This is a genomic window from Streptomyces sp. NPDC002888, assembly GCF_042888465.1.
Classification (GTDB): domain Bacteria; phylum Actinomycetota; class Actinomycetes; order Streptomycetales; family Streptomycetaceae; genus Streptomyces.
On sequence record NZ_JBIAPU010000007.1, the window covers coordinates 1 to 55,649 of the forward strand.

At 72.2% G+C, this 55,649-nt stretch carries 51 protein-coding genes (1 of these 51 running past the window's edge); 28 read left to right on the forward strand and 23 right to left on the reverse strand.

Annotation, left to right across the window (positions count from 1 at the left end):
• Window positions 1–165: 165 nt before the first annotated feature.
• The 7 genes from ACFYWX_RS13265 to ACFYWX_RS13295 all read left to right on the forward strand — a co-directional run bounded on the left by ACFYWX_RS13265 (window position 166) and on the right by ACFYWX_RS13295 (window position 5,424).
• A complete protein-coding gene (locus tag ACFYWX_RS13265) occupies window positions 166–843 on the forward strand; it encodes a class F sortase (protein WP_389424093.1) in 678 nt (225 codons plus the stop codon).
• Window positions 844–1,023: 180 nt separating this feature from the next.
• Window positions 1,024–2,178 (forward strand): sensor histidine kinase, encoded by a 1,155-nt coding sequence (locus ACFYWX_RS13270; RefSeq protein WP_389424094.1) that lies wholly within the window; start codon window positions 1,024–1,026, stop codon window positions 2,176–2,178.
• On the forward strand, window positions 2,166–3,320 hold the full coding sequence (locus tag ACFYWX_RS13275) for a hypothetical protein (protein ID WP_389424095.1): 1,155 nt from the start codon (window positions 2,166–2,168) through the stop codon (window positions 3,318–3,320). Before ACFYWX_RS13270 ends, ACFYWX_RS13275 begins: the two co-directional genes overlap by 13 nt.
• Window positions 3,317–3,952 carry a response regulator gene (locus tag ACFYWX_RS13280; RefSeq protein WP_389424096.1) on the forward strand — a complete coding sequence of 212 codons (636 nt, stop codon included), beginning with the start codon at window positions 3,317–3,319 and terminating at the stop codon, window positions 3,950–3,952. Before ACFYWX_RS13275 ends, ACFYWX_RS13280 begins: the two co-directional genes overlap by 4 nt.
• A gap of 168 nt (window positions 3,953–4,120) precedes the next feature.
• Window positions 4,121–4,351 (forward strand): hypothetical protein, encoded by a 231-nt coding sequence (locus ACFYWX_RS13285; RefSeq protein WP_389424097.1) that lies wholly within the window; start codon window positions 4,121–4,123, stop codon window positions 4,349–4,351.
• A 28-nt stretch (window positions 4,352–4,379) separates the two neighbouring features.
• Window positions 4,380–4,634: a hypothetical protein gene (locus ACFYWX_RS13290; RefSeq protein ID WP_389424098.1), complete on the forward strand. Its 255-nt coding sequence runs from the start codon at window positions 4,380–4,382 to the stop codon at window positions 4,632–4,634.
• A gap of 13 nt (window positions 4,635–4,647) precedes the next feature.
• Entirely contained in the window at window positions 4,648–5,424 is a 777-nt protein-coding gene (locus tag ACFYWX_RS13295) for a hypothetical protein (RefSeq protein WP_389424099.1), read from the forward strand.
• Window positions 5,425–5,486: 62 nt separating this feature from the next.
• Here the strand turns inward: ACFYWX_RS13295 and ACFYWX_RS13300 are convergent, their stop codons facing one another.
• A complete protein-coding gene (locus ACFYWX_RS13300) occupies window positions 5,487–7,151 on the reverse strand; it encodes an FAD-dependent oxidoreductase (RefSeq protein WP_389424100.1) in 1,665 nt (554 codons plus the stop codon).
• A 182-nt stretch (window positions 7,152–7,333) separates the two neighbouring features.
• Between ACFYWX_RS13300 and ACFYWX_RS13305 the strand changes: the two genes are divergently transcribed.
• From ACFYWX_RS13305 to ACFYWX_RS13315, 3 genes are all read left to right on the forward strand, one after another.
• Window positions 7,334–8,488 (forward strand): SchA/CurD-like domain-containing protein, encoded by a 1,155-nt coding sequence (locus tag ACFYWX_RS13305; protein ID WP_389424101.1) that lies wholly within the window; start codon window positions 7,334–7,336, stop codon window positions 8,486–8,488.
• 52 nt (window positions 8,489–8,540) lie between these two features.
• Window positions 8,541–8,957 (forward strand): cupin domain-containing protein, encoded by a 417-nt coding sequence (locus tag ACFYWX_RS13310; protein WP_389424102.1) that lies wholly within the window; start codon window positions 8,541–8,543, stop codon window positions 8,955–8,957.
• Between the two features lie 250 nt (window positions 8,958–9,207).
• Window positions 9,208–9,753 (forward strand): AAA family ATPase, encoded by a 546-nt coding sequence (locus ACFYWX_RS13315; protein ID WP_389424103.1) that lies wholly within the window; start codon window positions 9,208–9,210, stop codon window positions 9,751–9,753.
• Between the two features lie 10 nt (window positions 9,754–9,763).
• Here the strand turns inward: ACFYWX_RS13315 and ACFYWX_RS13320 are convergent, their stop codons facing one another.
• On the reverse strand, window positions 9,764–10,321 hold the full coding sequence (locus ACFYWX_RS13320) for a TetR/AcrR family transcriptional regulator (RefSeq protein WP_389424104.1): 558 nt from the start codon (window positions 10,319–10,321) through the stop codon (window positions 9,764–9,766).
• Between the two features lie 119 nt (window positions 10,322–10,440).
• Here ACFYWX_RS13320 and ACFYWX_RS13325 point away from each other — a divergent pair, with 119 nt between their 5' ends.
• The 6 genes from ACFYWX_RS13325 (at window position 10,441) to ACFYWX_RS13350 (ending at window position 16,000) form a co-directional block, all read left to right on the forward strand.
• On the forward strand, window positions 10,441–11,592 hold the full coding sequence (locus tag ACFYWX_RS13325; protein ID WP_389424105.1) for an FAD-dependent monooxygenase: 1,152 nt from the start codon (window positions 10,441–10,443) through the stop codon (window positions 11,590–11,592).
• A gap of 75 nt (window positions 11,593–11,667) precedes the next feature.
• Window positions 11,668–12,708: a permease gene (locus tag ACFYWX_RS13330; RefSeq protein WP_389424106.1), complete on the forward strand. Its 1,041-nt coding sequence runs from the start codon at window positions 11,668–11,670 to the stop codon at window positions 12,706–12,708.
• Window positions 12,705–13,502 carry a TIGR03943 family putative permease subunit gene (locus ACFYWX_RS13335; protein ID WP_389424107.1) on the forward strand — a complete coding sequence of 266 codons (798 nt, stop codon included), beginning with the start codon at window positions 12,705–12,707 and terminating at the stop codon, window positions 13,500–13,502. The genes ACFYWX_RS13330 and ACFYWX_RS13335 overlap by 4 nt, the downstream gene beginning before the upstream one ends.
• A gap of 50 nt (window positions 13,503–13,552) precedes the next feature.
• Window positions 13,553–14,632 (forward strand): YihY/virulence factor BrkB family protein, encoded by a 1,080-nt coding sequence (locus ACFYWX_RS13340; RefSeq protein WP_389424108.1) that lies wholly within the window; start codon window positions 13,553–13,555, stop codon window positions 14,630–14,632.
• A 185-nt stretch (window positions 14,633–14,817) separates the two neighbouring features.
• Window positions 14,818–15,531, forward strand: a complete 714-nt coding sequence (locus ACFYWX_RS13345; protein WP_389424109.1) for an alpha/beta fold hydrolase — start codon at window positions 14,818–14,820, stop codon at window positions 15,529–15,531.
• A 106-nt stretch (window positions 15,532–15,637) separates the two neighbouring features.
• Window positions 15,638–16,000, forward strand: a complete 363-nt coding sequence (locus ACFYWX_RS13350) for a DUF952 domain-containing protein (protein ID WP_389424110.1) — start codon at window positions 15,638–15,640, stop codon at window positions 15,998–16,000.
• A 44-nt stretch (window positions 16,001–16,044) separates the two neighbouring features.
• Here the strand turns inward: ACFYWX_RS13350 and ACFYWX_RS13355 are convergent, their stop codons facing one another.
• Both ACFYWX_RS13355 and ACFYWX_RS13360 read right to left on the reverse strand, forming a co-directional pair.
• Window positions 16,045–17,235, reverse strand: coding sequence for an RNA polymerase sigma factor (locus tag ACFYWX_RS13355; RefSeq protein ID WP_389424111.1), 1,191 nt, complete (start codon window positions 17,233–17,235; stop codon window positions 16,045–16,047).
• Window positions 17,235–17,585, reverse strand: a complete 351-nt coding sequence (locus ACFYWX_RS13360; protein ID WP_389424112.1) for a YciI family protein — start codon at window positions 17,583–17,585, stop codon at window positions 17,235–17,237. The genes ACFYWX_RS13355 and ACFYWX_RS13360 overlap by 1 nt, the downstream gene beginning before the upstream one ends.
• A 106-nt stretch (window positions 17,586–17,691) precedes the next feature.
• Here ACFYWX_RS13360 and ACFYWX_RS13365 point away from each other — a divergent pair, with 106 nt between their 5' ends.
• On the forward strand, window positions 17,692–18,723 hold the full coding sequence (locus tag ACFYWX_RS13365) for an acyl-CoA dehydrogenase family protein (protein WP_389424113.1): 1,032 nt from the start codon (window positions 17,692–17,694) through the stop codon (window positions 18,721–18,723).
• 91 nt (window positions 18,724–18,814) lie between these two features.
• On the opposite strand, the gene ACFYWX_RS13370 is transcribed toward ACFYWX_RS13365, so the two are convergent.
• The 6 genes from ACFYWX_RS13370 to ACFYWX_RS13395 form a co-directional block, all read right to left on the reverse strand.
• The gene (locus tag ACFYWX_RS13370; protein ID WP_389424114.1) at window positions 18,815–19,954 is read right to left on the reverse strand and encodes an LLM class flavin-dependent oxidoreductase; all 1,140 of its coding nucleotides are present in this window, start codon (window positions 19,952–19,954) and stop codon (window positions 18,815–18,817) included.
• A 31-nt stretch (window positions 19,955–19,985) separates the two neighbouring features.
• Window positions 19,986–21,170: an SfnB family sulfur acquisition oxidoreductase gene (locus ACFYWX_RS13375; protein ID WP_389424115.1), complete on the reverse strand. Its 1,185-nt coding sequence runs from the start codon at window positions 21,168–21,170 to the stop codon at window positions 19,986–19,988.
• 5 nt (window positions 21,171–21,175) lie between these two features.
• Window positions 21,176–21,730 (reverse strand): NADPH-dependent FMN reductase, encoded by a 555-nt coding sequence (gene ssuE / locus ACFYWX_RS13380; RefSeq protein ID WP_389424116.1) that lies wholly within the window; start codon window positions 21,728–21,730, stop codon window positions 21,176–21,178.
• A gap of 59 nt (window positions 21,731–21,789) precedes the next feature.
• Window positions 21,790–23,007 (reverse strand): acyl-CoA dehydrogenase family protein, encoded by a 1,218-nt coding sequence (locus ACFYWX_RS13385; RefSeq protein WP_389424117.1) that lies wholly within the window; start codon window positions 23,005–23,007, stop codon window positions 21,790–21,792.
• 30 nt (window positions 23,008–23,037) lie between these two features.
• A complete protein-coding gene (sfnG, locus tag ACFYWX_RS13390; protein WP_389424118.1) occupies window positions 23,038–24,165 on the reverse strand; it encodes a dimethylsulfone monooxygenase SfnG in 1,128 nt (375 codons plus the stop codon).
• A gap of 141 nt (window positions 24,166–24,306) precedes the next feature.
• Window positions 24,307–24,390, reverse strand: a complete 84-nt coding sequence (locus ACFYWX_RS13395) for a putative leader peptide (protein WP_350760414.1) — start codon at window positions 24,388–24,390, stop codon at window positions 24,307–24,309.
• A 137-nt stretch (window positions 24,391–24,527) separates the two neighbouring features.
• On the opposite strand from ACFYWX_RS13395, the gene ACFYWX_RS13400 reads away from it, so the two are divergent.
• Window positions 24,528–25,433 carry a LysR family transcriptional regulator gene (locus tag ACFYWX_RS13400; protein ID WP_389424119.1) on the forward strand — a complete coding sequence of 302 codons (906 nt, stop codon included), beginning with the start codon at window positions 24,528–24,530 and terminating at the stop codon, window positions 25,431–25,433.
• A 39-nt stretch (window positions 25,434–25,472) separates the two neighbouring features.
• On the opposite strand, the gene ACFYWX_RS13405 is transcribed toward ACFYWX_RS13400, so the two are convergent.
• Complete coding sequence (locus ACFYWX_RS13405; protein ID WP_389424120.1) at window positions 25,473–25,640, reverse strand: hypothetical protein; 168 nt, start codon at window positions 25,638–25,640, stop codon at window positions 25,473–25,475.
• Window positions 25,641–25,843: 203 nt separating this feature from the next.
• On the opposite strand from ACFYWX_RS13405, the gene ACFYWX_RS13410 reads away from it, so the two are divergent.
• From ACFYWX_RS13410 to ACFYWX_RS13420, 3 genes are all read left to right on the forward strand, one after another.
• Entirely contained in the window at window positions 25,844–27,373 is a 1,530-nt protein-coding gene (locus tag ACFYWX_RS13410) for an SDR family oxidoreductase (RefSeq protein WP_389424121.1), read from the forward strand.
• A 75-nt stretch (window positions 27,374–27,448) separates the two neighbouring features.
• Window positions 27,449–28,840 carry a cryptochrome/photolyase family protein gene (locus ACFYWX_RS13415; protein WP_389424122.1) on the forward strand — a complete coding sequence of 464 codons (1,392 nt, stop codon included), beginning with the start codon at window positions 27,449–27,451 and terminating at the stop codon, window positions 28,838–28,840.
• A 9-nt stretch (window positions 28,841–28,849) separates the two neighbouring features.
• Window positions 28,850–30,355 (forward strand): cryptochrome/photolyase family protein, encoded by a 1,506-nt coding sequence (locus ACFYWX_RS13420; protein WP_389424123.1) that lies wholly within the window; start codon window positions 28,850–28,852, stop codon window positions 30,353–30,355.
• A 7-nt stretch (window positions 30,356–30,362) separates the two neighbouring features.
• Here ACFYWX_RS13420 and ACFYWX_RS13425 read toward each other — a convergent pair whose 3' ends face one another.
• Window positions 30,363–31,349 carry a MerR family transcriptional regulator gene (locus ACFYWX_RS13425; protein WP_389424124.1) on the reverse strand — a complete coding sequence of 329 codons (987 nt, stop codon included), beginning with the start codon at window positions 31,347–31,349 and terminating at the stop codon, window positions 30,363–30,365.
• A gap of 89 nt (window positions 31,350–31,438) precedes the next feature.
• Here ACFYWX_RS13425 and ACFYWX_RS13430 point away from each other — a divergent pair, with 89 nt between their 5' ends.
• Window positions 31,439–32,077, forward strand: coding sequence for a sigma-70 family RNA polymerase sigma factor (locus tag ACFYWX_RS13430; protein ID WP_389424125.1), 639 nt, complete (start codon window positions 31,439–31,441; stop codon window positions 32,075–32,077).
• Window positions 32,078–32,198: 121 nt separating this feature from the next.
• Window positions 32,199–32,639 (forward strand): SPW repeat protein, encoded by a 441-nt coding sequence (locus ACFYWX_RS13435; protein WP_389424126.1) that lies wholly within the window; start codon window positions 32,199–32,201, stop codon window positions 32,637–32,639.
• 87 nt (window positions 32,640–32,726) lie between these two features.
• Here the strand turns inward: ACFYWX_RS13435 and ACFYWX_RS13440 are convergent, their stop codons facing one another.
• From ACFYWX_RS13440 to ACFYWX_RS13465, 6 genes are all read right to left on the reverse strand, one after another.
• Entirely contained in the window at window positions 32,727–33,500 is a 774-nt protein-coding gene (locus tag ACFYWX_RS13440) for an ArsR/SmtB family transcription factor (protein WP_389424127.1), read from the reverse strand.
• Between the two features lie 93 nt (window positions 33,501–33,593).
• Complete coding sequence (locus ACFYWX_RS13445) at window positions 33,594–38,636, reverse strand: SAV_2336 N-terminal domain-related protein (RefSeq protein ID WP_389424128.1); 5,043 nt, start codon at window positions 38,634–38,636, stop codon at window positions 33,594–33,596.
• A complete protein-coding gene (locus ACFYWX_RS13450) occupies window positions 38,629–39,585 on the reverse strand; it encodes an AAA family ATPase (RefSeq protein ID WP_389424129.1) in 957 nt (318 codons plus the stop codon). The genes ACFYWX_RS13445 and ACFYWX_RS13450 overlap by 8 nt, the downstream gene beginning before the upstream one ends.
• Window positions 39,582–41,594 (reverse strand): hypothetical protein, encoded by a 2,013-nt coding sequence (locus ACFYWX_RS13455; RefSeq protein WP_389424130.1) that lies wholly within the window; start codon window positions 41,592–41,594, stop codon window positions 39,582–39,584. Before ACFYWX_RS13455 ends, ACFYWX_RS13450 begins: the two co-directional genes overlap by 4 nt.
• 50 nt (window positions 41,595–41,644) lie before the next feature.
• Window positions 41,645–42,592: a hypothetical protein gene (locus tag ACFYWX_RS13460; protein WP_389424131.1), complete on the reverse strand. Its 948-nt coding sequence runs from the start codon at window positions 42,590–42,592 to the stop codon at window positions 41,645–41,647.
• Window positions 42,593–42,802: 210 nt separating this feature from the next.
• On the reverse strand, window positions 42,803–44,254 hold the full coding sequence (locus tag ACFYWX_RS13465) for a hydrolase (RefSeq protein ID WP_389424132.1): 1,452 nt from the start codon (window positions 44,252–44,254) through the stop codon (window positions 42,803–42,805).
• A 224-nt stretch (window positions 44,255–44,478) separates the two neighbouring features.
• On the opposite strand from ACFYWX_RS13465, the gene ACFYWX_RS13470 reads away from it, so the two are divergent.
• Together ACFYWX_RS13470 and ACFYWX_RS13475 are read left to right on the forward strand one after the other, a co-directional pair.
• On the forward strand, window positions 44,479–44,754 hold the full coding sequence (locus ACFYWX_RS13470) for a GlsB/YeaQ/YmgE family stress response membrane protein (protein ID WP_389424133.1): 276 nt from the start codon (window positions 44,479–44,481) through the stop codon (window positions 44,752–44,754).
• 159 nt (window positions 44,755–44,913) lie between these two features.
• Window positions 44,914–45,795 (forward strand): GNAT family N-acetyltransferase, encoded by an 882-nt coding sequence (locus tag ACFYWX_RS13475; RefSeq protein WP_389424134.1) that lies wholly within the window; start codon window positions 44,914–44,916, stop codon window positions 45,793–45,795.
• Between the two features lie 40 nt (window positions 45,796–45,835).
• Here ACFYWX_RS13475 and ACFYWX_RS13480 read toward each other — a convergent pair whose 3' ends face one another.
• Entirely contained in the window at window positions 45,836–46,636 is an 801-nt protein-coding gene (locus tag ACFYWX_RS13480; protein WP_389424135.1) for a GNAT family N-acetyltransferase, read from the reverse strand.
• A 106-nt stretch (window positions 46,637–46,742) separates the two neighbouring features.
• Here ACFYWX_RS13480 and ACFYWX_RS13485 point away from each other — a divergent pair, with 106 nt between their 5' ends.
• Entirely contained in the window at window positions 46,743–47,894 is a 1,152-nt protein-coding gene (locus ACFYWX_RS13485; protein ID WP_389424136.1) for a DUF6183 family protein, read from the forward strand.
• 36 nt (window positions 47,895–47,930) lie between these two features.
• Window positions 47,931–48,413: a nucleoside deaminase gene (locus tag ACFYWX_RS13490; RefSeq protein ID WP_389424137.1), complete on the forward strand. Its 483-nt coding sequence runs from the start codon at window positions 47,931–47,933 to the stop codon at window positions 48,411–48,413.
• Window positions 48,414–48,641: 228 nt separating this feature from the next.
• Here ACFYWX_RS13490 and ACFYWX_RS13495 read toward each other — a convergent pair whose 3' ends face one another.
• Entirely contained in the window at window positions 48,642–49,346 is a 705-nt protein-coding gene (locus ACFYWX_RS13495) for a chaplin (protein ID WP_389424138.1), read from the reverse strand.
• 202 nt (window positions 49,347–49,548) lie between these two features.
• Here ACFYWX_RS13495 and ACFYWX_RS13500 point away from each other — a divergent pair, with 202 nt between their 5' ends.
• Window positions 49,549–51,186, forward strand: a complete 1,638-nt coding sequence (locus tag ACFYWX_RS13500; protein WP_389424139.1) for an alpha/beta hydrolase — start codon at window positions 49,549–49,551, stop codon at window positions 51,184–51,186.
• A 3-nt stretch (window positions 51,187–51,189) separates the two neighbouring features.
• Here the strand turns inward: ACFYWX_RS13500 and ACFYWX_RS13505 are convergent, their stop codons facing one another.
• The 3 genes from ACFYWX_RS13505 to ACFYWX_RS13515 form a co-directional block, all read right to left on the reverse strand.
• Window positions 51,190–51,969 carry an alpha/beta fold hydrolase gene (locus ACFYWX_RS13505; RefSeq protein WP_389424140.1) on the reverse strand — a complete coding sequence of 260 codons (780 nt, stop codon included), beginning with the start codon at window positions 51,967–51,969 and terminating at the stop codon, window positions 51,190–51,192.
• A gap of 62 nt (window positions 51,970–52,031) precedes the next feature.
• Window positions 52,032–53,171: an alpha/beta hydrolase gene (locus ACFYWX_RS13510; protein ID WP_389424141.1), complete on the reverse strand. Its 1,140-nt coding sequence runs from the start codon at window positions 53,169–53,171 to the stop codon at window positions 52,032–52,034.
• Window positions 53,168–55,649, reverse strand: the 3' portion of a protein-coding gene (locus ACFYWX_RS13515; protein WP_389424142.1) for a thioester reductase domain-containing protein. Its footprint extends 17 nt past the window's final position; the window shows 2,482 of its 2,499 coding nt (coding positions 18–2,499); its start codon lies beyond the right edge, outside the window — the gene reads right to left on this strand; its stop codon occupies window positions 53,168–53,170. Before ACFYWX_RS13515 ends, ACFYWX_RS13510 begins: the two co-directional genes overlap by 4 nt.

Here is a 55,649-nt window from a genome sequence, read left to right on the forward strand (position 1 = left end):
CGGCGGCGCCTACACCCTGCGCCGCAAGAAGAACGCCACCACCCTGGCCTGATCCATGCCCCCCGCAATACCCCGCTGCGGCCGCCACCCGTGACTCACCGGCACGGCGTGGCGGCCCAGCCGCGCTCCCCCGCCCACGCCGCGCACCCGCGAGGTCGCCCCCCGATGACAACTCCCACGGAACCCACCCCCGCCCCGGCCGCCGAACAGGCTTCCTCCTCCCGTCTGACCGTCATGTGCGCCGTAGCCGCGCTCGCCCTGGCCCTGACCCTCCTCGGCAGCAACGACGACACGCCGACCCCCACCTCCCAGCCGCCGCGCGCCGCGCCAGCCGCGCCCACGGCGCGGGAGACGGAGGAGCCCGCCGCGCCGGAGCAGACCGGCAAGCACCTCCCGCGCGCCAAACCCCTGCGTCTGCGCATCCCCAAGATCGGCGTGGACGCCCCGTTCACCGGGCTCTCCATCGGTTCCGACGGACAGCTCGAAGCCCCGCCCGCCGACGACACCAACCTGGTCGGCTGGCACGCCGAAGGCGCCTCCCCCGGAGAGACCGGCACCTCGATCATCGCCGGGCACGTCGACACCAAGACCTCCGCCGCCGTCTTCGTCAACCTCGGCGAACTCAAGAAGGGCGACACGTTCTACGTCACCCGCGCCGACCGCCGAAGGGCGACCTTCCTCATCGACAGCGTCGAGACCTTCGAAAAGGACCGCTTCCCCAGCAAGCGCGTCTACGGCGACACCTCCCGGGCCCAGGCCCGCCTGATCACCTGCGCGGGCAACTACGACCGCTCCGTCCGGGATTACACCGACAACCTCGTCGTCTTCGCCCACCTCATCTGACCCACCGCAGCACCCTCGCCACGGCATACATCGCGGTATGCGGCACTTGGCGTGGAACTGCCGCTTTCGGGGTAACTTCCGTGCGCGCCGGGCGGGTTGAGGAACCACCCGGTCCAGGGGCGGACGGGGGAGGCTGTCATCGGAAGCGTCTTACCCGGGAGGGAGCCGATACGGCGACTGGTGGCCTCGGTCTCCGGCCCGGGGTCCGTGGGAGCGGCACCCTCGCGGATCGTCGACTCGGGACTGCGGCGGGCCGCGGCGGGGCTCATCGGCGCCGCGTGCGTGCAGGTGGCGGTCTGTGTCGTGGTCACCCGGTCCGGCTATCCCGTCGTGTTCTGGGCCCTGGTGTGTCCGGTGTTCCTGGTGCCGACGCTCGTCGGCCTGCTGGGTCTGCTGCTCGGGGCCGACTCCACCCGGTGGGTGATCGGGCTCTGCTGTCTGTTCGCCGTCTTCAGTGTGACGGCGAGCTGGGCGGTGGCCCACCGGTACACCGGCGCGGTCAACGTGGCGGAGCCGCTGATCGGGCTCGGTGTGTTCGGCGCGGGCATGTCCGGCGGGCGTCATTCCGGGGCCGCCGCGCTGGCTCTGATCGGATCTCACCGAGGTGCCCTGGCCGTCGCCGGGACGGGCTCGCTGGTCGAGCACGCAAGCCTGGCCCTGCTGGAGACGGGCTCCCTCGTCGCCGCGCTCCTCGGCTGCGCGAAGGTACGGGTGCTGGCGCAGCCGTTGGACGACGCGGCCAGGGAGCTGGCGCGCCAGTCGGAGCTCGACGCCGCGGAGACCGCCCGGACCAACGCCCGGCACGAGCGCGCCCGTCTGCTCCACGACGAACCCCAGACACGGCTGGCCATGGTGGGGCAGGCAGTGGTCGCCGACTCGGCCGAGTTCCGGGCGGACTGCGCCCGGGACGCCGATCTGCTGCGCGGACGTGCGCTGGGCCGGCATTCCGGCCCGGGGCTCACGGAGTCGCTGCGTGCGCTCGTCGAGCACTTCGAGGCCCGGGGGCTGCGGGTGCGGCTCGACACGGAGGGCCGGACGGACGGCGCCGAGGAGCCGTACGTGGTGACGGCCCTGGTGCGGGCGGCCCACGAGGCGCTGACGAACGTACTGCGGCACAGCGGCACCCGCGAGGCCGACCTCGTCGTCGGCGGCACCGCCGAGCGGCTCGTCGTCGAGATCCGTGACGGGGGCCGCGGGTTCGACGCCGAGCCGGCACCGGACCGGATGGGCGTGCGCGGCTCTCTGCGGGCGCGGATGGAGGATGTCGGCGGAAAGGCCGACATCCGGAGCGCCCCGGGTCGCGGCACGTCGGTGGTGTTGCGGTGGCCGGTGTGAACGCCCTGGTCCGCCGGTGGGGACGGCGGAGCGCGAAGGCACGGTATGCGGAGCTGGGCGCGCTGATGTGGCGTTCGCTGCCCATCGGGCTCGCCGTGATGACCCTCGTCAACCTCGCGCAGCTGGCGGCGCACTGGACGGCGTACGACGAGGGGTGGGCCGTCGTGCTCATCCTGGCGGGGCTTGTCACGGTGCTCGCCCTGGTGTGGCTGCGCACGCCCCGGGGGATCGGGCCGGTGCTCTCGGCGGTCGCCGTGCTGGCCGGGCCTGCCGCGTGTGTCCTGATCTCCTTTCAGCTGGACTGCGGCGAACTCACCGGGCTCGCGAACTGGGTCGCCGGGTACAGCGTGGTGCCGATCCTGTTGTTGCCCTTCGGCCGTCCTCCCGAGGAGCCGGTGCTGGGGGTGGCGGCGCTGGTCGCGACGCAGGCGGTGGTGATGGGCGGGGCCGGTCTGAACCTGCGTGACCTGCACAACGTCGTGCTGTCCGGAGGGGCCGCCGCGACCATCGCGACCGGTACGGCCCTGCTGGTCTCGGTCTGGCGGCAGATGGTCGTCACCGGCCGGACGATGGCCCGGGAGGCCCGGTCCACCGCCTGGGCCCGCCGGGTACGCCAGGGTGCCGAGGTCAGCATGGGCTGGGCTGTCGAGGACAGCGAGCGCGAGGCGGCGCGGCTGCTCGACGGGCTCGCCACGGGTGCCCTGCGGGCGGGCGATCCGGCGGTGCAGGTGCGGTGCCGGGAGGTCGCCGACGAACTGCGGCGGCGGACCCGGGAGCTCCAGGGCCGGTCGATGCTCCAGGCGCTGCTCCTGCCCGAGGGGAGAAGCGGTCGCGGCGGCGCCGAGGTGGAGGACGAGGAGGACCTGTGCCGCCGCCTGCCGGTGGAGGAACGTCTCCTGCTGGTGGGCGCCCTGCGCGAGGTGGCCGAGCGGTCCACCGGCGGCCTCTGGGTGACCGTGCACGGGGAGAGTCCGGGCCGGGTGAAGCTGACGGTCGGCACCGACGGCGGGCCCCTGCCCCGTACCCCCTCCTGGGACGAACTGTCCGAACGCTTCCCCGTGCACGTCACGCATGTCACGGGCGACCGCTGGTTCCACATCTGGGAAATGCCGCTGCGCGAGAACCGCCGGGAGAAGGAATGATCAGTGTCGCGGTCGTGGACAACCTCATCACCTTCTGCCAGGGGATGCGGGCGTGGACCGGGCAGCACACACCGGACACCATCCGGGTGGTGGCGGACAGTCCCCGGGTCGGTTCCCTGATCGTGGCCATGCCGGAGCCGCCCGACGTCGTGGTGCTGGATGTCAGGCTGCACGACGGAACGAAACTCGCCCAGAACATCACCACCCTGATGAGGTGGGGCACCCAGGTGGTCGTCGTGTCCGCCGACGACAGCACACCGGAGATGCGTCGGGTCGCCATGGACAACGGCGCCCAGTCCTTCCTCCACAAGGGCGACGACTTCGGGGAGATCTGCCACGCCGTCACCGAGGCGGCCGCCGGCCGGCCGTACGTCAACGCCCGGCTGGCCCACTTCATCTACCGGGAGAGGGAGCGGATCGCGCTGACGTCCCGCCAGGTCGAGGTGGTGGGACTGCTCAACGCGCGGATGCGCACGGCGGAGGTCGCCCACGCGATGGGCATCACCGAGAACACCGTCAAGGGCTACCTCAAGGCCATCCGCGAGAAGTACTACGGGGCGGGGTGCGAGGTCTCCACCCGGGAGGAACTGCTGGAGGAACTCCGCCGCGACGGCTACCTCGGCGACTGGTGACACCCCCGCCCGGGGGTGGTGCCGCACCCCCGGACGGGGGGTCCGCGCACACCCCTCGTCGGTCTGCCGCACAGTGGGCCCGGAAGCGGACGATTGCCTGGTCGGAGGGTGTGTCCTCCGACGGCACATCAGGACCCGGGCGCCCAAGGGCGCATGGAGGCATGTCACATGTCCGGAGTTTCCATCGTCATCAACCGCGCGTTGCGGCCGGTGAAGAACGCGATCGGTGAGGGCATCGGCGAGGCCATCGCCGACGTGGCCGGCGCCGAGGGCAAGAGCCGCGAGCGCATCGTCAACAACAGCCGCCGGGCCTTCAACGTCGGCAGCAGCCTCGCGATCAGCGTGATGACGGCCGACGCCATCGGCGTGGTCGACGCCGTCGACGCGGCCGCCTCCTAACAGACTCACGGCAGGAGAAGAGACCATCATGTTCGACTTCCTCGACGACCTCGTCGATCTGGTGACGGACGTCTTCGGCGGCGGTGACGCGGACACGTCGTCCACCGGCACCTCGTCCGGCGACACCTCGTCCGCCGACCGGGACACGGGGTCGCACAACTCCACGTCCGGCGGCTCGAAGCCGCACTTCAGCGGCTACGGCGGTTGCGCGTGCGGCTGCTCCGGGTTCGACGGGCTCGGGCAGATGTGCAACAACTGCGGCCACTCGTTCGCTCTCCACTGAGCCCCGTCGCCGGATGGGTGCTCACTTCCCAGGCAGCCGCGGGCCCGTTCGGGGAACGGGTTCGCGGCTGCCGCTGCTCGCGGCCCTGGCGTGTCTGGTGGCCGGGGTGGGCGCGATGAGCGCGATGGCGCTGGCGACCGAGCCGCCACCGGGAGTGCGTCCGCTGTGGTCGTACTGGAGCGGCACCGTCGGGGACCTGCTCCTGCCGGTCGTGGTGTACGGGCTGACCAGGGCCTGCCAGGTGCTCGCGGTCACGCCGGAGCCGGCGGACACCGTGGACGCGGGGCCGCGCGACCGGCGGCGGGGGCGAAGCTGCCTCGTGGCCGCCGGTGTCGGCGCGGCGATCGGCGCGGTGTCCCAGGCCGCCTGGCTCGCCGATCCGGATCCGCAGCTCAACTGGCTGCTGATCGCCCCGCATCTTTTCTCGCCCGCCGGTTACTACCACGCGGGGTTCCTGGTCCTCACGTCCGCCGGTGTCGCCGGCACCGGCTGGGAGGCGCTGCGGCGCGCCGGGCGGGCGAGGGGCACCGCCCGGTTGCGCCGGGTGCTGTCGGGCCACGGCTGCTCCGTGGTCCTGGCCTCGGCCGGGTTGTTCGTCCTGACGGTGGTGAAGGACTCCGCCCCGCTGACGGACACGGTCTCGGCCCGGGCGACCGTGGCGGCCGTGTCCCTCGCGCCCGTCGCCCTGCTCGGGGTGGCGGTGTGGCGCCTGGGGCGCGACGCCACGGTGCTTCTCCGTCCGCTCGTCATCGCCTGCTGTGGGGTGGCCGTCGCCTCGGTCGTCCTCTGAGGGGTCCTTGCACTATGCCCGCCCGGGTGGCGCGCTCGTAGTGCAAGGACCCTTGAGTCGGGTCAGGGCCGCGCCAGCAGCGTGGTGAGGACCTGACGCAGCGTCGGCTCCGGGTCCGGGTCGGTGTCCGAGGAGCGCCACGCGACGAACCCGTCGGGGCGGACGAGTACCGCGCCTTTGGGCGTCGTGCCGTGGAGTTCCGACCAGTCCATGTCGCCCTCGGGCACCAGGTCGGCGTCGGGGCCGTCGCCCACCCGGTACGAGGTGAGCGGGACGGACAGCTCCGCGGTGAGGCGGGCGGCGGCCTCGTGCCATCCGCTCCCGGCGGCGGCGTCGCTGAGCAGGATCAGGGACCGTTCGTAGAGGTCGAGGGTGGAGACCCGCTCGCCCCGGTGGCTCATCCACAGGTGCGGTGCTCTGCTGCCGGGCTCCCCCGTCAGGTTCAGGGCCTCCGGGACGACCGGGGTCGCGGGGTCGGCGCCGACGACCGCGCCCTGCGGGTACCGGTAGCCGAGGGCCACGTTGAGGATGCCGCGCTGGGGACCACCGCCACCACCGCCGACACCGGGCGCCGGGGCGAAGCCGGGGTGGCTGTGCTCGACCGACCGGGCGGCGGCTCGGGCGCTGGTCGTCTCCGCGACCGGTCGGCGCTCGGCGTCGTACGTGTCCAGCAGCCCCTCCCCCGCCCAGCCGCCGAGGACCGCGGCCAGCTTCCAGGCGAGGTTGTGCGCGTCCTGGATGCCGGTGTTGGAGCCGAACGCGCCGGTCGGGGACATCTCGTGGGCGGAGTCGCCGGCCAGGAAGACACGTCCCGACCGGTAGCTGCGGGCGACGCGCTGGGCGGCGTGCCAGGGCGCCCGGCCGGTGATCTCGATGTCGAGGTCCGCGACTCCGACCGCGCGGCGGATGTGCGCCGCGCACCGCTCGTCGGTGAACTCCTCCAGCGTTTCGCCGTGCTCGGGGTGCCAGGGGGCGTGGAAGACCCAGTTCTCCCGGTTGTCCACCGGCAGCAGGGCGCCGTCGGCGTCCGGGTTGGTCAGGTAGCAGACGATGAAGCGGCGGTCGCCGACCACGTCGGCGAGGCCTCGGGAGCGGAAGGTGACGCTGACGTTGTGGAAGAGGTCGCCCGGGCCGCTCTGCCCGATGCCGAGCTGTTCGCGGACGGGGCTGCGGGGGCCGTCCGCGGCGACGAGGTAGTCCGCGCGGACGGTGGTGTGCTCGCCCGTACCGCGGCTCTTGACCACGGCGGTGACGCCGGTGGAGTCGGCGTCGAACGACATCATTTCGGTGTGGTAGCGCAGGTCGCCGCCGAGCTGCCGGGCGTGGTCGAGGAGGACGGGCTCCAGGTCGTTCTGGCTGCACAGGCACCAGGAGCTGGGGCTGAAGCGGGCCAGGCCGCCGCCCGCGTCGATCTTCCGGAACAGCCATTCGCCGGCGTCGCCGACCAGGGTGGGCGTCTGCAGGATGCCGTGGTTGTCGGCCAGCGTGGCCGCCGCCTCGTGGATCGCCGGCTCGGCGCCGGCCACCCGCAAGAGCTCCATCGTGCGGACGTTGTTGCCCCGGCCGCGTGGATGGATGGAGGTGCCGGAGTGCCGCTCCACCAGTGTGTGCGGCACCCCGAGCCGGCCCAGGAACAGCGAGGTCGACAGGCCGACCAGGGAACCGCCGACGATGAGGACCGGAACCCGGTGGGTCTTGGTGTCGGCCTGCTCGGCTCTTGCGTTCATCTCTCGCCTCCAGCACGTCGTGTCCGCGGAATCGGCCGCGTACGGCACGGCCGGGCCCTTCATGCATGCCACCCGCGGCGGGCGGTGGCTCAGGCTTCACCCGCTTGACCCGCCTGGTTCGCGGTGCCTGCGGGCACGACCCACGATCGTCCTTACGTGTCCCCGAGGAAGAGGTGTGCCGGATGACGGTCTCCCCTGCCGTGCCGACGGATTCGGACGGTGTCTCCACCACCGTTGTCTCCACCACCGCGTTCGACGGATCCCGAGTGCGGGTCGTCCTGATGCTGGACATCCACGACGGAACCCAGCGGGAGTTCCTGGCCGCGTACGAGTACATGCGCGACCGGGTGGCCGCCGTGCCGGGGCACATCAGCGACCAGCTGTGCCAGTCCCTCGAGAACCCCACGCAGTGGCTCATCGCCAGCGAGTGGGAGAGCGCGCCGCCCTTCCTCTCCTGGGTCAACAGCGAGGAGCACCTGGAGACGGTGCAGCCGTTGCAGCACTGCGTCCGTGACACCCGCTCGATGCGCTACACCGTCCTGCGGGAGACCGGGGGCGCCCGGGCACGCGCGGTGGCCGACGAGGCGCTCCAGCCTGCTCCCCGCGTGGGCGGCAACGTCGTACGTCACGCCCTGACCTTCACCGTCAGGCCCGGCAGCGAGTCCAAGGTCGGGGAGATCCTGTCGGGCTACGCGTCGCCCGAGGCACGCGTGGACGACACCACTCGCCTCCTGCGCACGTCGCTGTACTTGTACGGCAACCGGGTCGTGCGCGCGGTCGAGGTGCGGGGCGACCTCCAGGCCGCGCTGCGCCACGTCGCCCGGCAGCCCGAGGTGCGGGCCGTCGAGGAGGCCATCAACCCGTATCTGGAGCGGGACAGGGACCTGGACGACCCGCAGTCCGCCCGGCTGTTCTTCACCCGCGCCGCCCTGCCCGCCGTCCACCACGTGACGTCCGGGCGCCCGGACGGGCCGCGTGTGCAGCGGTGCGCCCTGCACTACCCGGTCCGGCCCGGCGCCGCCCAGACGTTGGCCCGGCTGCTGGCGCGGCAGGACGAGGCCGCCGCGGGCGACCCGGCCAGTCCAGTGCGGGCAGCCACCGTGTTCCACCGCGACGACCTCGTCGTACGGCTCGTCGACGTGGAGGGCGAGCCGGACGGTGCGCCCGCGTACGTCCTCGCGCTGCACGAACCCGTCGGAGTCGCTGAGGCCGAGCGGCTGCTGGACGCGGCCGCCCTCGGCATCGACGGGCCGCTGACGGACGAGCGCACGCTGCTGCGGCTCCTCGCACACACACGCATGCAGCCCCTGACCGACCGCCGGTCCCCCGTCTCCTGACCGACCGCCTTCCCTGAACGTCCCACCGCTTCCCGCCTTCGGAGTGACTGACATGACAGAGCGACAGGCCCGCATCGTCTCCCTCGCCGACGCCGCGCCCAACCGCCGACGCGGCGGTGACGTCCGCGCCCTTCTCACGCCCACCACGGTGGGGTCGACCAGCGGCTTCATGGGCGTGGCCCTCGTGCAGCCCGGGGAGCGCATCGCGGAGCACTACCACCCGTACTCCGAGGAGTTCGTGTACGTCACCCACGGCACGTTCGAGGTGGACCTGGACGGGGAGCCGCACCCCCTCAGAATCGGCCAGGGGCTGCTGATCCCGCCGTACCTGCGCCACCGCTTCCGCAACGTGGGCGACGACGAGGCGCGTCTCGTGTTCCACCTGGGGCCGCTGGCTCCGCGCCCCGACCTCGGGCATGTCGACACCGAGGAAGCGGCGACGCAGGAGGCGGCGGAGCGGGTGTCGTAGCCGGATCGACCAGGTCACGCGCTCGCCGCCGAGGCGACCCCGGGGCGGAGCGGCCCCATGCAACGAACCCCACCCCCGAGATTCGGGGGTGGGGTTCGTATCCGGAGCGCCGGGCAGGCCTTGCACCTGCATTTCCCCGCAGGAAGCGGGGCGTCTTTCCTTGGACCACCAACGCGTGGCACTGCCACCGGAGTTCCGGCGACCTGCTCAAGATCAAGCTTACCGCATGTTCGTCGGTAGGCTGACCACGATGACGACGCCCCCCTCCCCCACCCGACTGGTGGTCCTGCGCGGCAACAGCGCGTCCGGCAAGAGCTCGGTGGCCGCGGGGCTGCGCGAGCGATACGGCCGCGGCATCGCCCTGGTGAGCCAGGACGTCCTGCGCCGCGAGGTGTTGCGCGAGCGGGACATGCCCGGCGGCGTCAACATCGGCCTGATCGACCTGACCGTCCGGCACGCCCTCGACCACGGCTTCCACACGGTGCTCGAAGGCATCCTGTACGTCGCGCACTACGGCGACATGCTCACCCGGCTGGTGGCCGACTACTCGGGGCGCAGCCACTGCTTCTACCTGGACGTCCCCTTCGAGGAGACCCTCGCCCGCCACGCCACCAAGCCGATCGCGGACGAGGTCGGCGCGGCCGAACTCCGCTCGTGGTACCGGCCGTTGGACCTGCTGCCGGGCGGCGTCGAGACCGTGGTCCCCGCCGACAGCTCACTGGCCGCGACGATCGACCAGGTGATGCGGGTGTCGGGACTCGGCGCGCCCGCCGAGGCGCCGAGCGGCTCCTCCTGACGGGCGGCGCTCACCGCAGGGCCGCCGCCACCAGCCCGTGGATCTCGGTGCCGGACACACTTCCGCCGGTCACCAGGCGGTCGAAGACCAGCCCGTCCACGCAGGCCAGCAGCGTGACGGTGCGCTCCTCGGCGTCCGCGTGCCCCTGCGCCGCCAGGAAGTCCTGCAAGGTCTGCCTGGCCGCGTTCTCGCGTGGTACGAGGATTTCCCGCAGCTCTGGATGGCGGACGCTCTCGAGGGCGCAGGCGTAGCGGGCGAGTGAGCGTCGCCGCCCCTCGCCCGTGAGTCGTCGGTCGACGAAGGCGACGAGTCCGGCGACGAGTTCCTCGGCGCTTCGCAGCGTGGGCGTCCGCTCGCCGATCGCCTGGAGTTCGACCTGGTCGAGCGCCACCAGGCGGCGGACCAGCGCGGTGAGCAACGCCTGGCGCGTGCGGTAGTACGCGGAGGTCGTGCCGTGTGGCAGGTCCACTGCCCGGTCGACCGCCCGATGGGTCAGGCCCCGCATTCCGGCCTCGGCGAGCACGCCGATGGCCGCGTCGGCGAGGACGGTGCGTCGGTCCGTGGACATGCCCCTTTTCTACACCCGTAGAGGGGTGGAGTAGTCTCAGGGCCACCCGTCTTCTACATCTGTAGAAGGCGAGCGGCACGGGGGAAGACGGCGGCACGAAGTGGACAAGGAGGCCGGGTATGGGCGGCAGTGCGGTGGTGGTCGGGGGCGGCATCGGCGGGCTGGCTGCCGCGATCGGGCTGCGCCTGGTCGGCTGGGAGGTGACCGTCGTCGAACGCGCCGCCGTCCTGGCCGACGTGGGTGCGGGGATCTCCCTCCACGCCAACGGCATCCGTGCGCTGAACGCCCTCGGTGTCGACATCGGTGCGGCGGCGCGTCCCCAGTACACGGGAGGCACGCGTGCCCCCGACGGCCGTCGGCTGGCCCGGATGGACGGAGCCGCGCTCGAGCGTGAGCTGGGCACGCCGATCGTCGGCATCCCCCGGGCCGACCTGCACCGACTGCTGCGCGCCGCGCTGCCCGCCGAGTGCCTGGTCATGGGGGCGGAGGTGACGTCCGTCGACCGAGGAGGTGCCGGGCGGGTGCGGGTCCCCGTGGGGGACGGCGTACGGGAGGCGGATGTGGTCGTGGCCGCGGACGGCGTCAACAGTGGGCTGCGTGCCCAGGTGTTCCCTCACCACCCCGGCCCGGCCTACAGCGGTTCGACGGTCGTGCGCGCCATCACCGAGCGTCCCGTCGAGCTGGACACCGACTTCGACCTGACCTGGGGCGGGGGTGCCGAGTTCGGTCACATCGCGTTCGTCGACGGCCGGGCCGAGTGGCACGCGGTGTACAACGCGCCCGCCGGGGTGCGGCACGAGGACGCCCTCGCCGAGATGCGCCGCCGCTTCGGCGGCTGGCACGATCCGATCCCGACGCTGCTGGAGGCCACCCGGCCGGACGCCGTCCTGCACCACGACATCCATGAGCTGGTGACGCCCCTGCCCGCCTTCGCCGCGGGCCGGATCGCCCTCCTCGGCGACGCCGCCCACGCCATGACGCCCCACCTCGGCCAGGGCGCCTGCCAGGCGCTGGAGGACGCGGCCGTACTGGCCGCCGCGCTCGCCGCCGAGCCGACGGTCGAGGCGGCGCTGTCCCGTTACGACGCCGAACGCCGCCCGCGCAGCCAGTCCGTCGCCCGCGCCGCGCGCCGGGCCGGGCGGATGGGTCAGCATCTCGCACACCCGCTCGCCGTCGCCGTACGCGACACCGCGCTGCGGCTGGCTCCGTCCCGGGCGACCGTCCGCACCGTCCTGCGGCACGCCGACTGGAGGCCGCCGCGCCTGGGCTGACCGTGCGCGGGGCGGGCTGGTCGGAGGCGGGTCGCGGCTACCGCTATGTTCGACGCGAACAATCAAGGGGTGGGGATGCAGAAGACGGATGAACTGGACGAGGAGGCGGAGGCAGCGGTCGCGGACCCTGTGGCGTCCGCCGACGACGCCTCCGCACGTGGCCGGCCCCGGTCCTGGGGGCTCCTGCTGGTGGGGGCGGCCGTCGTCCCCGGTACGGCGCTGTTCGTCGTCGGCCGCTTCATGGACGCGCCGGCCATGCAGGCCTGGCGGACCGTCTGTCTCGCCATCACCGTGCAGGCGATGCCCTTCCTGCTGCTGGGTACGGCCCTGTCCGGGGCGATCAACGCGTTCGTGCCGGCGCGGGTGTTCAGCCGGGTGCTGCCCAAGCGGCCCGCGCTCGCCGTCCCGGTCGCCGGGGTCGCCGGGGTCGTCCTGCCCGGGTGTGAGTGCGCGTCGGTGCCGGTGGCGAGCAGCCTGATCGGCCGCGGTGTCCCCCCGGCCGCCGCCTTCGCGTTCCTGCTGTCGGCCCCCGCCATCAATCCGGTCGTGCTGACCGCCACGGCCATCGCCTTTCCCGGCAGCCCCGCCATGGTGCTGGCCCGGCTGCTGGCCTCGCTCGCCACCGCCGCCGTGATGGGCTGGCTGTGGCTCTGGCTGGGCCGTGCGGAGTGGCTGCGGCCGTCCGTACGGCACACCGGGCACCGGCCGGGGCACAGCCGCTGGACGGAGTTCCGGCTCGGCTTCCAGCACGACTTCCTGCACGCGGGCGGCTTCCTGGTCGTGGGGGCCATGGCGGCGGCCACCTTCAACGTGGCGGTACCGCGCTCCGTGCTCGACGCGTTCACCGGCTCGCCCTGGCTGTCTGTGTTGTTCCTGGCCGCGCTGGCCATCCTCCTCGCGGTGTGCTCGGAGGCCGACGCGTTCGTCGCCGCGTCGCTCACCGGCTTCTCGCCCGTCGCGCGGCTGACGTTCATGGTGGTCGGGCCGATGGTGGACCTGAAGCTCATCGCCCTTCAGGCGGGGACGTTCGGTCGGGCCTTCGCGGTCCGTTTCTCCGCCGCGACGACGGTCGTCGCCATCCTGTGCAGCGTGCTGATCGGAGGGGTGCTGCTGTGAGACGGCCCGTGCAGATGGTCCTGCTCGTGCTCAGCGGCCTCGCCCTGCTGCACGCCTCGCTCTTCACCGACCTCTACCTCAGGTACGTCAAGCCGGGGATGCGTCCGATGCTGGTCGTGTCGGGGGCGCTGCTGCTCGTGCTGGGGGTGGTGGAGGCGTGGTCGTACTGGCGGTCGGGGGGCAGGGGCCAGCCTGGCGTCGGGCATGACGGCCCAGAGCCGATTGGCCATGATGCCGACCACCAAGACCCCGCTGGCCATGATCATGACCACTCCCATACGCCCCGGGTCGCCTGGCTGCTGCTCCTCCCCGCACTGAGTCTGCTCTTCTACGCCCCGCCCACGCTCGGCGCCTACACCGCCTCCCGCGCGGAGCCCAAGGCCGTCGCGAAGGTCGCGGAACAGGACGACTTCGACCCGCTGCCCGCGACCTCGCCGCTGCCGATGACTCTCACCGACTTCACGGAGCGGGTGCAGCAGGACCGCGAGCAGGCCATCAAGGGACGCAGTGTGCAGCTCACCGGGTTCGTGACGCCGGGCAAGGGGGGTGATGGCTGGGATCTGACCCGGATCATCTTCTCGTGCTGTGCGGCGGACGCCCAGTCCGTGAAGGTGCGGGTCCATGGGAGCCCGGCCCTGGCGGCGAACACCTGGGTGACCGTCGTCGGCACCTGGCATCCCGGCGGGACGCTGGGCACGAGTTCCGCTCCGGCCGCGCTCGACGCCGGCGCCGTCAAGAAGGTCGACCGGCCGGTGAACGGCTACGCAGACGCTCTTCCCCTCAAGCCGTCCTGAAGGTCGTCCCGCCCACGCATGAGCCGGGAGAGCGGGGATACCCCGGCCATATGGGACGAAATGCGAAATCCGATCACCGAGTCGGCCGACCATCTGCGCAGGTCGAGCCGGAGCAGCAGAGGGAACGGGAGCCGGAGGCCCAGGGCGAGCCGCAGACCGAGAGGCTCGCGCAGGCGGAACAGCGGGCGCCGGACCAGCCGACGCAGTTGCCCCGGCAGTCCTGGATGGCGGTGCTCAAGGGGACGGTCAAGGAGTTCAAGGACGACGAGCTCACCGACCGCGCCGCGGCTCTGACGTACTACGGCGTGCTGGCGATGTTCCCGGCCCTCCTCGTGCTGGTCTCGTTGCTCGGCATCGCGGGCAAGTCGGCCACCGACCAGGTCCTGGACAACATCAGAACGCTGGCCCCGGGGTCGGCCCGGGACATCATCAGCGACGCGGTGCAACAGCTGCAGGGCCGGGGCGGCATCGGTTCGATCATGGCCGTGGTCGGCCTGGTGCTGGCGGTGTGGTCGGCCTCCGGCTACGTCGCGGCGTTCATCCGCTCGGCCAACGCCGTGTACGACATTCCGGAGGGGCGCCCGGTCTGGAAGGTGCTGCCGGTCCGTCTGGGCGTGACGGTGTCGCTGCTGGTGCTGGCGGTCGTCAGCGCGCTGATCGTGGTGTTCACGGGCAGCCTCGCCCGGGAGGCCGGTGCGACGCTGGGCATCGGGGACACGGCGCTGACGGTGTGGGCGTTCGTGAAATGGCCGGTGCTGGTCGTTCTTGTCACTGTCATGATCGCGCTCCTGTACTGGGCGGCGCCCAACGTGAAGGGCCGCGGCTTCAAGTGGATCACCCCGGGCAGTGTGCTGGCCCTGGTGATCTGGTTGATCGCCTCGGCCGGGTTCGCGTTCTACGTGGCGAACTTCGCCTCCTACAACAAGACGTACGGCACCCTCGCGGGAGTGATCGTCTTCCTGGTGTGGCTGTGGATCAGCAATATCGCGATCCTGCTCGGCCTGGAGTTCGACGCGGAACTGTCCCGTCAGCGCGCCGTCGCCGGTGGCCTGCCGGCCGATGAGGAGCCTTACGTCCCGCCGCGCGACACGCGCGCGTGGAGCGAGGAGGACCAGCGCCGCATGGAGTGACCTCAGGGTCGGTCCTCGGCACGGCATGCGCGGGCAGTGCGATGTCCGTGCACGGAGAGGCAACCCGGGTGCAAAGGCCGTTGGTGTGATGGGGGCCGGAGCACGGCAGGTGCCGCCGGGCCGGCGGTTTCCGTGACCCGTCGAGCAGGTCTCGTCGTGCACGTGATGATCAGGAGAAGTGACCCATGACCGGTAAGAAGCCCACCGTCGTTCTCGTGCACGGGGCGTTCGCCGAATCCTCCGCCTGGAACTCCGTCACCGAGCGCCTCCGGGCGGCCGGGCACCGGGTGATCGCGTTCGCCAACCCGCTGCGCAGCCTGTCCGGCGACGCCGAGGCGCTGCGGAGCCTGCTGACCTCGATCGAGGAGCCGGTCGTGCTCGTCGGCCACTCCTACGGCGGAGCGGTCGCCTCGAACGCGGCACGTGACGTGCCCGGGGTCCGCGCGTTGGTGTTCGTCGCCGCCTTCGCGCCCGAGTCCGGTGAGAGCATCGGCGAGCTGACCGGCAAGTTCCCCGGCAGCACCCTGCCCGACGTCCTGGACGTCGTGCCCCTGGCGGACGGCACCAGCGACTTCTACATCCGCCAGGACGCCTTCCACCGGCAGTTCGCCGCCGACCTGCCCGCCGAGGAGGCCGCCCTCAACGCCGCAGCCCAGCGCCCCCTGCGCGACACCGCGCTCAACGAGGCCTCCGGTGAGCCCGCCTGGAAGACCGTCCCCTCCTGGTTCGTCTTCCCTGAGCTGGACCGCAACATCCCGCTCGAGGCCCACCGCTTCATGGCCGACCGTGCGGCCGCCAAGGAGGCCACGCTCGTCCCGAACGCCTCCCACGCCCTGCCGGCCTCCAGCCCCGAGGCCGTCACCACCACGATCCTCAACGCCGCGGACGGCGTCGCCTGATCCACGGCGAGTGGGAGGGCGCGCCGAACCGGCCGTGCCCTCCCACTCGTTCTGCGGCCGCTCCACCGGTGCGAACACGCGTTCCGGCAACAGGTATAACCGGACCATGATCTATCACCTCGTCCCGTTCGCTGACTGGAACGCCCTTCCCGACCAGCCCTACACCCCGGCCTCCCTCGGGGACGACGGCTTCGTGCACTGCTCCCCGGACGAGCGGACCACCCTGGCCGTCGCCAACGCCTTCTACACGAACGCGCCGAGGCCGCTGCTGGCCCTGGTGCTGGACGAGGACCGGCTCACCGCCCGGCTGGAGTGGGAGGAGGCGGTTCCCGCCCCGCCGCCCGGGGCCGCCGACGACGTCTCGTTCCCCCACGTGTTCGGGCCCCTCGACCGCGAGGCTGTCGTACGGGTCCTGGAGGTCCAGTGGGACGAGGAGGGCCGGGCCACGGGGTTGCGGGACATGAGCTGACGGCGCCACCCGCGAGCTGCCCGGTCCTGCCCTTCGACTGGCCCTCACCGACGGACGAGTTCCTGCCGTCGGCGCTCCAGGAAGCCCCGCTCCGCCACGCTCTCGACGAGGGTGAGAGCGGTGTCGTACGCCCGTACCGCCTCGGTGTCGCGGCCCAGGCGGCGCAGCAGGTCGGCGCGCACGGCGTGGAAGACGTGGTAGCCGTCGAGGTGGAGGCCGTCCAGTGCGGCGAGGGCCGGGCCCGGGCCCTCGGTCTCGGCGAGGGCGACGGCGCGGTTGAGGGCCACGACGGGGCTCGGCGCGAGGGCCATGAGCTGGTCGTAGAGCCGCAGGATCTGCCCCCAGTCCGTGGCATCCGCGGTCGGCGCGTCGCTGTGGACGGCGTTGATCGCGGCCTGGATCTGGTACGGGCCGGGCCGGCCGCGGCGCAGACAGCGGCGCACGAGCGACTGGCCCTCGGCGACAAGGGCGCGGTCCCACCGGGTGCGGTCCTGTTCGCCCAGCGCGACCAGCTCTCCCTCGGCAGTGAAGCGGGCGGGCCGGCGCGACTCGACGAGCAGCATCAACGCCAGCAGCCCGGTCACCTCCGGCTCGTCCGGCATCAGCTCGGCGAGGAGCCGGCCCAGCCGTACGGCTTCGGCGCACAGCTCGGCGTCGCCCGTGTACCCCTCGTTGAAGATCAGGTAGACGACCGCGAGGGCGCCTCGCAGCCGGTCGGGCAGGTCGGCGTCGCGGGGCACGCGGTAGGGAATCCCGGCGTCACGGATCTTCGCCTTGGCCCGGACCAGGCGCTGGGCCATCGTCGGTTCGGGCACGAGGAAGGCACGCGCGATCTGGGCGGTGGTGAGCCCGCCGAGGAGACGCAGGGTCAGGGCGACCTGGGCCTGGGCGGCGAGGGCGGGATGGCAGCAGGTGAAGATCAGACGGAGTCGGTCGTCGCGCACGGGGCCCTCCTGCTCCGGTGCGTCGGGCGCGTACAGCAGGGCGGCCTCGGCGTGGCGGGCGTCCCGGGTGGACTCGCGGCGCAGGCGGTCGACCGCGCGGTTGCGTGCGGTGGTGATGATCCAGCCCGCGGGGCTGGGGGGCGGCCCGGTGTCCGGCCACGTCCGTACGGCCGTTGTGAAGGCGTCCTGGACCGCTTCCTCGGCGAGATCGATGTCGCCGAGGAAACGGACGAGGACGGCGACCGCTCGGCCGTACTCCGCGCGGAAGACGGCCTCGACGTCGAGCGGCATCAGGCCTCGCCCATGAAGGGGCGCACCTCAATGGGAAGTGTGGTGGCCCAGGTCGCCCGGCGGCCCCACTCCAGGGCCGCGTCCAGGTCGGGAGCCTTGATCAGGCAGATGCCGCCCAGGTACTCCTTGCCCTCGGCGTACGGGCCGTCGGTGATCAGCACGTCGCCGCCGCCGGGCCGCAGCACGGTGGCCGTCTCGGGGCCGTGCAGTCCGGCGGCGAAGACCCAGGCGCCTGCCTCGCGCAGCTCCTGGTGGAAGGTCTCGAGATTGCGCTTGATCTCCGCGAGCGCCTCGGCCGAGGGCGGCTCACCCTCGCTGGGCTGGACCACGCTGAGCAGGTAGTACTTCATGACGGTCTCCTTGGCGTCGGGTGGTTCGCTCGGCTTGTCTCACCTCCTACACGAACGGCAGGCGGCCCGATCGACACCCCGCCCCGCGACACCGAAGAATCGTCCCATGACCACAACACCGCACCCCCTCGTCGGCCGTGCGCGGCAGCTGGCGAACGACCTGCTCGCGCCGCACGCGGAGCGCGTCGACCAGGAGGGCGTACCCGATGAGCACATCGCGGAGATCAGGCGGTCCGGGCTGCTCGGCGTGAGCGCGCCGAAGGAGTACGGCGGTGCGGACGCGCCCGCCGCGGTGGCCCGGGAAACGGCGGAGATCCTGGCCGGGGCGTGCTGTTCGACGTGGTTCGTACAGACCCAGCACCACACGCCGGTGGCGACGCTGACGAAGAGCGAGTCCGCCGTACGCGAGCGCCTGCTCGGCCCGCTGGCCCGCGGCGAGCTGCTGTCCGGCGTGGCCTACGCCCACCTGCGCGCTCACCCGCGCACCCCGGTACGGGTGACCCGCGAGCGCTCCGGCTGGCGCTTCGACGGCACGGTGCCCTGGTACACCGGCTGGGGCCTGAACGACGTGATGCTGCTCGCCGGAATCACCGACGCCGACGAGGCGTTCTTCGCCTTCACGGAGGCACGGGAGCAGCCGGGCCTGCGGGCGTCGGCACCGATGCGGCTCGCGGCTCTCACCGCCTCGCGGACGGTCGCACTGCAGCTGGACGGCCTCTGGCTGCCCGAGGAGTCCGTGGTCCTGCGCCGACCGTACGCCGAGTGGGCCGCGTCCGACCGCGCGAGGACCCTCAACGCCTCACCCGCGGCCTTCGGTATCACGGAGACGGCCCTCGGCCTCCTGGACGACGACACGGCGGCCCCGTTGCGTGCCCGCCTCCACGAGATCCGCGGGAGGGCCTACGCCCTCGCCGACCACTCCGTCGCGCAGGAGCACGAGGAGGAACGGCTGGCCCTGCGCACCCAGTCGTTCGAACTGCTGCGCACGGCCACCACGGCGGCGGTGGTGACCGGCGGCGGCCGCACCATGATCCTCACCAACAAGGCCCAGCGCCTGGCCCGCGAGGCCCTGTTCCTCCTGGTCCAGGGCCAGACCAGGGAATCACGAAGGGCACATCTCAACGCCCTGGCTGGTTAGGGGCGCGGGGCTGTATCGATATGCGGCTCCGCCGCGGGGCGCGAAAGGCCACCCACAACCCGCCCCCGCCGAACAACAGAAACCACCCCACTCATCCGGCGAACGGCACCTGCACCGACGGCGCCTGGCGGGCGACCGGATGCTTCCACACACCCTCGCGGGCCAGCCGAGGCAGCACACCCTCCCCGAACCAATAGGCCTCCTCCAAGTGCGGATACCCGGACAGCACGAACTCCTCGATGCCCAGCGCGGCATATTCCTTGATCCGCTCGGCCACCTCCTCATGGCTGCCGACCAGCGCGGTCCCCGCGCCCCCGCGCACCAGCCCGATCCCCGCCCAGAGGTTGGGATGGATCTCCAGCCGGTCCCGGCTGCCGCCGTGCAGCGCGAGCATCCGCTGCTGCCCCTCGGACTCGCTGCGGGAGAGCCCGGCCTGTACGGACCTCACGGTCTCCGCGTCGAAGCCCTCCAGCAGCCGGTCCGCCTCCGCCCACGCCTGCTCGGAGGTGTCGCGGGTGATGACGTGCAGCCGGATGCCGAAGCGCACGGTGCGCCCCTCCTTCGCGGCCAGTGTCCGGATCCACGCGATCTTCTCGGCGACCTGGGCGGGCGGCTCGCCCCAGGTGAGGTAGACGTCGACGTGCCGGGCGGCGATCTCTCCTGCGATGGGCGAGGATCCACCGAAGTACACCTCGGGCACCGGGTCGGGGACCCGGGCCAGCTTCGCGTCCTCGACCTGGAGGTGCTCGCCCTTCAGGTCGACGGTCTTGCCCTCCCACAACTCCCGTACGATCTGGAGGAATTCGCCGGTACGCCGATACCGGTCGTCCTTGTCGAGGAAGTCGCCGTAGGCGCGCTGCTCGTGGCTCTCGCCGCCGGTGACGACGTTGAGGAGCAGCCGTCCGCCGGTCTGCCGCTGGAAGGTGGACGCCATCTGCGCGGCGAGGGTCGGCGAGACGAAGCCGGGCCGGAAGGCGACGAGGAACTTCAGGCGCTCGCTCTGCTGGGCGACCATCGCCGTTGTCAGCCACGCGTCCTCGCACCAGGCTCCAGTGGGGGTGAGCGCGCCCACGAAGCCCAGGTCCTCCGCGGCGCGGGCGATCTGGCTCAGGTAGGCGACCGTCGGCGGCCGGTCCCGGCCGGAGGCGGTGGCCGGGGTGCCGTGGCCGCCGCCGACGACATGGCGGCTGTCGCCGTTGGTGGGGAGGAACCAGTGGAAGGTGAGGGACACGTGGGGTCTCCGATCAGGAATGTCCGTCTGTCTACAGCAGGCCGTGACGGGGTGGCCGTGTGCCGCTGAGCACGTACCGGCCGATGTGCTGGATCTTCCAGCGGGCCGGGTCGTGCAGGGTGTGGGTGCGGGCGTCGCGCCAATGGCGGTGCAGGTTCAGTGAGTTGAGGGCGGAGCGGGTGCCGGACACCTCGAAGACGGCGCTCGCGACGTCCACGGCGGCGTGTCCGGCCTGCACCTTCGCCGCGGCGACCGCGATGGACGCCTCGGCCGCCGAGTCGTCGGTGAGGTCGGCCCGCGCCGCGTCCACCGCGCGGGCGGCCTCCCGCAGCAGTGCCTCGGACGCCCGTACCTGCAGGGCGAGTTCGCCGAACCGCTGGATCAGCAGCGGGTCCTCGGCAGCCGTGTCGACCCCGCTCTCGAACCACGGCCGGCTCTTGGTCCGCACGAACTCCGCGGCCTCGGCCAGTGCTCCGCCGGCGATTCCGGCGTCGATGGCGGCGTGCAGCAACTGCGCCACTGCACCGTGGAGTTGAGGTCCGCGGAAGGTGAGGTGGTGGGGCAGGACCCGGTCGGCCGGTACGGGGACGTCGTCCAGGCGGACGGTGCCGCTGGCCGTCGTACGCTGGCCGAGGCCGTCCCAGTCGTCGATCACCGTGAGGCCGGGGGCGTTTCGTGGCACGTAGGCGACGTGCAGGTTGTCGTCCTCGGCGTGGGCCAGCACGGGGATCCAGTCGGCGAAGAGGGCGCCGGTGGAGTAGTGCTTGACGCCGCTGAGGACGTACGAGCCGTCGGGGCGTCGTTCCAGTCGGGTGCGGATGTCCTGGACGTGCCGGGTGCCCGCCTCCGACTGGGCGTTGCCGAGGCGGCGGCCGGCCAGGAGTTCGGCGAAGAAGAACTTCTGCTGCTCGGGCGTGCCCTGACGGCGGATCACGTTGACGTAGGCGAAGTGGCTCTGCGGGATCTGGGCGAGGCTGGCGTCGGCCGAGGCGAGCAGCCGGAAGATCTCGACGAGGGTCCCGGCGCCCACGTCCGCACCGCCGTGCTCGCCGGGGACGGTGACGGCGAGCAGGCCGGACCGCGACAGTCTGTCCAACTCCGCGCGTGGCAGGCGCCGCCCGGCGTCGCGTTCCGCGGCGCCCGCGCGGAACTCGTCGGCCAGCGCGGCTGCGACCGCGAGGGCCTCGGCCTCGTCGGCGATGACGTGAGCGGACATCACGCTCAGCCCGCCGCGGCCAGGAGCGGGGTGCGCCCGAGGGCCACCGAGAACTGGTCGACGACCTGGGTGAGCGCCTCGGTGGCGCTCGGCACGACGCTCAACGAGCCGTCCTCGTGCACGGTGATGTCCTTGTCGAGGGTGAACCAGCCCTGCACGATGTGGGCCGCGCCCATGGAGGTGAGGACGGGACGCAGGGCGTAGTCGATGGCCAGCACATGGGCGATGCTGCCGCCGGTGGCGAGCGGAAGCACGGTCTTGCCGGTGAGGGCGTACTGCGGGAGCAGGTCGAGGAGCGCCTTGAGGACGCCGGAGTACGACGCCTTGTAGACGGGGGTGCCGACCACGACGCCGTCGGCCCGCTCGAACAGCTCGGTGGCCTCGACGATCGCCGGGTGCCGGAAATCCGCTCCCAGCAGGGCCTCGGCGGGGATCGTGCGGACGTCGAGCGGGATCACCTCGTGCCCCTGTGCGGCGAGCCGCTGGTCCAGGTGGCGCAGCAGGCGGTTGGTGCGGGAGGAGACGGAGGGGCTGCCGGAGACGGACAGGACGGTGGCCATGGTTTCTCTTTCTGGGAGCCCGGGGCACCCGTGCGGCACGGGCGCCCCGGCGGAAGCGGTCAGGAGTACCAGGTGGGCTCGGGCAGTTCGCCCTCCAGGACCCAGCGGCCGACCTCGCGGCGCTTGTAGGCGACGGGGTCGTGCAGGGTGTGGGTGCGCACGTTGCGCCAGAACCGGTCGAGTCCGTCGGCGGAGGCGGTGGAGCGGGCGCCGGTGACCTCGAAGATCCGGTTGCCGATCTCCAGGGCGACGTCCGTCGCGCGGGCCTTGACCGCGGCGACCCGTACCTCGAAGTCGCCGCGGGTCTGCGCGGTGACCGCGTCCGGGTCGTCATGCAGCTTCTGGCCCTCGGCGGCGACGGCGTCGGCGAGCGCCTCGACCGCCCAGAGCTTCGCGGTCAGGTCGCCGTAGGTGTCGATGACGTACGGCTCGTCGACCGCCCGGTCGTGGCCGCTGTGCAGCCACGAGCGGGACTTGGTGCGGGTGTAGGTGGCGGCGGTCTCCAGGGCGCCGCCGGCGATGCCGAGGTAGAAGTTGACGAAGACGAGCTGGATGGTGGGGACGTTGAGGGTGTTGTAGGTGCGCGGCTGGAACTCCTTGTCGACGTAGCCGGCCGCCGTGGACCACGGGGTGCGGACGCCGTCGAGGGTGACGCTGCCGCTCTCGGTGAGCCGCTGGCCGATGTTGTCCCAGTCGTCGTGGAAGACCAGGCCCTCGCTGTCGGAGGGCACGATCGCGAAGACATGCCGGTCGGTGCCTTCGAGGACGCCTTCGAGCACGGTGACGTCGGAGACCTTGCTGCCGGTGGAGAAGGACTTGCGGCCGGTGAAGACGAGATCGTCCCCGTCCTCGGTGACGACGACGTCCTTGTCGCGGGGGTTGACGGCCCCGCCGAAGAACCAGCGGCCCCGTGCGGCCTCGGCCTCGACGTGCTCCCACTGTTCGCGGGTGCCGACCAGGCGGGCGGCCCAGTTCCACAGGTAGTGGTAGCCGAGGAGCTGGCCGATGGAGCCGTCGGCCTTGGCGACCTCGCGGACGACCCGGTAGGCGGTCGGCCAGTCCTGGCCCGCGCCGCCGTGCTCGACGGGCCCGAGCAGGGTGACCAGGCCGGAGTCCTTCAGCAGTTGGACCTCGGCGTACGGGGTGGCGCCGGCGCGGTCGCGGGCGGCGGCGTCGGTGGCGAGGACGGCGGCGACCTCGGCGGCGCGGGTGATCCAGTCCTGGGCGGTCTGCGGGGCGGGGCGGGTGGTCCAGTCGGTGGGCGTGGCGGTGCTCATGGCGTACGACCTCCTTCGCGGTGCGGGTGCTCAGGCGTGGACGGGGGCGGACTCGGACTCGGCTTCCGCGTCCGGGAGTTGGGCCTCCAGTTCGCGCACGAGCGGCAGCACCCGCTTGCCGAAGTACTCGACCTCCTCGTGGTAGTGGAGGAAGCCGAGGAGGAGCAGGTCGACGCCGAGCTTCTTGTAGGCGACGATGCGCTCCGCGATCTGCTCGGGGGTGCCGATGAGCCCCGTACGGAAGCCGTCGTTGTACTGGACGAGGTCCTCGAAGGAGGAGTCCTGCCACATGCCCTTGCCGTCGGCGGTGGACTGGCCGGCCTGCTTCACGGCCGCGCCGAAGCCCTCCACGGCCTCACTGTCGGCCTTCGCGACGATCTCACGCAGGGTGTCGCGGGCCTCGGCCTCGGTGTCGCGGGCGATGAGGAAGCCGTTGAGGCCGAACTTCGGGGCCGTACGGCCGGCTTCTGCGGCGGACTTGCGCACGTCGGCGATCTGCTCGGTCACCCCGTCGAAGTCCTTGCCGTTGGAGAAGTACCAGTCGGAGACCCGGCCGGCCATGCGGCGGGCGGCGCTGGAGTTGCCGCCCTGGAAGATCTCCGGGTGGGGGCGCTCGGGGGTGTTGAGCGGCTTGGGCTTGAGGGAGAAGTCGCGCAACCGGTAGAAGTCACCGGCGAGTTCGGTGTGGTCCTCGGTCCAGATCTGGCGCAGGGCGCGGATGAACTCCTCGGAGCGGCGGTAGCGTTCGTCGTGTTCCAGCCACGGTTCGCCGAGGGCGGTGAACTCGCCCTTGAACCAGCCGGAGACGACGTTGACCGCGAAGCGGCCGTGCGAGAGGTGGTCGGCGGTGGCGCCGAGCTTGGCCAGCACGCCGGGGTGCCACAGGCCGGGGTGGACGGCGGCGATGACCTTCAGGCGCTGGGTGGCGAGGAGGAGGGCGAGGCTGAAGCTGGTCGACTCGTGCTGGTACTCGGCGCCGTAGCTCGCCATGTAGCGGACCTGGCTGAGGGCGTAGTCAAAGCCGTTGTTCTCGGCGAGGACGGCGAGTTCGCGGTTGTACTCGTACCCCCAGTCGGTGCGCTGCTCGATCTTGCTGGTGACCAGTCCCCCGCTGACGTTGGGGACCCAGTAGGCGAATTTCACGGGCTCTGCGGGCATGCGGAACTCCTGTTGCGGAATGTTTTCGAGCACGCCGAATTCAATGCCGGTGCAGGCCCCGTGACAGTGTTCAAGGGGTGCGCGGGCGCGGTGAATTCCGGCGGGAAAAGAGGAAAGCGCGGCGGATCCCCGGGAGGGCGATCAGGCCGCGGCGCAACAGGAGGCGCTGGAGACGCGCGCGAGGTCGACATGGCGTCGCCGCGTGAGGTCCAGTCGCATCTTCATGTCGTCGATCGTGGCAGCCGCCGGTCACGGCCGTCAAGGTAAACCCGACCGGTCTCGTATCGCGGACCATTGAATTTCACGAAGGTGTGACAGGGGAACCCTTGAACAGTTGTCGAAGGGGCCCGCATTCTTCAGACGTGCGAACGGAACAGCTGGAATACATCGCGGCGGTGACACGGCTCGGTTCGCTGCGCCGGGCCGCCGACGAACTCCGCCTTTCGCAGCCCGCGTTGAGTGAGACCGTCCGCAACCTGGAACGCGAACTGGGGGTGGATCTGCTCGAACGCAAGCGCTCCGGAGCGACGATGAGCGCTTCGGGCCGTGAACTGCTGCCCCACATCATCGACGTCCTGGACGCGGTGGACCGGCTGCGGGCGGCGGCGGGCGAGCAGCATCGCATCAGCCGCATGGTGCGGGTCGGCACGGTGAACGCGGCGACCGTTGCGCTGCTCATCCCGGTGGTGCGGGAGTTCCGCGCGGCGCATCCCCTCACCCAGGTCGAGGTGGTGGGCGCGCAGCAGACGGACATCCACCGGGCGCTGCTGGAAGGCGCCTTCGACCTGGGCCTGGTGAACCACCTGGAGGGCGACGACATGCCCGCCGACTTCGAGTCCACGGAGCTGCTGCGCGGCCGGCCGGTGGTGTGCGTGCGCCCGGACAGCCCGCTCGCGTCCCTGACCTCGGTGTCGGCGGACGACCTGGTCGGCGAGCCGCTGATCGGCATGCGGTCGGGCTATGTGATGCACCGCTATGTGCACCGGCTCCTGGACGGCCGCGGGCCGGTCTTCGCGTACTCGACCGACGGCGCGGAGATGGGCAAGCTGATGGTCGCCGAGGGGCTGGGTGCGACGGTCCTGCCGGACTTCAGCGTGGCCGGGGACCCTCTGGAGCGGCTCGGTGCGATCACCCACCGACCGATCACCGGCGACACGACCCGCGTGCTGCTGATGCTGCGGCGGCGCAGGGCGGAGTCGGTGCCGCAGGCCGCGCGGGATCTGCACACGGTGTTCGTGCGCCGGTCCCGGCGGCTGTCGGACCGGTGAGGGACCGGGCGGCCGTGGTCGGTGCCGCGCGGCGCCCGGTCAGTCGTCCTCGGGCGACGGGATCACGACCAGGAAGGCATCGGCCTTCAGGTCCATGACCACGGTCGCGGGTTCGCCCTGCGCACGGCGAGCCGCCGCGTACTCCTCCGCCGGCCACGATCCGCGCGGAGCTCCCGCAGGAAACCGCTCCAACACCTTCGCGCCCATAGCGGCAGCACCTCCGATGTCCACCGTCGAGTCGAACGGACCGTTCCTCTCTGCTCGCCTGCCCTGGATCGCCGTGTCCATGTCCATCCCTGTTCATACCGTCGTGACCCGGCCGGAGACGAACACTCTTTCGCCGCATCCGATGCCGGTCCCTCCGGGGAAGTGATCCGCAGAGGGACGCCGACACGAAGGGCCGAGAACTGATGAAGGGTGACGACCTGCGCGAGGGGCCGCGCTGTCTGGTGACCGGTGCCACGGGGTACATCGGCGGCCGGCTCGTCCCGGAACTGCTCGCCGCCGGATACCGGGTGCGCTGCCTCGCCCGCTCCCCCGACCGGCTGCGCGGCCACCCGTGGGCCGACGACGCCGAAGCGGTACGGGGAGACGTCACGGACGCCGACTCGGTCGCCGAGGCCATGCGGGACGTGGACGTCGCCTACTACCTGGTGCACGCGCTCGGCACCGGTGACGACTTCGAGGAGACCGACCGCAGGGCGGCACGCGTGTTCGCCGAGCGGGCCCACGCGGCGGGGGTGCGCCGCATCGTCTACCTCGGCGGTCTCACCCCGGCCGGGGTGCCCCTGCACGCGCTGTCGCCGCATCTGCGCTCACGGGCCGAGGTCGGCCGGATCCTGCTCGACTCCGGGGTCCCGGCCACCGTGCTGCGGGCGGCGGTGATCATCGGATCGGGCTCGGCCTCCTTCGAGATGCTGCGCTACCTCACCGAGCGTCTCCCGGTGATGGTCACCCCGAGCTGGGTGCACACCCGCATCCAGCCCGTGGCCGTACGGGACGTGCTGCGGGCCCTCGTCGGCAGCGCCCGTATGCCGGACGACGTCAACCGCGCCTTCGACATCGGCGGGCCGGACGTCCTGACCTACCGGGAGATGATGCTCAGGTACGCGGCGGTCGCGGGTCTGCCGCGCCGGTTCATTATCCCTCTCCCCGTGCTCACCCCGGGTCTGTCCAGCCTTTGGGTGGGTCTGGTCACGCCCGTGCCGGCGTCCATCGCCCGTCCCCTCACCGAGTCGCTGCGGCACGAGGTCGTCTGCCACGAGCACGACATCGCCCGCCACGTGCCCGATCCCCCTGGCTGTCCCCTCGGCTTCGACGCGGCGGTGCGGCTGGCCCTCCAGCGCGTGCGGGACGCCCGGGTGACGACCCGGTGGTCGTCCGCCTCCGTGCCCGGCGTCCCCAGCGACCCCCTTCCCACCGACCCCGACTGGGCCGGCGGAAGCCTCTACACCGACTGCCGGGAACTGACCGTCGACGCCTCGCCCGAGGCACTGTGGCGGGTCGTCGAGGGCATCGGCGGCGAGAACGGCTGGTACTCCTTCCCGCTCGCCTGGGCGGTGCGCGGATGGCTGGACCGGCTGGTCGGCGGGGTCGGGCTGCGGCGCGGGCGCCGGGACGCGACGCGGCTGCGCGTGGGCGACTCGCTGGACTTCTGGCGGGTGGAGGAGATCGAGCGGGGCCGGCTGCTGCGGCTGCGGGCCGAGATGCGGCTGCCGGGCCTTGCCTGGCTGGAGATGCGCTGCGAGACGGACGGCGACGGCCGCACCCGCTATCGCCAGCGCGCCCTGTTCCATCCGCGCGGGCTGCTGGGCCAGGCCTACTGGTGGAGCGTCTCCCCCTTTCACGCCGTGGTCTTCGGCGGCATGGCCCGCAACATCGCACGGGCGGCACAGACGGGCGCGGTCGTCCACACGCGGGAGCGGGCGCCGATTCGCTGACACGCGCGTCCGAAAGCTCCGTCCGCACCGAAGCACATCGGTACCCGATCCATTCTCCTTTCCGGAGTTCGCCCCATGAACGTCTCCGTCGTCCTGTTCACCGCCGACCTGCGGCTGCACGACCATCCGCCGCTGCGTGCGGCCCTCGACGGCTCCCGTGGTTCGCACGGCTCCCGCGAGGTGGTTCCGCTCTTCGTCCGGGACCGGGCGGTGGACGCCGCCGGGTTCGCCGTACCGAACCGGCTGGCCTTCCTCGCCGACTGCCTGCGGGACCTCGACGCGGGCCTGCGCGAGCGGGGCGGCCGGCTGGTCCTGCGCTCCGGTGACCTCGTCGAGGAGGTGTGCAAGGTCGCCGCCGAGGCGGACGCCGACGAGGTGCACATGGCGGCCGACGTCAGCGCCCACGCCCACCGGCGCGAGGGGCGGCTGCGGCGCGCTCTGGAGGCGGAGGGGCTGCGGCTGCACGTGCACGACACGGTGACCACGGTGGTCGCGCCCGGGGAGGTGACCCCGGCCTCGTCGGGCCACTTCGCCGTGTTCACGCCGTACTTCGGGCAGTGGTCGCGTCGGCCGCTGCGCGACACGCTCGACGCGCCCCGGTCCGTGCGGGTCCCGGACGCGGTCGGGTCCGAGGCACTTCCCTCCCGCGAGGACCTGTCGGGTGTCTCGCCGGGACTTGCCCCCGGGGGCGAGAAGGAGGGCAGGAGACGGCTCACCGCCTGGCTACGGGCCGGCATCACCGACTACGAGGACCGCCACGACGACCTCGCGGGCGACGCGACCTCCCGCCTCTCGCCCCATCTGCACTTCGGCACCCTCTCCCCCGTCGAGCTCGTCCGGCGGGCGCGCGGTGTGGGCGGCCCGGGCGCCGAGGCCTTCGTACGACAGGTCGCGTGGCGCGACTTCCACCGGCAGGTCCTCGCCGCGCGGCCGGGCGCGTCCACCGCCGACTACCGCACCAAACGCGACCGTTGGCGGTCGGAGCGCACCGCGCGGGAGGACGTCGAGGCCTGGCGGGAGGGCCGCACCGGGTACCCGGTCGTCGATGCCGCCATGCGCCAGCTGCGGCACGAGGGCTGGATGCACAACCGCGGCCGTCTGCTGACCGCGAGCTTCCTCGCCAAGACGCTGTACGTCGACTGGCGGGTCGGCGCCCGGCACTTCCTGGACCTGCTGGTCGACGGCGACGTCGCCAACAATCAGCTCAACTGGCAGTGGATGGCCGGAACGGGCACCGACAGCCGGCCGAACCGGGTCCTCAACCCCGTCACCCAGGCCAAGCGCTACGACCCGGACGGTGCGTATGTGCGGCGCTGGGTGCCCGAGCTGCGGGAGCTTCCGGGAGCCGCGGTGCACGAGCCGTGGAAGCTGCGAGGACTGGACCGGTCCGCCGTCGACTACCCGGACCCGATCGTCGACCTGGCCGAAGGGCTCGCGCGGTTCAAGCGGGCGCGCGACCGCGACTGAGGAGTCATCGTGGCCACCCCGCACTGGCTCTTCGGCGACCAGCTCGGCCCTCACTTCGTCGCCCCGGGCGAGGACGGCCCGGCTCGGAACGCCCCGGTGGTGATGGTCGAGGCGCGGTCGGTGTTCCGGCGTCGGCGCTTCCACCGGGCCAAGGCGCACCTGGTGCTGTCCGCGATGCGGCACCGCGCCGCCGAACTCGGCGACCGGGTGCGGTACGTCCGGGCCGAGACGTACCGGGAAGGTCTGGAGAAGGCCTTCGGCGCCGGCGGCCTGACGGTGTGCCACCCCACATCCCGGGCCGCGCTGCGGCTGGTCCGCTCCCTGGACGGGGTCAGGGTGCTGCCCGCGCGCGGGTTCCTCGTCCCGCTCGACGACTTCCGGGCCTGGGCCGACGGGCAGGGCGGGCAGCGGCTGCGTCACGAGGACTTCTACCGGTGGGTGCGCCGCGGATACGGCCTGCTCATGGACGGTGAAGGCCCGGCAGGCGGTCGCTGGAACCACGACCACGCCAACCGTGAGCCTCCGCCCCGGGGCGCGCGGACGCTGGGCGCCCCGGCCCCCTATCGGCCCCGCGAGGACGACATCGACGACGAGGTCCGGCGCGACCTCGACCGCTGGGAGCGGCACGACGGCATCCGGTTCGTCGGCCGCGACGGTCCACGGCTCTTCCCGGCCTCGCGCCGGGAGGCACTGGCGGCACTGCGGCGCTTCATCGAACACCGCCTCGCCGGGTTCGGCCCGCACGAGGACGCCGTGCTGGCGGCGGACCCGGTCATGAGCCACAGTCTGCTGTCGTCGTCCCTCAACCTGGGCCTGCTGGACCCGGCCGAGTGCGTGGAGCGGGCCGAGGACGCCTGGCGGTCGGGGCGGGCCCCCGTCAACAGTGTCGAGGGGTTCGTCCGGCAGATCGCCGGCTGGCGGGAGTACGTGTGGCAGCTGTACTGGCACTTCGGCGAGGACTACCGCCGCCGCAACGCCCTCGGGCACCACGCGCCGCTGCCCGACTGGTTCCTGGAGCTGGACGCCGACGCCGTCACCGCCCGCTGCCTGGCCACCGTGCTCGCACAGGTGCGCGACACCGGCTGGACGCACCACATTCCCCGCCTGATGCTGCTCGGAAGCCACGCCCTGCAGCGGGGCTGGGACCCGGCCGAGGTGACCGACTGGTTCCACCGCTGCTTCGTCGACGGGTACGACTGGGTGATGCTGCCGAACGTCGTCGGGATGTCCCAGTACGCCGACGGCGGCAGGATGACCACCAAGCCGTACACCTCCGGCGGCGCGTACGTGCACCGGATGAGCGATCTGTGCGCGTCCTGCGTCTACCGGCCGGACGAGCGGGTCGGTAAGCACGCCTGCCCGTTCACGGCCGGTTACTGGGCCTTCCTGCACCGGCACCGGGCCCGGCTGGAGCGCAATCCGCGGATGACGCGGGCGGTGCGGGGCCTGGACCGGTTGTCCGATCTGGACGCGTTGCTGCGCGAGCAGAAGCGGCGCGCCGAGGGGCCGCCCTGACCCGGGCTCAGGAGCGGGCCGCCGGCTCGGGGCCGTACCCGTCGGACAGCGTGTCCAGCGCGTCCCTGAGGGATGTCGGCCGCAGCATGCCGCGTGCGGAGCGTCCGAGCCAGCCGGGGCCGCACAGCAGCACCAGGGGCCGTCCGCGCGCGCCTCTGACGCCCCACTGCGCGTCGGCGACGTGCCGGGCCAGGGGCAGGCTCGCCGAGGAGCGGGTCTGCGCCCACAGCACCACGGCCGCCGGACCGAGCCGTTCCACGGCCGCCGTGAGCGCCTCGGCGGGGACGGCCGCGCCGAACATACGGGTGGGCAGCCGGAGTTCGGCCAGCCCTGCGTTGAGCGCCTCCAGCGGAAGGGTGTGCTGCTCGCCGGGTACGCAGGCCAGCACCACGGGCCCCACCGCGGCGGGGCCGCTCCGCCCGGGCGACGGGAGTGTGTGCCGGCGCAGGGTGCTGGAGACGTGCCAGGAGAGCAGGTGCTCGACCTCGACGTAACGGTCGTCCGAGGACGCCCACTTGCGGCCCACCGCGTGGAGCGTCGGCACCATCACCTCCTGCCAGGCGACGGCCAGACCGTGCTCCTGGACCGCGCGGGCCAGCAGTTCCTCGACGGCCGGTGCGTCGAGCCGGACGGCGGCGCGGGCGAGGCCGCGACACTCCTGGCGCACGTCGCCGAGGGGCAGCGAACCCGCCGCCCGGGAGCGGCCGTGGGGCGCGGCTTCCGTCGGCGCCCGGCCCGGGGCGTCGCCGCCCGTTCCCGCCCTGGCCGCACGGGCCGCCTCGGCGGGCGGCACTCCGGCGGACGTCAGCCGGCACATCGTCTCCAGGACGGCCACGTCCTGCGCGCTCCAGCGCCGGTGGCGGCCGTCGGCGCGCTCCGCGGGCCCGATGCCGTACCTGCGGTCCCAGGAGCGCAGGGTCGTGGGCGACACCCCGAGCCGGCGCGCCAGCGCACCGGTCGTGAGACCCACGACCGTTTCCGGGAAATCCGCCATGGAACCGACTATACGATGCAGAATCGACGCAAGTTGAGCCCTCGATGGCGCGGCTCGGACGATGGCGGCACCTGAGAGGAGCCGCCCCGATGAGAGCACACCCGAGCACCGCCGAGCCCGCCCGCGCCGCCCCGTCGCAGCGCGCCGTGGCCGACGCGCTCCTGTGGGCCCCCGCCGAGGAGTCGCTCGCCGACGAGGAGCTGGCGCGGGGGCTGGTGGCGGGCGACGAGGCGTGTCTGGCCGCCGCCTACCGCCGCTGGGCGGCCCTGGTGCACACGCTGGCCCGGCGCTCGCTGGGTGACGCCAAGGAGGCCGAGGACGTCACCCAGCAGGTTTTCCTCGGGGTGTGGCGGGGGCGCCGGGGATACCGGCCCGAGCGCGGCACGATCACCGGATGGATCGTCGGCATCACCCGGCGGAAGGTCGCCGACGCCCTGTCCGCACGCGGCCGCCGCGGCGACCTCGTCTCCTCGGCGCGATCCGCCCTCCCGCTCCGCGACCCGTACGGCGACCGGCCCGAGGCCGCCCTGGACCGCGTGCTCGTGCGCACGGAACTCGCCAAGCTCCCGTCGGCACAGCAGCGGGTACTGCGGCTCACCTTCTACGAGGACCTGACCCAGACCCAGATCGCCGAGCGCACGGGCTGGCCGCTGGGCACGGTCAAGAGCCACGCGAGGCGCGGACTGCGCAGGCTGCGGGACGGCCTCGGGCAGGAGGGGGCCGCCTGAGACCCCGGGGGCTGTACGACCTCTACACATAAAGATGAAATAAGCGCAGAATGCCCTTACGTGGCACTTACCGCATACCGCACCAGACGCGGTCGGGCCTGCTAGTCAAAGGAGACGAGTCATGGCCAACGTCTCGCCCACCAGAGGTGACATGGCGACGCACCCTGATGTTTCCGAAATGCGGGCACGGTACGCCCGCATGCTCGGCGGTCGTGATGTGGCGCTCGTGGACGGACCGGTGTTCCTGCTCGGTCTGTACTGCGCCGTATCCCCCTGGATACTCCACTACACGACGAGCCAGCCCGCGCTCGTGACCCACAACCTGATCCTGGGCATCGCGATAGGCGTGCTGGCTCTCGGTTTCACCACCGCACCGGAACGCATGTACGGCCTGAGCTGGGCCATGTGCGCGCTCGGCGTGTGGATGATCGTCTCGCCGTGGATCGTGGGCGACAGCCCGGACGCCGGCGTCATCGTGAACAACATCATCATCGGCGCCCTGGCCGTGATCCTGGGGCTGATGTGCATCGGCACGGCGGCGAGGAGCGCTCCCAGGCCGTAGGAGACCCCTGAACGGACCGGGGAGACCCGCTGAACGGACCGGCCGGTCCGCCCCGCGCGGACCGGCCTTCGCACGGAGCGGACGCGCTCACCGCCTCGGCGTGAGCCACGGCTCCTGGGGCAGCGTACTGCCGGTCTCGAGGAGCGACTTCAGGTTGGACAGCACCGCCGGCCACCCGAAGGAGACCTCGTCGCGGGCCGCCTCGTCGGGAAGGTCCTCGTGGGTGACGGTGAGCCGGACGATGGCGTCGTGCCGTTCGATGTCGAAGGTGACCCGGGAATACGTGTCCCCCTGCCCCTCCTTGTCCGGCTCCGGGGAGCCCCAGGTGGTGACCAGCCGGGTCGGGCGCTCGCTCTCCACGACGGTGCCGATCACGTCCTCGACGCCGGAGCCGTCCGTGCGGACGTGTGCCCAGCGGGAGCCCGGCTGCCAGTCCGAGACGTTGCTGTGGCCCCAGTAGGCGGCGGTCAGGTCGGCGTCGGTGAGCGCGTCCCACACCTTCTCGGGCGTGCTCGCGATGTAGGTGACGTACACGAATGCGGGCTTGTCGGTCATGGCTTCCTCGGCTCGTCGCTTCACTGCGCCGAGCGCACGCAGACGCGGGCGCTCGAACTTGTCGATCCACCGCTCCTGGATCTCGTGGAGCGGCACCGGATTGAGGTAGTGCAGCTTCTCCCGCCCCCGCCGCACCGTGCTGACCAGGCTGGCCGCCTCCAGAACGGCCAGGTGCTGCGTCACCGACTGCCGCCTCATGTCGATCCGCTCGCACAGCTCCCCCAGCGTCTGCCCGTTGTGCTCGTGGAGGCGGTCGAGGAGGCGCCGGCGGGTTTCGTCGGCGAGGGCCTTGAAGACCTGGTCCATGCGGGGGTCGCTGTCTGATCGCACATTCGAAGTTATGCAGGTGATTGCCTGCATGTCAAGGTTGGGGTGGGAACAGCGCCTGGTGGCGGGGCGCTACGCCGGGGGCCGGCTCCATTTATCGATGCCGGGCGGGTCCTGGTGTCCGGCAACCGAGATCCAGGCCTTCTCCACTCCGTCCTTGGTCGGGATGTGGACGGGACGGAACATGCCGGCCAGGCGGCTGTGTGCCCGGAACGCGATGGTGAACAGGTCGTCGGACACCGCCACGGCGGCGGGTGAGGGATTCCCCGCCTCCAGAGCGGCGCGCAGCGGCGCGGATTTCACCAGCCGGAACGCTGTCGTGAGTGCCGACCCGTGCCATTTTCGCCCGCGCCGCTCGACCTCGCCGTAATGCAGGGCGACACGCAGCCGCAGCGGCCAGGACAGGGCGGCGTGGTCGTGCAGTGCGCTTTCCAGGCCTGAGAGCAGCTCCGAGGCCAGCGCGGTGCCCCGGGCATCGCCGGGGAGCAGCACGATCAGCCCGTCTCCCGTGCCTTGGCTCTCCCAGGACAGTTCGTCGTCGTCACGGACGACTCGGGACAGGATGTCGGCCAGAGTTCGCAGCGCCTCCAGCCGGTCGGCTGCTTTCGCCTGGGCGATATTCGCGATCTCAGCGACGAGGACGACAGGGCTCCGCAGGACGGCCAGGGCGGCCGCGCGGGTACGCGCAAGGTCACCGATCCCCTCATCCGACTGACCTCGGTCGGTACGGGCACGGCTCCACTTCATCGCCGTCTGCACTGCCTTGCCGGACAGCTCCGACCCCAGGTCGGGGCGCTCGAGCAAGGGGCGCAGCACGTACCGCGCCGAATGATGGCTGCCCTGTGCGGCCAACCAGTGGAGCGCCTGGTCCCCCGCCTCCGTCACCTCTGCCCGGGTGAGGTCGCCACGGTACAGAAGTGCGTTCAGGACGAACTGAGCGTCGCCGTCGGTACCGTGCACCTGCAACCAGTCCAGGGCGAACTCGGTGGCGACACGGGCCTCCTCGGGGGTGAGGTCGGCACGTCGCAACAGGGGGCGCAGCAGGAACTTGGCCGAGGCGTCGGCGCCGACGCCCTGGAGCCAGTCGATGGCGATGTTCACGAACTGGGCCCGGGACTGCGGGGTCAGGTCCCGTCTGCGCAGCGCGGCGCTCAGGACGAACTGGCTTGTGAAGGCACCGCCGTGCGACTGGAGCCATCTCAAGGCGTGTTCCACCACCGCGTGGGCTTCCGCCTCCGACAGATCGCCGCGCAACAGGAAGGGCCGCAGTACGAACTGGGCCGATTCGATGTCCCCGCGGGCGTCGAGCCACCGCAGGGCGTACGCCACTGCTCGACGTGCCTGGTCCTCGGGCAGATCGGTGACCGGTAGCAGCGTGCCGAGCACGAACTCCGCTGCCTGTTTGTCCCCGTGCACCGTCAGCCAGTCCAGCGCGCGCACAACCGCCTCCGTCGCCTGTTGCGTGGACAGGTCGCCACGTGGCAGCAGGCCGTTCAGGACGAACTGGGCACTCTCAGCACGGTCGTGGACGCGCAGCCAATCCAGAGCCTGGTCCGCGATGTCCCGAGCCTGGTCCTTGGTCAGGCCGGTGCGCTGAAGCTGCTTGCGCAGGAAACGCGCGGCGTCCTCGTGGTTGGTGGTCGCTTCTCGACGTTCACGATGGGCGAGCGCGCGGAAGCGCCCGGCGTGCTGCGTGTCCCCCTGCTCCTCCGCTGTCCGGGCAATGGCCTCCAGGTCACGGGGAGAGGCATGGTCGGCCAGCGCGTTCCACAGGCTTTCGGGTGGGGCGAGACCGGCACGGGTTTCACGTCCGTGGCGTTCGATGTGGTCGGACAGCCGGTAGTGCCCCGACGTGGTCTCCTCCGCGTTCGTCGTTGGTCCTACCCGTGACAGGAGGCCCACGCCCGCCACCGTGTCGACGGAGGCCTCGTCGAGGGCGGCCGCGAGCCAGTCGTCTCCTTCGAGTAGCTGCCGCTGGGACTCGCGCAGATAACCGGGTGCCGCCGCCCGCAACAGCGCGAGCGGAAGCTCGGGGCCGTGCCCGCAGCGGCGCGCGTCGATCGCGGCTTCCAGGAGGGCGCGGTAGCCGGGCGACGCACCGGTGTACCGGTCCATCCGGGCGTCGTCCGGCGCCGACGTCACGTGGATGGGCTGGCATTCCTCCCACAGGGCACGAGCCTGCGGTCGAGGGTCGGAGGCACCGGCCGGCGGAACGGCTTTCAGCAGGTTGGCGGATTCCTCCGTAAGGGCCCCCAGCACCAGCACCGGGCTTTGCTCGGGAACGTGCAGGCGTGCCCTCAGCCGAGCCGCGATCCGTTCACCACGTCCGTCCGTTGTGTCGTCCAGGAGGTAGTCCGCGTAGCCCAACCACACGGCGGTGCGTGAGGGGACCGCGGTCGGCACGTCCAGCGCCGCAGCCAGGTCGTCACTCGAGTCGGGGTGCCACAACCACCAGTCGTCCGGCAGGTGACTCAGCGCTTCCAGGGCCGACACGGCCTTGCCGAAGCCGTGAGGGCCGACGAGCAGGATCAGCCCTCCTTCCCCGGCGGCGTAGCGTTGCACGACGGTTCGCAGGAGGCGATCGTGGCGCCGTTCGACGTACGGCTCCCGCGCGAGACCGGCGAGTTCGGCGATCGGGTGCCCCACGCGAACCGACGTCACAGCCCTTTCCCTGTACTCCTCCCCCAGCGCATGGTGCCGCAACGCCGCCAACCAGTACGACCAGTCGCCGTCGCCCTCCAGGCCGGCCTGCCGCACAAGAAAACGCGTCAGCCACTCAAAGCTCTGCTCGTCGGCCGGTACGGCACGCCCGCTGAACCAGTCCAACAGCATCTCTGCGCCCAGCGTGACCGGTGGCGACGCCTCGGCGGCTTCGCGCACCAACTCCCGGTAGGTGGGAGAACCTGCTCGGCGATGCAGCTCGGCCAACCGGTCGACGAGCCCGCCTCGGCTGTTCCGCGGCGCCTTCCCGTAACGGGTCTGGAGGCGCAGGACGATCAACCCACCACCGGGGGGGGTGCCCCGCTTGAGCAGCGTCGCGCAGGAGGCCAGGGGACTGAGCCCCTCGGGCTTGTCCGACTCGTCCAGGACGACGAGGAACTCGATCGGTGAGGTAGCCGCCGCGTCGATCTCATGCACCCACGACGATCCGGTCTGCATCTTCAGCGTGATGTGGAGGGGGCCGCCGGCGGCCCGCCACACCAGGTCCGGTCCGGTCGCGTCGCTCTCCGATGTCGGCTCTTGGAGGTCGATGCCCTCCAAGGAGGGGTAGCCCCGCAGATCAGCGATCACGTCCATCGGCGTCAGGGAGCCCTTCGCCGCACGCAGGTCGTCGAAGCACGTGTTCTCGCTCGGCCAGCCTCCCAGCGGGGCCGGAAGCCGGGAGAACGCGTAGTCGATCAAGTGCCGCAGAAGAACCTCGGCGTCACGCAGGGCCTGGCTCCCCTGTTCGAAGAAGGGCCGCATTTCCTGACGTACGGCCGAGTAGGCGGCCAATGCCTCGTCCGGACCGACGGCTACGCTGCCGTCCTCACTCGGGCCCCCGTCCGGCTCCTCCCCCACCGGCGCCGCCTGCCGCCGCACCGCACCCACCGTCTCCGCGAACGGCCGTGCCTCCGCAGGGAGTTCCGTCGGCGCCAGCGCGTCGTGCAGGACTGCCGCGATGCCCTGAGGAGCGTAGGGGTGGGCGGCGGCATGGCGGGTGAAGGCGGCGCGGATCTGCCACCTGTCGTGGGTCGTGAGGTAGGTGTTCAGGTGCTCCCGCGCGGGCGCGTGGAGGGCCAGCAGCGGCTCGCCGTCGGGGTCGCGCCGCACCGCGAACAGTCCGCTGGTGAGGACTTCGGCGAGGTCGGCGTATCCGGCCTCCGGCACGGCCTCGTCGCGCAGCACGTGCAGCAGCGCCGGCGGCAGGTCGGGGAGGTCGGAGCACAGGACGGCCAGGCGTACGGCGGGGGCGGGCGCGGTGTGCGCGAACGCTTCCGCCAGCCGCGCGGGGTCGGGCTGCCGGGCGGGAGCCGAACCGTTGCGTGTCTGCGGGAGGCGACCGGTGGCGGGGACAAGGACCGCGTCGCAGCCGCGCGGGTCGGCGCGCATGAGGGTGCTCGCCCAGGCGCCGAGCGAGCGCGGGGTGCAGGACATGACGGGCAGGGCGGCCCACGGCCCGGTTGGGTCCTCCCGATCCGGGCGGGGTTTCAGGCGGGGCGGCAGGGTGTAGCGGAGCGCACCGTTGCGGCCGCCCGCGTGGCCGGCGGTGACGCGTACGGCGGGGAGGTTGAGGGCGGAGCGGCGCCACAGGCGCGGGGGCAGCGGGTCGAGCAGGGCCACCGGGATCTGGTCGCCCCACTCGCGCAGGAGAAGCCAGGGGGCGGGGGCGTGCCAGCCGCGTGCGGCGCAGTCGGAGACCAGCAGGACGAGGCGCCTGCCCTGGGGGCCGCTGCCGTGGTGGGGGACGCGCTGGGCGGGCACCTCGCGGCCGTGGTGGTCGCGGACCCGCGGTTCGCGGCCCTCCCATTCCAGGCGCCAGGTGTGGACGGCGCGCAAGCCGCCCAGGGTGGTCAGGAGCCGGGCCACCGCACGCGTGGTCTCCTCCCACACGCTCATGGACAGGGAGGAGTCCACGAGGACGACCGCTTCGAACCAGGGTTCCGGAGCCGGGCGGAACAACGGGACGAGGGGGCCGCCGCGTGCGTAGTGCTCCACGGTGGCCTCGATGTCGAGGTGACTGTGCCCGCCGCTCCGCCACGGTCGGCGGAACGGCTGGATCGCACGGCCGACGGCGAGGGCGTCGGGGAGCGGGTTGGCACGTCCCAGGGACAGGGGCACGCCCCGTACGGTGGTGGTCGCGCCGGGACGGCGCACGGACAGCTCCCGGCTCTCCGTGCCGGGCATGATCGTGCGTCCTGTGCCCGGCGGTGTGTTTCCGTCGGGGCGGTCCGAGCGTTCGGGCTCCGGGTCGGGTGCCGTCTCCTCGGGGGGCACAGGTGGTGTCGGTGACGCACCCTCACCGGTCGCACCGGAGGCGGCCAGCCACAGCGCGTCGGCGAGGGTGCGCGGGTCCGTCCCGGCGGGCAGTGCGTTGCCCAACGCCCGCAGGAGCCGGTCCAGGGGGTCAGACACGGGAGAGTTCACGCAGGATGAGCGCGCGCAGTTCCTCGTACTGGCCGTCGCGAGGTGCCTGGTCGCCGGTGAGCAGGGCCATCGCGTTCAGCAGCTGGTCGATGGCGAGGTGCTCGCCCGCGGTGACGCGCTCGGCGAACTGCCCGACGAGTTCCCCTCCGCCGTCCGGGATCTCGCCGAAGTGGGCCTTGACGATGCCGCGCAGCAGGTCGTCGCTGAGCGGGGGCATCTTGTAGCGGATGCAGCGGCGCAGGAAGGCCGGTGAGAAGTCCCGTTCGCCGTTGCTGGTGAGGAGGATGAACGGGAACTGGGTGCACTGCACGCGCCCGCGCTCGACGAGGTGCTCCTCGTCGCTGTCCCACTGGCGGATCTTGACGCGCGGGCGTCGGTAGCGGACGAGTTCGGGAATCTCGTACTCACCGCGTTCCAGGACCTCGAGCAGGTCGCTGGGCAGGTCCAGGTCGCTCTTGTCGATCTCGTCGATGAGCAGGGCGCGCGGTCGGCCGGCGGGCAGCAACGCGGTGCCCAGGGGGCCGAGTTGCAGGAAGGGGGCGATGTCGTCGCGGCTGCGTCCGCGGCCCGCCCGGCCTGTCGGCCCGTGCGGCGTCGCCGCGCGCAGGCTCTGGGCGTGGATGCGGCCCAGGGCGTCGTAGCGGTACAGCGCCTCGGTCAGTGAGCTGCGGGAGGTGATGTGCCAGCGCAGCACGGGCCCGAGGTCCAGTTCGTGGGCCACCTGCTCGATCACGGTGGACTTGCCCGAGCCCGCGGGGCCGCTGACCAGGAGCGGTCGGCGCAGGTGCACGGCCGTGTTGACGGCGTCGACGAGGCCGGGGGGCGGCTGGTACTGGCGGTGCTGCGGGGTGCGCGGGAACGTCCGCCATGGGGGCGGGTCGGCCAGCGGGGTGGCCCGCCGTTCGCCGTCACCGCGGTAGTAGGGCTTCCAGGTCACAACTCCTCCTCAGGGCCGGCCACGACGCGTTGCTCGAAGGGTCGGCAGAACTCCAGCCAGGGCTCGTCGTGCCAGACCGCGCGGACGTCGCCGAGACACGCCACGCACCCGTCGTGTTCGCGGGACCACCGCTGCCGGTAGGCGGGAGCGAGGTCGTCGGGAAGCCGGCGCCAGTTCTTCTGTACCAGTGTCCGCAGCCAGTCGTGGTCCGGCCGGGCCTCCGGTCGCGGCCAGAGGATGATCGGCGCGTAGGGCAGCAGCTGTTCGAGGACGTCCTGCAGGGCGTCCGGATGATGGTCGAGGCCGACCGCGATGTCGTACCGGCCGGTCATGAGCTCGTCTTCGAGGGCCTGGCGGTCGTCGAGGACGGACGCGCCGATCCACTCGACCGGCACGGTGGCGCAGTCGGCCATCCCGCGCAGGGCCTTGCGGGCGGCGTCGTTCATCTCGGCGTTCTCCTCCGCCGGATCCATGCGTCCGCTCCAGCGGACCACGACGTCGTGGTTGACGCCGAGCAGCCGGCGGTCGACCTTCGCCTCCTCGGGCTGCCAGGACGCGAGCAGGTGGGCGGGGGCGGCCACGTCCACGTTCTCCAGTTGTTCCGGGGTGGGGAGGCGGCCGCGCGCCCACGCCAGGGCCGCTCCGATCGCCCGGCCCGTACCGAGACGGTCGGCGGACTCGCACCGGAAGCGCTCGTGCACCGGGAGCCTCTCACCGGTACCGATCAGCCAGGCGTCCACTTCCTCCGGCCAGTCGGTCAGCGCGCCCGCCAGGCTGACGACGAGGCGGATTCCGCCTTGCTGCCGCTTGTGCGCGAACTCGGTCAGGGCGTCGTTGTACTCGGTGACCACGCCGAGGTCCCGCGCCCACTCCCGCAGCCGGGCGACCGCGATGTCCGACCCGGACAACTGGGCGAGGGCCGCGACGAACCGCGCGGGCGCCTTCCAGGACGGCTCGTCCCCGCGAGGCGCTCGCAGGGCCGCGTACTCGACCAGGTCGCGCAGGAGTTCGGGGCCCTCGGCGTCGTGGGGCAGCCCGGACAACTGACGGGCCGCTCTGAGCAGGTCACTCGTGAGGACCTCGGCGAGCACCTGGTTGACGAGTACGACGGTCCGGGCGCACTCGGCGAGCGTGGCGACCAGGTGGGTGACCCGGCCGTGCCAGTCCCGGTCGCCGGCCTCCGCGGCCTCGGTCTGCCGGGCGAAGGTGTACAGGGCGTCGAGTGCCGGGCGGGTCAGGGGCGTGGGCAGGCGTTCGCCGGCCCGCCACATCGACACGGCCTCTTCGAGGTCCTGTCGCCCGACCGGTCCCACCACGCCTCGCGCGGCGCCGGTGATCGAGCGCGCGTTGCGGGCCAGCCAGAGGTGTTTCTGGGCGAAGGGGTCGTTGTCGTACTCGAACCGGCCGACGGCCTGGCCCTTGATGCGGTCGCGCAGTTCCTCGGTGAACCGGGTGTCCACGTGCACGGTGGGGCCCGCTCCGGCGAGCCCCTCCTTCATGACGTCGACGAGGGAGAAGGTCAGGCGCATGCCGCGGGCCGCCTGGTCGGCCGCCGCGGCGGCGAGTACGGACAGCCTGGTCCGGCCGGCCCGGACTCCGCCGGCGATGCGGCCCACGTCCGGCATCGCCCCTGCCGCGTGACAGGTGTCGATGAGGGCGATCACTCCCTCGACTCCGGGCTCGTCGGCGGCTTCGGCGAGCAGTTGACCGACGTTCACCGCGGACATGGTGCTGTCGGCCGTGGAGTCGGCGACCATGTAGTACAGGTCGGTCTGCTGCGGGGTGGTGAAGCCGTGCCCGAGCAGCGCGACGACCAGCACGGCGTTGTCGGCCCGCGTCCGGCGCACCGCCTCGTGCACGGCCTCGTGGACGTCCCCCGGTGTCAGCGTCGCACTCAGCAGCAGGGATGCGTGCTCGCCGGTCCGTTCGGTGCACGCCCCGAGGGACTGGTTCGTCAGGGCCGCGTGCAGACCGTGGGCTGCTTCGTCGAGCCGGGACAGGGTCCGCATGGACGTGCACTGTGCGCCGACGACCAGTACGTGTCGGCGTTGTTCGTCGGTCACTTCTTCAGCGCTTCGACCAGGGGGCCCGCCACGGCCGGCTGCCGCAGGTACTTCGTGGCGGTGTGCACCCACAGGCCGTCGGAGTCCACCCGGTCGGTCACGGGAAGGACACCCGTGGCGTTGGGCAGCATCCACTTCTCGATCCGCGGGCGGCCCACCACGATGTCGTCGCGGTCCCAGAAGTTCAGCCACCGCTCGACGCGGTCGGGGGTCCGGGGCGGCTGCGGCACCAGCCGGTGCAGTACGGCCGCCCCGGTGGCCAGCGGCGACCCCAGCGTCATCAGCAGCGGGACCCGTCCGCCGTAGCCGCGCAACGCCTCGAAGGCGACCACGGTGCCCAGGGAGTGACTCACCACGACCAGCGGGCGTTCGGGGTCCGTTCCGTGCAGCACCCGTTCGCGGATCCGGGCGTCCAGGGTGCGACCGTCGCCTTCGGCGTCGTGCCGGCCGAGGTAGCGTCCGACCTGGGCCAGGTGCCACAGGAGCGGCAGACCGCTCGCCCACTGGGCGCTCGCGCGCAGCCCCGGGATCTGCAACACGCTGGTCAGCGCCCAGCCGAGGACGCGGAACGGCTCCAGGATGCCCTGCTCCTCGTCGTCGTCGGCGAAGCCTGGCAACTGGGCCCGGGCGTCCTCGATCGCCGCCAACGCCTGTCTGTCACCCCGTTCTTCGGCCTCCCGGGCGAGCTGGTCGAGCAGCGCCTCGACGAACTTCTCCATGAAGGCGGCGTCTTCCTGGTCCTCGAGCGTCTCGGCCTGCGCCCCCTGAGCGTCCGCATCGGTGAACAGGTCGCTGTAGTCGGCGAAGCGGGTCTCCGCCAGCCAGCCCTGTGTCAGCCCGGAGACCGCGTCGGAATGGCCCGCTTTACGCGCTCCCTCGGCCAGTGCCTCGAGCCACTCACGGCGTTCCCGCTCCGTGTCCCGAAGCCCTCCGATCCCGTGCACGAACACAAGCTGAGGAGTGTCCGAACCGCTCACCCGCGCCCCCGTACCACCCGTGCGTCAACACTCAGGTGAACCCTAAGTCACAACTCCTCGGCGTACGAGGTGAATCGGTCAAAATCGTCCGGCTCATCGCGTTCCGCCCCGGCCGCGACGGGTTGGGGCCGCGAGCGTACGGGTGGGCCGCACCCCGGCGCGGCCCACCCCGGTCCTTCAGCTCACGTCGAGCGCCGTGTCGTCGAGGACGAACGACGTCTGGAGCTTCGAGCCCTCCGTGCCGGTGAACTTGAGGGTGACGGTCTGGCCGGCGTAGCCGGTGAGGTCGAAGGTGCGCTGGGTGTAGCCGGTGGCCGCGTTGAGGTTGGAGTAGGTGGCCAGGGTGCTCAGGACCGTGCCGGAGGTGTTGAGGACCTGGGCTTTGAGGGTGTCGTAGGCGGTGCTGGTCGTGGTCTCCGCGGTGTCGACGTGCAGGTAGAAGCGGAGGGTTGCCGCGCAGCCGGACGGGAGGGTCACCGGCTGGGAGAGCGTGTCGGTGGTGGCGGTGCCGGTGCCGGCGAGCCAGGCGTAGGAGGAGCCCGTACGGGCGGACTCGCTGGTGGAGTTGGTGATGACGCCACTGGTGGCGGTCCAGCTCGACGTGCCGGACTCGAAGCCGCTGTTGGCCAGCAGTTGGGCCGCGGTGCAGGTGGAACCGCCGCCCCCGCCGTCGCCTCCGTCACCGCTGCCGCCGGCCAGCCATGCGGTGGCGTTCAGGGCGAGGGCCGCGTTCGTGGCGCCCGTGTCGTTCCAGCCGTCGTACAGCGTGTTGCCGGACTGACCGGTGCCGTCGTCGATGGGTGAGCTGTCGCCCCAGAAGGCCACGCGGCCGCTGCCGAAGGTGCTGGTCGCGAAGAAGGCGCCGGTGTTGCCGGAGTAACCGGTGCGGTAGAGCAAGCCCTTGACGGAGGAGTTGTCCGACGGCTTGAGGGTGGCGGTCGTGCCGCTCGCGATCAGGCTCTTGGTGACCGTGCCGAAGGAGCCGTGCAGCACCGGGTTGGTGCTGTCGCTGATGGCCGCCGGATGGTCGGAGCTGACGCTCAGCGAGTCGATCGAGAAGCCGAACGGGTCGGTGGAGTCGACGCTGTTGTTCGTCATCAGGTCGTTGAGGATCTCGACCGCGTCCTCGCCGTCGTTGTTGCGGTCGGCTCCGGTGTGGTCGGAGATCATGAACAGGCCGCCGCCGTTCTTGACGAAGTTCATGATCGCGGTCTTCTCGGCGGTGGTGAACAGTGTGTTCGGTTCCGGCAGCACCAGCGTGTCGAAGTTCGACAGGTCCGTCGTCGACGAGCCGCCGTAGGCGAGGCTCGAGCCCGACGGCAGTGTCTTCAGGCTGTAGTCGCCGGTCTTCTGCAGGGCGACGCCCCAGGACGACAGCGCGCCGGTCCAGTCCGTCTCGGCGGACGGGGAGGCGTCCTGGCCGAGCGGGTCGGGCTGGCTGGTGGAGACGATCCAGTCGGCGTTGCCCGCTGTTTCGGCGTGGGCGTTGTCGAACAGGACGCGGTGGGGGGTGGCCGCGTGGGCGGGCGTGGCGCTGGGGCCGACCTGGAGCGCGGCCCCGGCGGCGAGCAACCCGAGACCGGCCAGGGTGGTGGTGACTGAGCGGCGGGATCTTCTGGACCCGAGCATCCGGCGAACCTCCATGGGGGGAGCGGGGAGAGGCAGTGCGGGCGTCCGAAAAATCTGCGCGCGTAGACCATGAATACGAGCGTTCTACACGCGTCGAGCGATTGAAAGGTACATGGCATGAGCGAGCGATGAACAGAAAGCGCGGGCAATAACCGGGGCCGGACTGTCCCCACCGCCCAGCGGGCATTCGCATGGCAGCGGGGACACCGGAAAAAGGGGCGTAAATGGAGATCTCCAGCATCATCAGTGCCATTTTCATCGGCATCATCATCGGTGTACTGGGGCGGCTCGTGGTTCCGGGCCGCCAGCGGATCGGCATCCTGTGGACGATCCTCGTCGGCATCGTCGCCGCGCTGATCGGTACGGCGATCGCGGAGGCGCTCGATGTGGCCGACACCAAGGGCGTGGACTGGGTCGAGTGGCTCATCCAGATCGGTCTGGCCGCGGTCGGCGTCGCGGCCCTCGACCGGAGCAAGGGAAGGGGTCGCCTCCGCCGTTGACTGCAGGAGTGCCCTTGACTGCAGAACTGCAGACGACTGCAGAAGGGGCGGGTGCCGGTTCCGCACGCGCGTGTGGCGGTAAATCCGTTGCGGCCGGCATCCCGCTCCGGTTGGCTTCCGCGGGTCGTCACCGCCCGATCCGAACCCGACGGAGCCCTCTTGTCCCTGCGCATCACACCGCTGACCGACCCCGAAGCCGTCGGCGCGAGCCGCCGCCTGGCCTGGCTGGCCGCCGGCACCGACGGGGCTCCGGTCGGGTCCGCCTATCTGCGGCTGTTCACGCGCGAGGGGCAGCGTCATCTCGCCGAGTTGGAGATCGCTGTACACGGAGCGGAGCGGCGGCGGGGTGTCGGTTCCCAGCTGCTGGAGGGCGCCCTCGCAGCCGCGAGGTCGGAGGGCCGGCGCTCGGTCCTCGCCCAGGCCGAGGCGGGCTCCCCCGCCGACCTGTTCCTGGCGGCACGCGGCTTCCGCCGGGTGCTGACCCTGACCTACGCGCGGCTGTCGCTGGCCGACGCCGACCTTGCGGCGATCGAGAAGGGCGCCCAACGCCCGCGTGACGGTTACCGGTTGACGGAGTGGGACGGCACCGTGCCCGACGAGCTGGCGCAGTCGTACGCCGACTCGCGGCGCGCCATGGACGACATGCCGATGGAGGACACGGACTTCGGCACGGTCGTGTGGGACGTGGAGCGTGTCGTCGCGGCGGCCGAGGCGGTCGCGCGGCGCGGAGAGCTGCTGCACACCGTCGCCGCGGTGGACGACTCGGACGGCTCGGTGGTCGGGTTCTCCGAGCTCGTCGTCCCCGGCGACGGGCGCGGCGACGCCCAGCACTACGGCACGGCGGTCCTCCCCGAGCACCGGGGCCGTGGCCTCGCCCGCTGGATGAAGGCGGCCTCGATCTTCCGGGCACGCGAGCGGCATCCCCTGCTGGCCGGGCTGCTCACCGACACGGCGGAGAGCAACGCGCCGATGCTCGCGGTCAACGACGCGCTCGGGTACGTGGCCACGCATCAGGCGGTGGAGTATCAGCAGGACCTGTAGATCGGTCCACGGCTGCACCTGGCCTGCGGCTGTACGGGGCCTACGGCCGTGCCTGGCCTACGGCTGTACGTACATACACGTACGGCGTCGTCGTGCTCAGTGCCGCGAAGCCCAGGCGTTCCAGGATGGGGCGGCTCTGGTCGGAGGCGTCGACCTGGAGGTAGCGGTAGCCGCGGGTGACGGCGGCGCGGGCGCGGTGGGCGACGAGTGCGCGGTAGATGCCGCGGCCGCGCCAGCCCTCGACCGTTCCGCCACCCCACAGGCCGGCGAATTCGGTGCCGGGGACGAGTTCCATACGGGCCGAGCTGACCGGCACGTCTCCGGCGAGGGCGACGACGGCGACGACCGTGTCGGGGTCTTCGGCGAGGCGGGCGATCATCTGATGCCGCAGCCGTGCGCTGTCCGTGCCGAACGCCTTCTCGTGCACGTCGGCCACCAGGTCGACGCCGGCCGCGTCGGTGACGGGAAGGATGCGGACGCCCTCGGGCAGATCCGCGTCCAGGACCGGCCCTGCGGCCTCGCCGATCATCAGGGTCTCCTCGGCCTCGGGCGTGAAACCGGCCGCCCTGAGTCGCTGCCCGAGGTCGACGGGGTGATCGTGTCCGTAGAGCTTCCACTCGAAGTCCCGGCCGAGTCCGGTGAAGTACGCGACCTGCTCGGCGATCGCCGCGTCCGCGTCCGCCTCGTCCAGCTCGGACCACAGGACACCGTTCCAGCCCTGTGCGGACGCCACCTGGCGGACCACCCTCCCCGTCCGCTCGATGCGGGCACCGGGGCCGTCGGGGCGGGCGCCTTCGCGCAGGTCCCGGTCGTGCAGGGCGAGTATCGCGGCATGATCCATGCGCCCATCGGACCATCGACTCACCTCGGGGGCAACGGAATTACGACGCCGCGTCCCGTGGAAACGGAGCGGCGACTCGGTGCGCCGGGCACCTAGGCTCGGCGCCGTGACAGACGAGATGGAGACCATCGTGAGGACCCTGCCCGAGCTGGAGAAGGTCGGGGGCGTGTGGGAGGTGGTCGACCGCCGCCACGCCCAGGGGGACGTCACCTTCCCGGCGGACCTCGGCATCGCGCTGGCCCGGCGGTACGGCCGCCCCGGTGCCGAACGGGTCTGGCAGTACGGAAGCGTCTTCGACCATCTGCTGCGCCTGCTCACCACGACGCCCGGCGCCGAGAACGTCCGTCAGGCGCTGCGGCTGATCGCCGTCGCGGGGACCGACAACCGGAACCTGGAACGCTCCGCCGCGTCCATGTTGGCCTCGGGCCAGGCCGCGCAGGACCTCGCAGTGGTCTTCGCCGGGGGTGGGAGCGGGCCGGCCGCGGGTGCCTCGGAGGAACTGCGTGCCTGCCTCGTCCATGAGCTGGTGCTCAGGGGTGTCGCCGTCGCCGACACGCCGGAGTTCGCGCGGTGGGCGATGTCGCCGCACTGGCGGTTCCATCCGCTGGCCTGGCTGCCCCTGGTGGCGTCGCCCGTGGAGGCGAATGCCGGTCTGCCGCATTACAGCGTCAACGGCAGCAGCTACGGGATGCCGTACGGGACGCCGAAGGGCGGCGTGCCGGTGGGGGACGCGCGGGCGCCCGTGCCGTCGGCGGTGGAGACCACGCCACGGGAGCGCGAAACACGGATGGCCGAGGCGGTCGCGAACTGGACGACGGAGTCGAACGGCCGCAGCGAGGCCTGCACGTTCGAACTCTCCGAGCCGCTCGGCCCGGGCGCGGTGCCGGGCACGCTCGCGACGCTGGGCCTGGAGTGTCTGATCGGCCTGGAGGGCGTGAACGGGCTCACGGTGAAGGCGAGTTCGGCGGCCGGTGTGTGGCGCGTGCTGTTCGCCGCGGCGTCCACGGGCGGGGCCTACAGCCACGGCTGCCGCGGCGCGTACGGCCGCCTGGCCGCGTGGCGGTCGCTCGCCGGGCTGTGCGGGGCGCCGGAGGGCGCGTCCGCCGAGGAGGTGGAGGCCCGGGCGTCCGCGTGCACGTGGTACGGCTTCGAGGCGCCGACGGACTGGTACGAGCAGGTGGCCTGGGACATCGGTCTGGCGGCCGTCTCACCGGACGGCCGTGAGCTGGCCGTGCTCGCGGCGACGGACACTGACTGAACCGTGTGGAAGCCTAGTGAGGAGGGTCGTACGACCATGGTGAAGGACACCGAACTGCCGTACCTGCGGCGCTGTGTGGAGCTGGCCGCCGAGGCGCTGGCCGAGGGGGACCAGCCGTTCGGCTCGGTCCTGGTGGGCGGGGACGGTGCGGTGCTCGCGGAGGACCACAACCGGGTGGCGTCCGGCGACCGGACACGGCATCCGGAGTTCGAGCTGGCCCGCTGGGCGGCGGCGCACCTGACCGTCGCGGAGCGGGCGGCGGCGACCGTGTACACCTCCGGCGAGCACTGCCCGATGTGCGCCGCCGCCCATGCCTGGGTGGGTCTCGGACGCATCGTGTACGCCGTGTCCTCGGCGCAGCTGGCCGCCTGGCTGACCGAGTGGGACGTCCCGCTGCCTCCGGTGCGGATGCTGCCGGTGGAGGAGGTCGCCCCCGGCGTGACCGTTGAGGGGCCGGTACCGGAGCTGGCGGAGGAGGTACGCGCCCTGCACCGGCGCTTTCTTGAGCGGGGGCGGTGAGAACGGGGTCGGGGAGCCGGCGCGGGAGGCGGGCGCGGGGAGCTGACGTGGGGCCGGGTTCCGGTGCTGATGTGGAGCGGGGTTCCATGAGTCGACGTCGGGGGCGGCCCCCGCGTGGGGGCATGGCACGGGGCCCCGAAGTTGACGTGCGGCGGGGTCCCGCCGGTGGTTGGCCGGCGGGACCCCGAGTCATGCGCCGGGGTGCCTCGTCAGGGGAAGCGTGCCGCGTCAGCGGGTCGTCTGGGGGCGGTAGCGCCGGTACAGTGCCGCTCCGCCCAGGAGGAACGCCGCGCTGCCCACGGCCACGGGCAGCGCGCCGTCCGCCCCCGTGCTGGCGAGGGACGAGACCGAGGAGGCCGAGGCCTGGGAGGGGGCGGGGGCGGCCGGCTGTGCCGGGTGGGCCTTGGGGGGCGTGTGGTGCGTGGGCGGCGTCCGAGGCGTGGTCGGCGGCTCGGGCTGGGGCTCAGCCGGGTGGGCGGGCCGGTCGCCGGTGGTGTTCACGGACTCGTTGCCGAACACGGGGTTGCCGATGCCGACGGCGTTCCCGGTGTTGCCGCTGACGTTCACCGGGAGGTCGACCGGCAACTGCACGCCGTTGCCGGAGGCGACGCCGGGCGAGTCCTTCGCCAGGCCGTCCGCCGTCGCCCCGCCGGAGCCGGAGCCGGAGCCGGGGCCCTGCTTCTTGCCCCCGCCGCCCTGGTTGGCGCACATGTTGCCCACGGCGGGGTTGAGCACCCCCACCACGCTGGCGGTGTTGCCGCACACGTTCACCGGCACGTGGACCGGGAGCTGGATGGTGTTTCCCGAGATCACCCCGGGCGAGCCGATCGCCGCGCCGTCGGCGGCGGAGTCGGCGAACGCCGACCCAGTCACGGCCATCGCGCCGGACGCGGCGGCGACGGCGATCACACCGTTTCGGGTAACCCGTCTCATGGATCCCTGCCTTCCAGACATGTTCACGGGCACTCACCCGCACCGAAGAGAACGCGCACGAACCGTCTGGGTTATGGCCAATCGCTCATTCACCCCAAAGGGGGTGTACAGGGATTCATCGAACAGAGGTCTCTCCGGAGGCAGCCCCCGCGAGGGCCGCATATCGTGAGCGAGGGCGCCGCCGGCGCCCCTGGAGGCACTGATGCTGGCCAAGCTGTCGACGCGGCCCGTGGTCCGGCGCTGCGTCCTCCCCGGAGCCCTGGGCGCCCTCGGGCTCGCCCTGCTGGGTGCGGGGCTGCCCGCAGCGGGCGCGGACGCGGACGAGCCCGGCCTGTCCCGGTTCTACGACCAGAAGATCACCTGGTCGAGGTGCGGGGGCGAGGACATGCCCAAGGACCTGCAGTGCGGGAAGGTCACCGTCCCTCTCGACTACGCCAGACCCCGCTCCGGAACCCTCGATCTGGCCCTCGCCCGCTACAAGGCCACGGGCGACAAGCGCGGCTCGGTGCTGTTGAACTTCGGCGGCCCGGGCGGTCCCGGGGTGCCGGAACTCGCGTACGGCGGCAAGGACTTCATGGAGCTCACCAACCGCTACGACGTGGTCACCTTCGACCCGCGGGGTGTCGGCAGGTCCTCCCCGGTCAGCTGCGGCGACGGCGAGGAGGACGTGTTCGCCGCCATCGACGGCACGGAGGACGACCTCAGCCATCCGCGGGACGTGCTCGACCATCTGAAGAAGGCTGCCACCCTGTGCGCCGAGCACTCCGGCCCCGTGCTGAAACACATCGGCACGGTGAACGCCTCACGGGACATGGACGTGCTGCGTTCGGCCCTCGGCGACAAGAAGCTCAACTACCTCGGCTTCTCCTACGGCACCCGCCTCGGCGCGGTGTACGCGGCGCAGTTCCCGGACAAGGTGGGACGGCTGGCACTGGACGGCGTGGACACGTTGACCGAGCCGTTGACCGAGCAGGGCGCGGCGGGCGCCCGGGGGCAGCAGGTCGCGCTGGACGGCTTCGTCGACTGGTGCGTTCAGGACATCGCGTGCCCGTTCGGGCAGGACGCCCGCTCGGCCAGGGAACACGTGCTGCGGCTGGTCCGGTCGCTCGACGAGGACCCGGTCCCGACGGACTTCGGTGAGCCGTTCTCCGGCCAGGACCTGGTGAGCGCCTTCAGTCAGGCGCTCTACAGCAAGGAGTGGTGGCCGTCGCTGGAGCGGGCCCTCGCCCAGCTGGTGGAGGACGGCGACGCGAGCGGTGTCATGGCGTTCGCGACCCGCGGCACGTCCCTTCCGTGGCGGCAGACGGCCGCGGGCCCCTCACGGCAGACGGCCGCAGGTCCCGCACGGCAGAAGGCCGCGGGCGGCCTCGTCGACGAGGAGGACGTACCGCTCGACAACCTTCCGGCGGCGCTCATGGCGATCAACTGTGCGGACGATCCCGACCGTCCCGGTGCCGCCCGGCTCACCGAGGAGCTCGGCCGGCTGCGCGCCGAGTACGAGGAGGCGTCGCCGATCTTCGGCCGGTACCGGCTCACCCAGGTGCTGATGTGCTACGGCCGGCCGAAGGGCACCGACTTCATACGGGACGAGGTGAAGGACGTCGACACACCGGGGATGCTCCTGGTGGGAACGCGCGGCGACCCGGCGACGCCGTACCGCTGGACCGAGGAGACGGCGAAGCGGCTCGGCGACTCGGCGGTGGTGCTGGACAACAAGGGCGAGGGGCACACCGGCTACGCGTCCTCGAAGTGCGTGCACCGCAAGGTCACCTCGTTCCTGCTGTACGGCACCCTGCCGCCCAGCGGGAGTTCCTGCGGGGCGGAGGAGCGGCGCCCCTGAGCGTCACGGGCGGCCGGTCAGGAACCCGTCGAGGGCGGTGGTGAGCTCGGCCGGCTTCTCCACGGGCAGTTCGTGGCCGGCGTCGATGATGCGGATCACCGCGTCCGGGTAGCCGGTGGCCATCCGGAGCATCTGCTTCAGCGGCAGCTGGATGTCGTGGTAGCCGTGCACGAGGAGGGTGGGCACGCGGATCTCGCCGACCCGGTCGAGGACGTCGAAGGCCCGCATGGCGCCGTAGAGGGTCATGACGACCTCTCTCGGGGTGTCGGCGGAGGAGCGGATGTACGAGCGGATCTCCTCGCGCGGGTAGCCGGGGGCGAAGGCCCGCTGGATGTTGGTGGCGACGAACAGCTTGAACGGGACGAGGGTGGAGGCCCCCATCAGCAGGCCACGGCCCCGGCTGTAGGTCATGCGGCTGATGGAGTTCACCAGCACCAGGCGCTCGACGCGCTCGGGGTGGGTGAGGGCGAGGGTCTGCGCGATCATCCCGCCCATGGAGTGGCCGATGGGGACGAACCGGTCGATCTTCAGGTGGTCGAGGAGGGCGACGACGTCCGTCGCCAGCTCCTCGATCGTGCGTACCCCGGCCCCGCCACTCTCGCCGTGTCCGCGCAGGTCGAGCCGGATCACCCGCCGCTGCTCGCCGAAGTGCGCCACCTGGTGGTCCCAGCGGTGCCGGTTCGCCGTCCAGCCGTGGATGAACACCAGAGGCACCTCCGCCGCGTCGCGGGGGCCCTCGTCGTCATACGTCAGGGCTGCGCCGTCGACTTCGAGCTGCGGCATGGGTGCCTCCAGGATGCGGTCCGGTTACTGTCGCGTACGGTAACCGGCGGACCGGGTCGCCGTCACCGCCGTTCGCCCAGGAATTCGAGGATGTGTCCGAAGACGTCGAGGGCGGCGCCCCGACCGAGGAACGTGTCCAGGTGGCCGTAGCCGGGGATCTCGGTGTACGTCACGTCCAGCTGGGGCTGTCGGTGGGCGAGGACCTCGTGGCAGAGCTTCTGGGAGTCCAGCCACAACCCGTTCTCGCTGCCGGCGAGCAGCAGGACGGGCGTGTCGATCCGGGCGGCCGCGTCCAGCGCGTTGGGCGGCAGGGCGCGATAACGGTGGTCGGTGTCGTGCCAGCGCACCACGCTGCGGGCGAGCTCGATGCGCCGCAGATGAGGGAGGATCCACAGCGGCGCGGGACCGAGCAGTTCCGCGAGCCGGTCGTGGGTGGCGTCCGTCAGATGCTCGTGCACGAACAGCGACGCGCCCGAGCCCCAGGCCGAGTTGTGCAGGATCTGGCAGGTCGGGTCCGGGCAGCTCGCCTTGCGCGAGGCCAGGGCGAACAGCGGGGTGTACTTCGACCACAGGCCCACCTTGCGGAAGTCGACCGGGATGTGGTCGATCCGCGTCTTCAGCAGTTCCCCGGCGACCGACATGCGCAGTGAGGTGCGGCCGGCGAGCTTCGGTGTCAGGAACACGCCCTGCGACACGACGCCCGCGAGCCCGGGCACCAGGCCCGCCGCCATGCTCAGCGACAGGGTGAGGGAGCCGATGCAGTGGGCGACCACGAACAGCGGCCGGTCGCCGATGCGTTCGCGGATGTGGGAGACGGCCGCGGGGATGTCGTGGAGGGCGACGTCGTCGTACGTGTACCGCTGCCCGGTCTCGTTGTACGGCAGCCGGCAGCTGCCCCGCCAGTCGAGGAGCCATGGCTCGTAGCCGTCGTCGAGGAGGGCGTCGACGAGGTTGCGGGTCTCGGGCAGCAGGAACATGTCGGCGGACGCGGTGTGGCCGTGCAGGAGCAGCACGGCGGGACGGCCGGTGTCGCCGGAGTCGACGCGCGTGAGGCCGAGGCGGACGCCGTCGGCCGCGCGGAAGGGGATCTCCTCGACGCGGGCGGGGTCGAGGCGGTGGTGAAGGGGGCGCAGGGCGGTGGTGGTCCGCACCTTGCGGAGCGCCGGCCTGGCGGTCCTGGGGTTGGTCGTCCTGAAGATCATCGGCGGTGCTCCGTGGGGGTGGGGGTGCGGCGCAGGTCGAGCAGGTCGGCGGCGGCTCGGGCGAAGGGGCCGAGCAGGCCGCGGCCCACCTCCAGACCGAACCAGGCGAGCCAGGTCAGCTTGGCGGCCCGCTTCTCCTGACTCGTCAGGTGCGGGGCGACCCTGATGCCGTCGATCTGGTCGCGGACGTAGGAGTCGGCGGGGACGACGACCTCGCCGGCCAGCGTGGCGCCTTCGCCCTCGCGGCCCATCTCGATGGTCAGCGCGCGGGTCTGCCGCCACAGGTCGCGGCGGGCCCGGGCGTACTTGTGGCCCTCCAGCCACCAGTGTCCGCCGTCGGCGTCGCGCAACCGCAGACGGTAGCGCAGGAGTTGATGCTTCATGCCGTGCTGCTGGGGGATGCCCTCCTCGGGGCGTACCCAGAGGTCGCCGCGCTCGACGGTGAGCGGCTCGGGGTGGATCGCTGCGCAGGTCACCTCGCCGGTGACGTCGACGCGCCGCTCCTTCACCAGCTGGTACATGCTTGCGATGGAGAGGGTCAGCGCCATGGAGCACGGTGTGTCGGCGGGGGCGCCGACCGGGCCGACCGAGCCCTCGGTGGTCTCGGGGAACCAGAGGTAGGGCTGGTCGTCCTTGTGCGGCAGCCGGGCGAGACCGTCGTCGGCGAGCTTCTCGAACGTCCTCAGCTGTGCCTGGGCGTCGTAGCGGGCGGCGGGCGGCAGCCCGAGCGCCTCGACGAGCGCGGCGGTGCGCTCGCCGACCGCGGCGGGGCCCTTGAGGGTGGCCTCGCACAGCTTCAGGGCGGTGGGGCTCTGCAACACCCGGGTGAGGAAGGCCAGTTCGGGTACGGGGTCCGTTTCGAGACGGGCCAGGGTGTCGGTGCGCCACTCGTCCCAGTCCTGGACGCGGACGTGCATCCCGCCGAACGCCATGTCCCGTACGACGTCGTCGAGGGTGTTGGGCACGCCGGTGAGGTTGTAGTCGAAGCCCCAGGCGTCGGGTTCGCACACGACGGCGACGGCGACGCGGCTCACCCAGTCCACCGGCGCCGCGTTCAGGTAGCGGAAGGCGGGGACGGTACGGAAGCGGCCGAAGGCGGAGATGAGGCCGCTGCTGAGGTCCTGGGGGTTGTAGGCGCCGGTCCTGCTGTGTCCGCCGATGCCGCCGGGGCGCAGGGCGCTGACGATCAGGCCGTGGTCGCGGGCGCGGCGCAGGGCTGCCTCGGCGGCCCACTTCGTCTGGTCGTAGCCCGCGATGAGGCGGTCGACGTGGGCGAAGGGGTCGTCCTCGCCCATCGAAGTGATGCCGACCTCGTTGAAGACGGCGATCGAGGAGATGTGGTGCAGCGGCTTGGGACGGCCGGTCGTCGCGAGTTCGGCCAGGGTCAGCGTGCCGAGGACGTTGCTCCTCCTGAGCGACTGGTAGCCGCGCAGGAAGTCCACGGCCGCGGCGACGCCGACGATGCTGTCCACCTCCTGCGCCAGGGTGTGCCACAGCTCGTCGGAAAGGCCGAGGCGCGGTTGCCGCATGTCGCCGGGGAGCACGGTCACCCGGCGGCGGATCTCCGACGACCACGGCAGCCGGTAACTGCGCAGGGCCTCGCCGAGCCGCTCGGCCGCGGTCTCCTCGTCGGCGCCGCGGACCAGGCAGTACACGTGGGCGTCGCTGTGCCGCAGCAGGTCCAGCAGCATGTGGCTGCCGAGGAACCCCGTCGCGCCCGTCAGCAGGATCCGGCGCGGCGGCAGCGGCTCCGGCGAAGCGGTGAACGGCAGTTGGTCGGCGAGCGCGAGGTCGGCCAGGATCTGGTCGAGGTCCTCGCGGCGGGCGGTGGCGTAGGCGTCGATGCCGCCGGCGGGGAAGGGGACGGTGGTCACCGGGGGCGCGGGGCGGGGGGCCGGGACGGGGAGGGTGCTGGGGGCCGGCGCGGCGGCGGTACGGATGGTCGCGGAAGGCACGGAGGCCGCAAGCCCAGACGGAGCCGGAGCCACCGGAGCCACCGGAGCCACCGGAGCCACCGGAGCCACCGGAGCCACCGGAGCCACCGGAGCCACCGAGGGCAGCTCCCCACCGGCGTTGCTTGTCGAAACCCCCGCCGCAGACCTGCCCTCCGTGGCCGACAGCCACCGCCGGGCCAGGCTGGCCGGCCGGGCGTCGGCGAACACGTCGTCCAGGCTGAGTTCGACGCCCCACTCGCGCTCCAGCTCCGCCGCCAGTTCCACGGCGTACACGGAGGTGCCGCCCGCGTCGAAGAAGTCGGCGTCGGCCGGGAGGTGCCCCGCGGGCAGGTAGCGGCCCGCGGCCGTGGCGATCGCGGCGGTCAGGCCCTCCAGGTCCAGGGCCGGCGCGGGGGCCGATGCGGCGGGCGCCGCGGCCGTCATGACCTTGGCGAGCAGGTCCGTCACGCTGAGGCCGCCGGTTCCCCCGCCCCGCTCGATCGACTCGGCGGTCGTCCGCTGTCCGGCGTGCGCCGCCGCGTCC

Bases quoted from the DNA above. Each gene is read 5' to 3' on its own strand.
- ACFYWX_RS13265 (WP_389424093.1), top strand. From the start codon at position 166: ATGACAACTCCCACGGAACCCACCCCCGCCCCGGCCGCCGAACAGGCT.
- ACFYWX_RS13280 (WP_389424096.1), top strand. From the start codon at position 3,317: ATGATCAGTGTCGCGGTCGTGGACAACCTCATCACCTTCTGCCAGGGG.
- ACFYWX_RS13285 (WP_389424097.1), top strand. From the start codon at position 4,121: ATGTCCGGAGTTTCCATCGTCATCAACCGCGCGTTGCGGCCGGTGAAG.
- ACFYWX_RS13290 (WP_389424098.1), top strand. From the start codon at position 4,380: ATGTTCGACTTCCTCGACGACCTCGTCGATCTGGTGACGGACGTCTTC.
- ACFYWX_RS13295 (WP_389424099.1), top strand. From the start codon at position 4,648: ATGGGTGCTCACTTCCCAGGCAGCCGCGGGCCCGTTCGGGGAACGGGT.
- ACFYWX_RS13300 (WP_389424100.1), bottom strand. From the start codon at position 7,151: ATGAACGCAAGAGCCGAGCAGGCCGACACCAAGACCCACCGGGTTCCG.
- ACFYWX_RS13305 (WP_389424101.1), top strand. From the start codon at position 7,334: ATGACGGTCTCCCCTGCCGTGCCGACGGATTCGGACGGTGTCTCCACC.
- ACFYWX_RS13310 (WP_389424102.1), top strand. From the start codon at position 8,541: ATGACAGAGCGACAGGCCCGCATCGTCTCCCTCGCCGACGCCGCGCCC.
- ACFYWX_RS13315 (WP_389424103.1), top strand. From the start codon at position 9,208: ATGACGACGCCCCCCTCCCCCACCCGACTGGTGGTCCTGCGCGGCAAC.
- ACFYWX_RS13320 (WP_389424104.1), bottom strand. From the start codon at position 10,321: ATGTCCACGGACCGACGCACCGTCCTCGCCGACGCGGCCATCGGCGTG.
- ACFYWX_RS13325 (WP_389424105.1), top strand. From the start codon at position 10,441: ATGGGCGGCAGTGCGGTGGTGGTCGGGGGCGGCATCGGCGGGCTGGCT.
- ACFYWX_RS13330 (WP_389424106.1), top strand. From the start codon at position 11,668: ATGCAGAAGACGGATGAACTGGACGAGGAGGCGGAGGCAGCGGTCGCG.
- ACFYWX_RS13340 (WP_389424108.1), top strand. From the start codon at position 13,553: ATGGGACGAAATGCGAAATCCGATCACCGAGTCGGCCGACCATCTGCG.
- ACFYWX_RS13345 (WP_389424109.1), top strand. From the start codon at position 14,818: ATGACCGGTAAGAAGCCCACCGTCGTTCTCGTGCACGGGGCGTTCGCC.
- ACFYWX_RS13350 (WP_389424110.1), top strand. From the start codon at position 15,638: ATGATCTATCACCTCGTCCCGTTCGCTGACTGGAACGCCCTTCCCGAC.
- ACFYWX_RS13355 (WP_389424111.1), bottom strand. From the start codon at position 17,235: ATGCCGCTCGACGTCGAGGCCGTCTTCCGCGCGGAGTACGGCCGAGCG.
- ACFYWX_RS13360 (WP_389424112.1), bottom strand. From the start codon at position 17,585: ATGAAGTACTACCTGCTCAGCGTGGTCCAGCCCAGCGAGGGTGAGCCG.
- ACFYWX_RS13365 (WP_389424113.1), top strand. From the start codon at position 17,692: ATGACCACAACACCGCACCCCCTCGTCGGCCGTGCGCGGCAGCTGGCG.
- ACFYWX_RS13375 (WP_389424115.1), bottom strand. From the start codon at position 21,170: ATGTCCGCTCACGTCATCGCCGACGAGGCCGAGGCCCTCGCGGTCGCA.
- ssuE (WP_389424116.1), bottom strand. From the start codon at position 21,730: ATGGCCACCGTCCTGTCCGTCTCCGGCAGCCCCTCCGTCTCCTCCCGC.
- ACFYWX_RS13385 (WP_389424117.1), bottom strand. From the start codon at position 23,007: ATGAGCACCGCCACGCCCACCGACTGGACCACCCGCCCCGCCCCGCAG.
- sfnG (WP_389424118.1), bottom strand. From the start codon at position 24,165: ATGCCCGCAGAGCCCGTGAAATTCGCCTACTGGGTCCCCAACGTCAGC.
- ACFYWX_RS13395 (WP_350760414.1), bottom strand. From the start codon at position 24,390: ATGAAGATGCGACTGGACCTCACGCGGCGACGCCATGTCGACCTCGCG.
- ACFYWX_RS13405 (WP_389424120.1), bottom strand. From the start codon at position 25,640: ATGGGCGCGAAGGTGTTGGAGCGGTTTCCTGCGGGAGCTCCGCGCGGA.
- ACFYWX_RS13410 (WP_389424121.1), top strand. From the start codon at position 25,844: ATGAAGGGTGACGACCTGCGCGAGGGGCCGCGCTGTCTGGTGACCGGT.
- ACFYWX_RS13415 (WP_389424122.1), top strand. From the start codon at position 27,449: ATGAACGTCTCCGTCGTCCTGTTCACCGCCGACCTGCGGCTGCACGAC.
- ACFYWX_RS13425 (WP_389424124.1), bottom strand. From the start codon at position 31,349: ATGGCGGATTTCCCGGAAACGGTCGTGGGTCTCACGACCGGTGCGCTG.
- ACFYWX_RS13430 (WP_389424125.1), top strand. From the start codon at position 31,439: ATGAGAGCACACCCGAGCACCGCCGAGCCCGCCCGCGCCGCCCCGTCG.
- ACFYWX_RS13435 (WP_389424126.1), top strand. From the start codon at position 32,199: ATGGCCAACGTCTCGCCCACCAGAGGTGACATGGCGACGCACCCTGAT.
- ACFYWX_RS13440 (WP_389424127.1), bottom strand. From the start codon at position 33,500: ATGGACCAGGTCTTCAAGGCCCTCGCCGACGAAACCCGCCGGCGCCTC.
- ACFYWX_RS13455 (WP_389424130.1), bottom strand. From the start codon at position 41,594: ATGCGGACCCTGTCCCGGCTCGACGAAGCAGCCCACGGTCTGCACGCG.
- ACFYWX_RS13465 (WP_389424132.1), bottom strand. From the start codon at position 44,254: ATGCTCGGGTCCAGAAGATCCCGCCGCTCAGTCACCACCACCCTGGCC.
- ACFYWX_RS13470 (WP_389424133.1), top strand. From the start codon at position 44,479: ATGGAGATCTCCAGCATCATCAGTGCCATTTTCATCGGCATCATCATC.
- ACFYWX_RS13480 (WP_389424135.1), bottom strand. From the start codon at position 46,636: ATGGATCATGCCGCGATACTCGCCCTGCACGACCGGGACCTGCGCGAA.
- ACFYWX_RS13490 (WP_389424137.1), top strand. From the start codon at position 47,931: ATGGTGAAGGACACCGAACTGCCGTACCTGCGGCGCTGTGTGGAGCTG.
- ACFYWX_RS13495 (WP_389424138.1), bottom strand. From the start codon at position 49,346: ATGAGACGGGTTACCCGAAACGGTGTGATCGCCGTCGCCGCCGCGTCC.
- ACFYWX_RS13500 (WP_389424139.1), top strand. From the start codon at position 49,549: ATGCTGGCCAAGCTGTCGACGCGGCCCGTGGTCCGGCGCTGCGTCCTC.
- ACFYWX_RS13505 (WP_389424140.1), bottom strand. From the start codon at position 51,969: ATGCCGCAGCTCGAAGTCGACGGCGCAGCCCTGACGTATGACGACGAG.
- ACFYWX_RS13510 (WP_389424141.1), bottom strand. From the start codon at position 53,171: ATGATCTTCAGGACGACCAACCCCAGGACCGCCAGGCCGGCGCTCCGC.